This window comes from Citrobacter sp. FP75 (assembly GCF_018342065.1).
Classification (GTDB): Bacteria; Pseudomonadota; Gammaproteobacteria; order Enterobacterales; family Enterobacteriaceae; genus Citrobacter.
Map to the genome: position 1 here is coordinate 576,433 of NZ_JAFDOE010000001.1, position 57,671 is coordinate 634,103.

The 57,671-nt window shown below is 52.8% G+C and carries 44 protein-coding genes and 1 tRNA gene (2 of these 45 only partly in view); 32 read left to right on the forward strand and 13 right to left on the reverse strand.

Features of this window, described 5'->3' with window-relative positions; translation table 11 throughout:
• A protein-coding gene (rlmC, locus tag JQ822_RS02695) for a 23S rRNA (uracil(747)-C(5))-methyltransferase RlmC (RefSeq protein WP_213132171.1) crosses the window boundary here: on the forward strand, nt 1-100 show its end. It extends 1,028 nt beyond the left edge of the window; 100 of the gene's 1,128 nt are visible here — the last part of the coding sequence; its start codon lies off the left edge, out of view; it ends in the stop codon at nt 98-100.
• Between the two features lie 92 nt (nt 101-192).
• Here the strand turns inward: rlmC and JQ822_RS02700 are convergent.
• The 3 genes from JQ822_RS02700 to JQ822_RS02710 all read right to left on the reverse strand — a co-directional run bounded on the left by JQ822_RS02700 (nt 193) and on the right by JQ822_RS02710 (nt 1,983).
• A tRNA-Ser gene (locus JQ822_RS02700) sits at nt 193-280 on the reverse strand.
• A 148-nt stretch (nt 281-428) separates the two neighbouring features.
• Nucleotides 429-1,106: an isochorismatase family protein gene (locus JQ822_RS02705; RefSeq protein WP_213132172.1), complete on the reverse strand. Its 678-nt coding sequence runs from the start codon at nt 1,104-1,106 to the stop codon at nt 429-431.
• A gap of 16 nt (nt 1,107-1,122) precedes the next feature.
• Complete coding sequence (locus JQ822_RS02710) at nt 1,123-1,983, reverse strand: pirin family protein (RefSeq protein WP_213132173.1); 861 nt, start codon at nt 1,981-1,983, stop codon at nt 1,123-1,125.
• 108 nt (nt 1,984-2,091) lie between these two features.
• On the opposite strand from JQ822_RS02710, the gene JQ822_RS02715 reads away from it, so the two are divergent.
• Complete coding sequence (locus tag JQ822_RS02715; protein ID WP_213132174.1) at nt 2,092-3,003, forward strand: LysR family transcriptional regulator; 912 nt, start codon at nt 2,092-2,094, stop codon at nt 3,001-3,003.
• A gap of 78 nt (nt 3,004-3,081) precedes the next feature.
• On the opposite strand, the gene infA is transcribed toward JQ822_RS02715, so the two are convergent.
• The 5 genes from infA to trxB form a co-directional block, all read right to left on the reverse strand.
• Nucleotides 3,082-3,300, reverse strand: coding sequence for a translation initiation factor IF-1 (infA, locus tag JQ822_RS02720; RefSeq protein ID WP_002211347.1), 219 nt, complete (start codon nt 3,298-3,300; stop codon nt 3,082-3,084).
• 285 nt (nt 3,301-3,585) lie between these two features.
• Nucleotides 3,586-4,290, reverse strand: coding sequence for a leucyl/phenylalanyl-tRNA--protein transferase (gene aat, locus JQ822_RS02730; protein WP_213132175.1), 705 nt, complete (start codon nt 4,288-4,290; stop codon nt 3,586-3,588).
• A gap of 44 nt (nt 4,291-4,334) precedes the next feature.
• Nucleotides 4,335-6,056 (reverse strand): heme ABC transporter ATP-binding protein/permease CydC, encoded by a 1,722-nt coding sequence (cydC, locus tag JQ822_RS02735; protein ID WP_213132176.1) that lies wholly within the window; start codon nt 6,054-6,056, stop codon nt 4,335-4,337.
• A complete protein-coding gene (gene cydD / locus JQ822_RS02740) occupies nt 6,057-7,823 on the reverse strand; it encodes a heme ABC transporter permease/ATP-binding protein CydD (RefSeq protein WP_213132177.1) in 1,767 nt (588 codons plus the stop codon).
• A gap of 114 nt (nt 7,824-7,937) precedes the next feature.
• Entirely contained in the window at nt 7,938-8,906 is a 969-nt protein-coding gene (gene trxB / locus JQ822_RS02745; protein ID WP_213132178.1) for a thioredoxin-disulfide reductase, read from the reverse strand.
• A 571-nt stretch (nt 8,907-9,477) separates the two neighbouring features.
• On the opposite strand from trxB, the gene lrp reads away from it, so the two are divergent.
• From lrp to JQ822_RS02795, 10 genes are all read left to right on the forward strand, one after another.
• On the forward strand, nt 9,478-9,972 hold the full coding sequence (lrp, locus tag JQ822_RS02750) for a leucine-responsive transcriptional regulator Lrp (RefSeq protein ID WP_000228473.1): 495 nt from the start codon (nt 9,478-9,480) through the stop codon (nt 9,970-9,972).
• A gap of 134 nt (nt 9,973-10,106) precedes the next feature.
• Nucleotides 10,107-13,955, forward strand: coding sequence for a DNA translocase FtsK 4TM domain-containing protein (locus JQ822_RS02755; RefSeq protein ID WP_213132179.1), 3,849 nt, complete (start codon nt 10,107-10,109; stop codon nt 13,953-13,955).
• 111 nt (nt 13,956-14,066) lie between these two features.
• The gene (gene lolA, locus JQ822_RS02760) at nt 14,067-14,678 is read left to right on the forward strand and encodes an outer membrane lipoprotein chaperone LolA (protein WP_096757694.1); all 612 of its coding nucleotides are present in this window, start codon (nt 14,067-14,069) and stop codon (nt 14,676-14,678) included.
• 10 nt (nt 14,679-14,688) lie between these two features.
• Nucleotides 14,689-16,032, forward strand: a complete 1,344-nt coding sequence (gene rarA / locus JQ822_RS02765) for a replication-associated recombination protein RarA (protein ID WP_213132180.1) — start codon at nt 14,689-14,691, stop codon at nt 16,030-16,032.
• A 92-nt stretch (nt 16,033-16,124) separates the two neighbouring features.
• On the forward strand, nt 16,125-17,417 hold the full coding sequence (gene serS / locus JQ822_RS02770) for a serine--tRNA ligase (protein ID WP_096757692.1): 1,293 nt from the start codon (nt 16,125-16,127) through the stop codon (nt 17,415-17,417).
• A 229-nt stretch (nt 17,418-17,646) separates the two neighbouring features.
• A complete protein-coding gene (gene dmsA / locus JQ822_RS02775) occupies nt 17,647-20,091 on the forward strand; it encodes a dimethylsulfoxide reductase subunit A (protein ID WP_213132181.1) in 2,445 nt (814 codons plus the stop codon).
• Nucleotides 20,092-20,101: 10 nt separating this feature from the next.
• Nucleotides 20,102-20,719, forward strand: a complete 618-nt coding sequence (gene dmsB / locus JQ822_RS02780) for a dimethylsulfoxide reductase iron-sulfur subunit DmsB (protein ID WP_096757690.1) — start codon at nt 20,102-20,104, stop codon at nt 20,717-20,719.
• A 1-nt stretch (nt 20,720) separates the two neighbouring features.
• On the forward strand, nt 20,721-21,584 hold the full coding sequence (locus JQ822_RS02785; protein WP_213132182.1) for a dimethyl sulfoxide reductase anchor subunit family protein: 864 nt from the start codon (nt 20,721-20,723) through the stop codon (nt 21,582-21,584).
• A gap of 280 nt (nt 21,585-21,864) precedes the next feature.
• Entirely contained in the window at nt 21,865-23,013 is a 1,149-nt protein-coding gene (locus tag JQ822_RS02790) for an MFS transporter (protein ID WP_213132183.1), read from the forward strand.
• A 215-nt stretch (nt 23,014-23,228) separates the two neighbouring features.
• Nucleotides 23,229-24,650 carry an APC family permease gene (locus JQ822_RS02795; protein WP_213132184.1) on the forward strand — a complete coding sequence of 474 codons (1,422 nt, stop codon included), beginning with the start codon at nt 23,229-23,231 and terminating at the stop codon, nt 24,648-24,650.
• A gap of 44 nt (nt 24,651-24,694) precedes the next feature.
• Here the strand turns inward: JQ822_RS02795 and pflA are convergent, their stop codons facing one another.
• From pflA to ycaO, 4 genes are all read right to left on the reverse strand, one after another.
• Nucleotides 24,695-25,435 carry a pyruvate formate lyase 1-activating protein gene (gene pflA, locus JQ822_RS02800; protein ID WP_135322514.1) on the reverse strand — a complete coding sequence of 247 codons (741 nt, stop codon included), beginning with the start codon at nt 25,433-25,435 and terminating at the stop codon, nt 24,695-24,697.
• A 193-nt stretch (nt 25,436-25,628) separates the two neighbouring features.
• Nucleotides 25,629-27,911 carry a formate C-acetyltransferase gene (gene pflB, locus JQ822_RS02805; RefSeq protein ID WP_213132185.1) on the reverse strand — a complete coding sequence of 761 codons (2,283 nt, stop codon included), beginning with the start codon at nt 27,909-27,911 and terminating at the stop codon, nt 25,629-25,631.
• A 59-nt stretch (nt 27,912-27,970) separates the two neighbouring features.
• Complete coding sequence (focA, locus tag JQ822_RS02810) at nt 27,971-28,828, reverse strand: formate transporter FocA (RefSeq protein WP_213132186.1); 858 nt, start codon at nt 28,826-28,828, stop codon at nt 27,971-27,973.
• Between the two features lie 404 nt (nt 28,829-29,232).
• Nucleotides 29,233-30,993: a 30S ribosomal protein S12 methylthiotransferase accessory factor YcaO gene (ycaO, locus tag JQ822_RS02815; RefSeq protein ID WP_213132187.1), complete on the reverse strand. Its 1,761-nt coding sequence runs from the start codon at nt 30,991-30,993 to the stop codon at nt 29,233-29,235.
• Nucleotides 30,994-31,128: 135 nt separating this feature from the next.
• Between ycaO and JQ822_RS02820 the strand changes: the two genes are divergently transcribed.
• The 14 genes from JQ822_RS02820 (at nt 31,129) to JQ822_RS02885 (ending at nt 47,011) form a co-directional block, all read left to right on the forward strand.
• Nucleotides 31,129-31,821, forward strand: coding sequence for a DUF421 domain-containing protein (locus JQ822_RS02820; protein ID WP_213132188.1), 693 nt, complete (start codon nt 31,129-31,131; stop codon nt 31,819-31,821).
• A 214-nt stretch (nt 31,822-32,035) separates the two neighbouring features.
• Complete coding sequence (serC, locus tag JQ822_RS02825) at nt 32,036-33,124, forward strand: 3-phosphoserine/phosphohydroxythreonine transaminase (RefSeq protein ID WP_213132189.1); 1,089 nt, start codon at nt 32,036-32,038, stop codon at nt 33,122-33,124.
• Between the two features lie 68 nt (nt 33,125-33,192).
• Nucleotides 33,193-34,476 carry a 3-phosphoshikimate 1-carboxyvinyltransferase gene (aroA, locus tag JQ822_RS02830; protein ID WP_213132190.1) on the forward strand — a complete coding sequence of 428 codons (1,284 nt, stop codon included), beginning with the start codon at nt 33,193-33,195 and terminating at the stop codon, nt 34,474-34,476.
• 134 nt (nt 34,477-34,610) lie between these two features.
• The gene (gene loiP, locus JQ822_RS02835; protein ID WP_213132956.1) at nt 34,611-35,372 is read left to right on the forward strand and encodes a metalloprotease LoiP; all 762 of its coding nucleotides are present in this window, start codon (nt 34,611-34,613) and stop codon (nt 35,370-35,372) included.
• Between the two features lie 171 nt (nt 35,373-35,543).
• A complete protein-coding gene (gene cmk / locus JQ822_RS02840; RefSeq protein WP_045441261.1) occupies nt 35,544-36,227 on the forward strand; it encodes a (d)CMP kinase in 684 nt (227 codons plus the stop codon).
• Nucleotides 36,228-36,340: 113 nt separating this feature from the next.
• Nucleotides 36,341-38,014 carry a 30S ribosomal protein S1 gene (gene rpsA / locus JQ822_RS02845; protein WP_045441262.1) on the forward strand — a complete coding sequence of 558 codons (1,674 nt, stop codon included), beginning with the start codon at nt 36,341-36,343 and terminating at the stop codon, nt 38,012-38,014.
• A 159-nt stretch (nt 38,015-38,173) separates the two neighbouring features.
• Entirely contained in the window at nt 38,174-38,458 is a 285-nt protein-coding gene (gene ihfB, locus JQ822_RS02850) for an integration host factor subunit beta (RefSeq protein WP_003035780.1), read from the forward strand.
• Nucleotides 38,459-38,664: 206 nt separating this feature from the next.
• Nucleotides 38,665-40,929, forward strand: a complete 2,265-nt coding sequence (locus tag JQ822_RS02855) for a ComEC family protein (RefSeq protein ID WP_213132191.1) — start codon at nt 38,665-38,667, stop codon at nt 40,927-40,929.
• A 36-nt stretch (nt 40,930-40,965) separates the two neighbouring features.
• A complete protein-coding gene (msbA, locus tag JQ822_RS02860; protein ID WP_213132192.1) occupies nt 40,966-42,714 on the forward strand; it encodes a lipid A ABC transporter ATP-binding protein/permease MsbA in 1,749 nt (582 codons plus the stop codon).
• On the forward strand, nt 42,711-43,688 hold the full coding sequence (lpxK, locus tag JQ822_RS02865; protein ID WP_213132193.1) for a tetraacyldisaccharide 4'-kinase: 978 nt from the start codon (nt 42,711-42,713) through the stop codon (nt 43,686-43,688). Before msbA ends, lpxK begins: the two co-directional genes overlap by 4 nt.
• A 41-nt stretch (nt 43,689-43,729) precedes the next feature.
• Nucleotides 43,730-44,962: a winged helix-turn-helix domain-containing protein gene (locus tag JQ822_RS02870; protein ID WP_213132194.1), complete on the forward strand. Its 1,233-nt coding sequence runs from the start codon at nt 43,730-43,732 to the stop codon at nt 44,960-44,962.
• 51 nt (nt 44,963-45,013) lie between these two features.
• Complete coding sequence (gene ycaR / locus JQ822_RS02875) at nt 45,014-45,196, forward strand: protein YcaR (protein WP_135322503.1); 183 nt, start codon at nt 45,014-45,016, stop codon at nt 45,194-45,196.
• Nucleotides 45,193-45,939, forward strand: a complete 747-nt coding sequence (kdsB, locus tag JQ822_RS02880) for a 3-deoxy-manno-octulosonate cytidylyltransferase (protein WP_213132195.1) — start codon at nt 45,193-45,195, stop codon at nt 45,937-45,939. Before ycaR ends, kdsB begins: the two co-directional genes overlap by 4 nt.
• 178 nt (nt 45,940-46,117) lie before the next feature.
• Complete coding sequence (locus JQ822_RS02885) at nt 46,118-47,011, forward strand: YcbJ family phosphotransferase (protein ID WP_213132196.1); 894 nt, start codon at nt 46,118-46,120, stop codon at nt 47,009-47,011.
• Here the strand turns inward: JQ822_RS02885 and elyC are convergent.
• Nucleotides 46,988-47,767 (reverse strand): envelope biogenesis factor ElyC, encoded by a 780-nt coding sequence (gene elyC, locus JQ822_RS02890; protein WP_213132197.1) that lies wholly within the window; start codon nt 47,765-47,767, stop codon nt 46,988-46,990. The genes JQ822_RS02885 and elyC overlap by 24 nt on opposite strands.
• Before the next feature lie 135 nt (nt 47,768-47,902).
• On the opposite strand from elyC, the gene cmoM reads away from it, so the two are divergent.
• From cmoM to JQ822_RS02920, 6 genes are all read left to right on the forward strand, one after another.
• A complete protein-coding gene (gene cmoM, locus JQ822_RS02895; protein ID WP_213132198.1) occupies nt 47,903-48,682 on the forward strand; it encodes a tRNA uridine 5-oxyacetic acid(34) methyltransferase CmoM in 780 nt (259 codons plus the stop codon).
• A gap of 3 nt (nt 48,683-48,685) precedes the next feature.
• Nucleotides 48,686-50,008 carry a chromosome partition protein MukF gene (gene mukF, locus JQ822_RS02900; RefSeq protein ID WP_135322499.1) on the forward strand — a complete coding sequence of 441 codons (1,323 nt, stop codon included), beginning with the start codon at nt 48,686-48,688 and terminating at the stop codon, nt 50,006-50,008.
• Nucleotides 49,989-50,693, forward strand: a complete 705-nt coding sequence (gene mukE / locus JQ822_RS02905; protein ID WP_045441273.1) for a chromosome partition protein MukE — start codon at nt 49,989-49,991, stop codon at nt 50,691-50,693. The genes mukF and mukE overlap by 20 nt, the downstream gene beginning before the upstream one ends.
• Nucleotides 50,693-55,153, forward strand: a complete 4,461-nt coding sequence (gene mukB / locus JQ822_RS02910; RefSeq protein ID WP_213132199.1) for a chromosome partition protein MukB — start codon at nt 50,693-50,695, stop codon at nt 55,151-55,153. Before mukE ends, mukB begins: the two co-directional genes overlap by 1 nt.
• Nucleotides 55,154-55,413: 260 nt before the next feature.
• Nucleotides 55,414-57,165 (forward strand): L,D-transpeptidase, encoded by a 1,752-nt coding sequence (gene ldtD / locus JQ822_RS02915; RefSeq protein WP_213132200.1) that lies wholly within the window; start codon nt 55,414-55,416, stop codon nt 57,163-57,165.
• Between the two features lie 177 nt (nt 57,166-57,342).
• Nucleotides 57,343-57,671, forward strand: the 5' portion of a protein-coding gene (locus JQ822_RS02920) for a YcbK family protein (RefSeq protein WP_135322495.1). 220 nt of this gene lie beyond the right edge of the window; 329 of the gene's 549 nt are visible here — the first part of the coding sequence; the start codon lies at nt 57,343-57,345; its stop codon lies beyond the right edge, outside the window.

Genomic DNA, 57,671 nt, shown 5'->3' on the forward strand with positions numbered 1-57,671 from the left:
TCACGAGCTGCCGGGATATCACATTGAGCGGGTCCAGCTTTTTGATATGTTCCCGCATACCGCACACTATGAAGTGTTGACGCTGCTCAGCCGCCGATAATCATTTAGCAGGATACGGTGCTTGCACTGCATCCTGCATAAATTACAGACGAAAAAAAAGCCCGTACTTGCGTACGAGCTCTTTCTCAAATGTGGCGGTGAGAGAGGGGTTCGAACCCTCGATACGTTGCCGTATACACACTTTCCAGGCGTGCTCCTTCAGCCTCTCGGACACCTCACCGTATTGTATTGCTGCCTGACCGCTTGGGGGGCAACGGGGCGCTACTATAGGGAGTTGCGCTAAAACGGTCAAGCAGAATTTACGTCTTCACTGTCGTTTGGTTAAGCATTAGACATATTCAGCGCCCGAACAGGCACGGTGAATATGATTAGCGCTGAGAATCCAGTTTTTCACCGTTGGTCACGACCTCCTGAGCCTTGCTGTAGCTTTCGATCAGCAGCTGATAGGCCGGGAAGACTTTGGTGTACACGTCCGCCCATTCAGCGGCATCTTCCCGGTTCCAGGTCCGCTGTATTTCGGACGCGACGGCTGCAGTATCCATTGGCACAACGCCTGCCTGCACTACACGTGCCAGCGTGATTTCCTGCGCCATCTTGCTGTAAGTGCCGGAAGCGTCAATGACGGCAAACACTTTATATCCTTCCGCCACCGCGCTGATGGCCGGGAAAGCCATGCAGACGCTGGTGATCGTGCCGGCAATAATCAGCGTTTTACGACCGGTTGCTTTGACTGCTTTAACAAAATCTTCGTTATCCCAGGCGTTGATCTCGCCTTTGCGCGCCACGTACTGGGCATGGGGCGCATTGGCGTGGATTTCCGGGATCAACGGGCCGTTGGGTCCCTGAGGAACGGAGGCGGTGGTGATCACCGGCATCTTCGCCAGAGTAGCTATTTTTGCCAGCGCGGCGGCGCGAGCTCGCAGCTCGGGCATCGGCATATCACCGACGGTCTGAAAAAGTCCGCTCTGGTGATCGATAAGCAGCATCACCGCATCATCTACGTTGATAACCGGGCGTGAACCATTAAAATTTGCAGGACTGGACATCGTATTCTCCTTCGCTTCAGATTTGGCCAAAACGGCCGGAGTTGAAATCGCGTACGGCTTCGGCGATTTCTTGTTTTGTGTTCATCACAAACGGACCGTAACCAACAATAGGCTCATTTAACGGTTCGCCGGACAGCAGCAGCACGCTGGCATCGCTACTGGCCTCAATATGTAGGTCTTTACCCTGCTGGCTTAATACCACCAGTTGCGCCTCACTCACCGGCGTGCTGCCGTTGACGGTAATATTGCCTTTCAGAACCACCAGCGCTGTGCTCCATCCTTCCGGCTGGGACAGCGTGACCGGATGATTGCTTTGCAGGCGCATATCCCACACATTCAACGGTGAGAAGGTATGCGCGGGACCTTTCGTGTCCTGATAGCGACCCGCAATTACGCGGACGGTGCCTGCGTCATCTGGCAGGGCGACGGTAGGGATAACGTCGCTGCTGATGCCCTGATAGCCCGGCACGGTCATTTTGTCTTTGGCTGGCAGGTTGACCCACAGCTGGACCATTTCCAGCTCGCCACCCTTACGGGTAAACTCCGGCGAATGAAATTCTTCGTGTAAGATCCCGGCCCCTGCCGTCATCCATTGCACGTCGCCCGGACCGATAATGCCGCCGCGCCCGGTTGAATCACGATGCTCAACCTCACCGCTGTAAACAATGGTCACCGTTTCAAAACCACGGTGCGGGTGCTCACCCACACCACGCTTTTCGTTACCCGGTGTGAAAGTATGCGGGCCGGCGTAATCCAGCAGCAGGAACGGGCTTAGCTGCTCAGCATGAGACTGGTAAGAGAACATCGAGCGAACCGGAAATCCATCGCCCACCCAGTGCGGGCGAGGTGCAGTGTAGACGCCTGTTACGTGTTTCATATGTGTCTCCTCAGTGGCGTTATCTTGATGTGAATAAGCTTATATTCATGACAGCAAGCTGGGTAGTGGCTAAAATAACCCTCACCGTCTCATTAATAGGACAATAAGATGACGAAGCTGGATCTCAATGATTTCGCATGGTTTGTGCATGTTGTCGAAGAGGGAGGATTCGCGGCGGCAGGTCGTGCGCTTGATGTACCGAAATCAAAACTCAGCCGGCGCATTGCGCAACTCGAAGAGAGACTGGGGGTGCGTTTGATTCAGCGAACTACCCGACAGTTTAATGTCACGGAAGTCGGGCAGACCTTTTATGAACATTGCAAGGCGATGCTGGTTGAGGCGCAGGCGGCTCAGGATGCCATTGCCGCGTTGCAGGTTGAGCCTCGTGGCATAGTGAAGTTGACGTGCCCGGTGACCTTGTTGCATGCCCATATTGGGCCCATGCTGGCGAGGTTTATGGCGCGTTATCCGGATGTGACAGTGCAGCTTGAGGCCACGAATCGCCGCGTTGATGTTGTTGGGGAAGGTCTGGATGTGGCCATTCGCGTCCGGCCACGTCCTCTTGAAGACAGTGATTTGGTTATGCGGGTACTTGCTGACAGGGGGCACCGGCTGTATGCCAGTCCGCGATTGGTTGAGCAGATGGGAGCATTGCACGCACCGGCAGAGTTGACCCGCTGGCCTGGGCTGAGCCTGGCCTCCGGTAAACATGTTCATCGCTGGGAGTTGTTTGGCCCGCAGGGTGCGCGTGCGGAAGTGCATTTTACGCCGCGGATGATCACAACTGATATGCTGGCGTTACGCGAGGCGGCGGTTGCCGGCGTAGGTGTTGTGCAACTCCCGCAGTTAATGGTCAAGGATCAATTAGCGGTGGGGGAGTTGGTGGCGTTGCTCGACGGGTGGGAGCCCAGGCGGGAGATTATTCACGCGGTCTTTCCATCGCGCAGAGGGTTATTGCCATCGGTGCGTGCATTAGTGGATTTTCTGACGGAAGAATATGCGCGCATGATCGAGGATTAAATCCTCAAATTGGGTCCACAAAAAAGGCCGGATATACCGACCTTTTATTATCTGGACGCCGGTCTGGCGTGAAAACAATCAGCGACTACGGAAGACAATGCGGCCTTTGCTCAGGTCGTACGGGGTCAGCTCAACAGTCACTTTGTCTCCCGTCAGGATGCGGATATAGTTTTTACGCATTTTACCGGAGATATGTGCAGTAACCACGTGACCGTTTTCTAACTCTACGCGGAACATGGTATTAGGTAACGTATCGAGAACGGTACCCTGCATTTCAATATTGTCTTCTTTGGCCATCTAATCCTCTGGGGTATCACTACCGTAATTTGAACCGGCAAGATAATGCCGAAGTTCTTTTAATAAGTAAAGATTTGTGCGTTTAAAACACAGCAAATCAGGTTTGGCGCATTACTCTATCCACACACGGCAAAGCCGCACTTAAAGCGCAACGTGTAAGGGAACGATGAGATAAACGATAGGCGTTGCCTGACGCGAACTGTTCCTTAACGGCGGCGGGGTAATGGGCTAAACCAACTCTGCGGCACAATTATAACACCCCGACAAAAAATGTGCCGAAAACATTCACTCCTGAGGTAAAAATAACGTCCGGGGTACCCAAAAATGGCTGGGTAACCGCTGTTGGCGCAGTCTGCTTACGTGTTCAAGGTACTCCCGACGAGGGGTTTCGATGGCGCCCAGCGACGCTGTATGGCTATTTAATACCTGACAGTCAATTAATTTTCCGCCCTGACGGCTAAATTCAGTGCAAAAAACAAGCAGTGCGGTTTTGGAGGCATTTTCCTGACGACTGAACATCGATTCACCGCAGAATAGCGTCCCTTGCGAAACGCCGTACATGCCGCCGACTAATTCATTTTGCTGCCATACCTCAATAGAATGCGCGTGCCCCAGTTCATGCAGCCGGTGGTAAGCGTCCACAATATCACGCGTTATCCAGGTCCCTTCTTCCCGGTCATTGGCGCAGCCTTCAATAACCTGACCAAATGCGTAATTGAGCGTGACGCGATAGGGTGAGTGTTTATGAAAGCGCTTCATGCTGCGGCTAAGGTGAAATTTCTCAGGCCATAAAATGGCGCGTGGATCGGGCGACCACCAGAGAATGGGGTCGCCGGGAGAAAACCACGGGAAAATGCCGCGCTGGTACGCCATCAGCAGGCGGGCAGGGCTGAGATCGCCGCCAAGCGCCAGCAAACCGTTAGGTTCGCGTAAAGCGCCTTCCGGTGACGGGAAGGCGATAGAATTGCGGGAAAGTTGCACCAGGCGCATGACAGCGAAACTCCACTACGCGAGTTGGATCGTTCAATAATAGCTTACAGACGTTGCTTAAACTGGTAATAACGCCCCTGCCTGGCTAACAGATCTGCGTGATTACCTTGCTCAATAATTTGTCCGTTGTCCATCACTATTATTTGATTAAAACGCGACAGTCCGCGCAGGCGATGTGTCACCATCAATACGGTTTTATCTCGCATGACATCGCTAATTAATTCAAGCATTTGGCTTTCTGTTGTCGCGTCCAGCCCTTCGGTGGGTTCATCCAGCAGCATCAGCGGGGCGTCGTGTAGCAATGCACGAGCGATAGCCAGACGGCGGAGCTCGCCGCCGGAGAGTTGACGACCACCTTCACCTAACCAGGCGTTGAGTCCATCATCTTCCAGCAGTTTTTCCAGGCCAACGCGGCACAGCATCGCGGATAACACTTCATCGCTGGCCAGCGGTGCGGCCAGCAGCAGGTTGTCGCGCAATGTCGCACTAAACAGGTGTACACGCTGCGGCACGACGCTGATGCTTTGACGCAGACTTGATTCACTCAGAGATGAAATCGGGCGATCGTTGAACAAGATTTCACCGCGCTGTGGGTTCCAGGCACGCGTCAGTAATTGCAGCAGCGTAGACTTGCCGCAGCCAGTGCGGCCGAGAATCGCAATATGCTCGCCAGGCTTAGCCTGCAGGGAAAGGGTCTCCAGCGCATTTTGCGCTTGTCCCGGGTAGCTGAAACAAACGTCACGCAGTGTGAGGGTTATCTGCTCAGAAACCGTAGACCCGCCGTCAGGGAAGGTGACTTCCGGCTGCTGTTCCGTCAGTTCTGTGATGCGCAGGGCAGAGGCTATTACCTGACCGAGATGCTGAAATGCGCCCGTAACCGGAGCCAGAGCTTCAAAAGCGGCCAGTGCGCAGAACACAAACAGCGCGATCAGCGCACCTGGCTGGGTGTTGCCGCCCACGCCGCCTGAGGCCATCCAGAGCATCATGATGACGGCCAGCGCACCAATGAGCAGCATTAAAGCCTGGGACAGCGCCGTTAATTCTGACTGGCGGCGCTGCGCTTCGTGCCACTGCAACTCCGTGGCTTCCATTTGTGCGCGATAGCGAACGCTTGCGCCAAAAATGGTCAGTTCGGCCTGACCCTGCAGCCAGGAGGTCAGCTGTTGGCGATATTGCCCGCGCAGGTGCGTCAGGTTTTGCCCAGTGCGTTTTCCGGCCTGATAAAAGAGCGGGGGCAAAATAAACAAGGTCAGCAGCATAATGCCGCCAAGACTAACGGCTAGCGTGAGATCGAGAACGCTCAGTCCCAGCGTCACCACCACAATCACGACAAATGCCCCAACCAGCGGAGAGATGACGCGCAGATAGAGGTGATCAAGCGTATCGACATCAGCCACGACGCGGTTAAGCAGTTCGCCCTGACCATAACGGGCCAGACCCGCCGGAGAGAGCGGCAGCAGTTTACTAAACGTATAAATACGCAGATGTTGTAGCACGCGGAATGTCGCGTCGTGACTGACCAGTCGCTCGAAATAACGACCTGCAGTACGGGTGATCGCTGCACCGCGCACGCCTGCCGCGGGGAGCATATAGTTAAAACTGTAAATCCCGGTCACGCCAACCACCGCAGAAGCGGAGAGGAACCAGCCGGAAAGCGTCAGCAAACCAATACTTGCTAACAATGTGATGATTGCCAGAATTATTCCCAGCGTTAACATCCACTTATGACGTTTATACAGCGTCAGATAAGGTAGCAAAGCGCGCATTTAGATGTCCTCCTGACGGTGAGCCAGCAGTGTTGCAAAAGCCCCGTTGGCAGCACTCAGTTGAGCATAAGTGCCTTGCTCGACGATCTGTCCGTCCTGCATGACCCAGATGGCATCCCATTCGGCAAGGTCTTCAAGCTGGTGTGTGACCATCAGCGTGGTCTGGCGGCGTGATGCCGTGTTCAATGCCTGCATTACGCGCTGCTCACTGTGAGCGTCGAGGCTGGCGGCGGGCTCGTCCAGCAGCAATAGCTGACACGGATTGAGCAAGGCGCGGGCCACGGCAACGCGCTGAGCTTGCCCGACGGAAAGCCGAGCGGCCTGATCGCCGACCGGCGTATCCAGGCCTTGTGGCAGCAGCGGTAAAAACTCGCTGACCCAGGCGCTGTCGAGTGCGGCCTGAAGCTGTTCTTCGCTGGCATCAGGACGCGCCAGCAGCACATTATCGCGTAGTGTGGCGGCAGGAAGCTGCGGGTTTTGTCCGACCCATGACAGCTGTTTGCGCCAGGAATCAGGCGCCAGATCGCGCAGTTCAAAGCCGTTAATCCGTAATGATCCCTGATACGAGAGAAAACCGGACAGGACATTCAGCAGCGAACTCTTACCAGAACCACTTCGTCCAACCAGCACCGCGCGCTGACCTGCTGACAGCGAGAAGTTGAGCGGACCTGCAAGAATTTTACCTTCCGGAGAAGTGATAACCAGATCTTCTGCGGTAATCGAAACCGGCTCTTTTACTGCCAGCTCAATGTCGCCGCGCTCAGGGTGCGCCAGCGGTGTTTCCATGAACGTTTTCAGGCTGTCTGCGGCCCCGACAGCCTGGGCTTTGGCATGATAAAACGTGCCCAGATCGCGCAAAGGCTGGAAAAACTCAGGTGCAAGAATCAGCGCCAGGAATCCAGAAGCTAAGGTGACGCCGACGCCATAGTGGCCGAAATTGAGTTCGCCGAGATACGAGAAGCCAAAGTAAACCGCCACCAGCGCGATGGACAGCGAGGTGAAAAACTCCAGCACGCCGGAGGAGAGGAACGCGAGACGCAGGACTTCCATGGTGCGCTGGCGAAAATCTTGCGATGCTGCGCGAATACTTTCTGTTTCAGCTTCGCCGCGACCAAATATTCTTAACGTTTCCATGCCGCGCAAGCGATCGAGGAAATGGCCGCTGAGTCTGGCCAGCGCCTGAAAGTTACGCCGGTTAGCATCGGCAGCGCCCATGCCGACCATCGCCATAAACAATGGGATCAGCGGCGCGGTGCCCAGCAGAATAAGGGCGGCTATCCAGTTTGATGGGAAAATGGCTGCCACAATCAAAATCGGTACGCATACGGCAAGCGCCATTTGCGGCAGATAACGCGCGTAGTAATCATGCATATCGTCTATCTGCTCGAGCACCAGCGTGGCCCAGCTTCCGGCGGGCCTGCCCTGGATCCACGCGGGGCCTGCCTGTTGCAGGCGGTCCAGAACCTGACGACGAATTTCAAAACGAATGTGCTGCCCCGCGTGAAAACCGACCCGCTCACGTAGCCAGACAACCCACGCACGCAGGATGAAAATCAGCACTAACACGATGAAAGGGAGCAGAAGGGCTTCGCGAGGAATATTATCCATGATCATATGATCAAGAATGCGAGCCAGAAGCCAGGCCTGAGCGACAATTAACAGGCCGCTGACGAAGCCTAACAGGCGTGAAATATTCAGCCAACGTTGGGAAATGACGCTTTGCTGTTTTAACCAGCGGGTTAGCTCTTTTTGACGGGTTTTATTCATTGCTCGCTTAGCAGGTGAGTTATTGGAATTTTTGGGCAGGGCAATGTTACAACGGGGCAAAAATAAAGGCGACTTATAGTCGCCTTTTTTACTTTTGTTACTGTTTTGTAAAACTTATTCGCAAGCGTCAGCCAGACCGTCGAGGTAACGTTCAGCATCAAGGGCTGCCATGCAACCCGTGCCTGCGGAGGTAATCGCCTGGCGATAAATATGGTCCATCACGTCGCCGGCCGCAAACACACCCGGAATGCTGGTTTGCGTCGCATTGCCGTGAATGCCGGACTGGACTTTAATATAGCCGTTTTCCAGCTCAAGCTGACCGTCGAAAATGGCAGTATTTGGGCTGTGGCCGATGGCGACAAACAGACCCGCAACATCCAGAGACTCAATGTTATCGGTGTTTTGAGTATCGCGCAGACGCAGGCCGGTTACGCCCATCTGATCGCCGGTGACTTCTTCCAGCGTACGGTGCGTGTGCAGCACGATGTTGCCGTTTTCGACTTTATCCATCAGGCGTTTGATGAGGATTTTTTCTGCACGGAAGCTGTCGCGACGATGAATCAAATGGACTTCAGAGGCGATATTTGCCAGATACAGCGCTTCTTCTACCGCGGTGTTACCACCGCCAATAACCGCCACCTTTTGGTTACGATAGAAGAAACCGTCACAGGTCGCGCACGCGGAAACACCGCGGCCTTTAAACGCTTCTTCAGAAGGTAAGCCAAGGTAGCGTGCGGAAGCGCCGGTCGCGATAATCAGCGCATCACAGGTGTACTCGCCGTTGTCACCGGTAAGACGGAATGGCCGGTTCTGCAGATCAACGTTGCTGATGTGATCAAAAATGATTTCCGTCTCAAATTTTGTCGCATGTTCATGCATACGTTCCATCAGCAACGGGCCCGTAAGATCGTGCGGGTCGCCAGGCCAGTTTTCGACTTCCGTCGTTGTGGTCAGCTGACCCCCTTTTTCCATACCGGTGATCAGTACCGGTTGCAGGTTCGCGCGTGCAGCATAGACCGCAGCGGTATACCCGGCAGGGCCTGAACCCAGAATAAGAAGTTTACTGTGTTTGGTCGTGCCCATGAGATCCCCATAGTTGTTGGCAGGCAATAGGCAGGATTGTAGGGAATTTGCAGGCGTAAAAAAAGAGTATGGCGATTTTGTTAACAATTTGTGCAATAGCGGGAGCCGATGAAAGGGCGTGAAGCCCAGGCACAGGCAGCTTGAAGTATGGCGGTGGATATAACGATTTCTACTTAAAATTGACCAGTTATAAGGCGATAAAATGACGATTTCTCATCACTCCCAATGAATAACTGGCATGTTGTACTAAAAATCGATGTTTTGCTTTGACAATCCCCTGCTGTTTTGCGAAAACATTCAAGGAAGAAAAAAACTGTGTCGTGTGTGTGCTGCATAATCATGCATCCAGATACCATGTTTACCGGGTTAGCGAAATCTACGCATGGTGTGGACAGATGCCATTCGTGATGTCGATAGCCGCCGACAGGCAACGGTCTTCTCACCATAAGCCCAGGCATTGCGCACCGTAAATCCCTCTGGGTTTCGGGTTATTGTGATGGGTAGCGACTCTGAACAGTGATGTTAGAAGGGTCAGGCAGGAGTAGGGAAGGAATACAGAGAGACAATAATAATGGTAGATAGTAAGAAGCGCCCTGGCAAAGATCTCGACCGTATTGATCGTAACATTCTTAATGAGCTGCAAAAGGATGGGCGTATTTCTAACGTCGAGCTTTCTAAACGAGTGGGACTTTCACCAACGCCCTGCCTTGAGCGTGTGCGTCGGTTGGAAAGACAGGGTTTTATTCAGGGCTATACGGCGCTGTTAAACCCGCATTATCTGGATGCATCACTTCTGGTTTTTGTTGAGATTACTCTGAATCGTGGCGCCCCGGATGTGTTTGAGCAATTCAACACTGCAGTGCAAAAACTTGAAGAAATTCAAGAGTGTCATTTGGTTTCCGGTGATTTCGACTACCTGCTGAAAACACGCGTACCGGATATGTCAGCATACCGTAAGCTCTTAGGGGAAACCCTGCTGCGTCTGCCTGGCGTGAATGACACACGTACTTACGTGGTAATGGAAGAAGTCAAACAGAGCAATCGTCTGGTAATTAAGACGCGCTAACACGGAACAGGTGCAAAATCGACGTAGTTTGATTACACTCCTGTTAATCCATACAGCAACAGTGCCGGGGCAACCCGGTGCTGTTGTCCGTTTTAGCATCGGGCAGGAAAAGCCTGAAACCTGGAGAGCCGTTTTTGAGCCAGGAATACACTGAAGACAAAGACGTCACATTGACGAAGTTAAGCAGCGGGCGCCGACTTCTGGAAGCGCTATTGATCCTTATTGCCCTTTTTGCCGTCTGGTTGATGGCTGCCTTACTCAGCTTTAACCCTTCGGATCCCAGTTGGTCGCAAACCGCGTGGCACGAGCCTATCCATAATCTTGGGGGGATCCCCGGTGCGTGGCTGGCGGACACGCTGTTCTTTATTTTTGGCATAATGGCCTACACCATACCTGTCATCATTGTCGGTGGTTGTTGGTTCACCTGGCGACATCAGGCCAGTGATGAATACGTCGACTATTTTGCCGTGTCGCTGCGTATTATTGGCGTTTTGGCGATTATTCTTACCTCTTGTGGACTGGCTGCAATCAATGCCGATGACATCTGGTATTTCGCTTCTGGCGGCGTGATTGGCAGCCTGCTCAGCACCACGCTACAGCCACTGCTGCACAGCAGCGGGGGAACGCTCACGCTATTGTGTATCTGGGCCGCCGGTTTGACGCTGTTTACCGGCTGGTCATGGGTGAGCATTGCGGAAAAATTAGGCGGCTGGTTACTCAATATCCTGACGTTTGCCAGCAACCGTACTCGCCGCGATGATACCTGGGTTGATGACGAAGAATACGAAGACGATGAAGAGTCTGTCGACGCCGCCCAAGGAAAACCGCATGAATCACGCCGGGCGCGTATTCTTCGCGGCGCGTTAGCGCGTCGTAAACGCCTGGGCGAGAAATTTACCAACCCGCTTGGTCGTCATACCGATGCTGCGCTGTTTTCCGGCAAACGGATGGATGACGAAGATGAAATTGAATACAGCGCCCGTGGCGTTACCGCCGATCCGAATGATGTTCTGTTCTCCGGAAATCGCGCCACGCTGCCTGAATATGATGAATTCGATCCACTGCTAAATGGTCACTCGGTGACCGAACCAGTGGCAGCCGCTGCGGCCGCCACTGCTACTGCAACAACGCAGGCCTGGAGCGCACCCGTCGATCCTTTGCTGCAAACTCCGCCAGTCCCCGGGGGCGTACCTGTTCAACCTGCACCGGCCGTTGCGTGGCAACCTGCGCCCGCGCCACATGTGACTGAGTCGGTTATTGCACCGGCACCTGAAGGTTATCCGCAGCCTGCACAGTATGCCCAGCCGACGGCGCAGGCTTATGAGCCCTGGCAGCAGCCCGCACCGGTTGAACCTCAGCCGCACTATGCTGTGCCGCCAGTTGTCGAATCGCAATACCAACAGCCTGTAACCCCGCAGCCGCAACAGCAGTGGCAGCAAGAGCCCGTACAGCAGCCGGTTCATTCACCGGAGCCTGCGTATAACGCGCCATCGGCCTATCAGCAGGAATCTACATTCCAGCCGCAGCCTTCCTTCGCGCAACATGCTGAACAGCCACTGGCTGTAGAGCCTGAACCGGTTGTGGAAGAGACGAAACCGGCACGTCCGCCGCTCTACTACTTTGAAGAAGTCGAAGAAAAACGTGCGCGTGAACGTGAGCAGCTAGCCGCCTGGTATCAGCCGATTCCAGAACCGGCTCAGGAACCTGAGCGTGTGAAACCGTCTATGCCATCGATGCCTACAGCCGCTTCTATACCTCCGGTGGAATCTGTCGCGGCAGTCGCACCGCTGGCTGCTGGAGTTAAAAACGCAGCATTGGGTGCCGGGGCCGCCGCCGCTGCACCTGTGTTTAGCCTGGCGGGTAGCGGTGCGCCACGTCCGCAGGTGAAAGAGGGGATTGGTCCGCAACTGCCGCGTCCAAATCGTGTCCGTGTACCAACGCGTCGTGAGCTGGCTTCGTATGGCATAAAATTACCGTCGCAGCGTATGGCTGAAGAGAAAGCGCGCGAAGAGCAGCTTGATACGAACTATACCGACGATGAAATTGATGCTATGCAACAGGATGAGCTGGCGCGTCAGTTCGCACAGTCGCAGCAGCATCGCTATGGTGAAGAGTATCAGGACGATACGCATCAGGTTGAGGACGAAGAGTCTGCAGCAGAAGCGGAGCTGGCTCGTCAGTTTGCCTCTTCCCAGCAGCAGCGTTATTCTGGTGAACAGCCTGCGGGCGCTAATCCGTTCTCTCTGGATGATTTTGCTTTCTCACCGATGAAAGCGCTGGTGGATGATGGCCCGCATGAGCCGCTGTTTACCCCAAGCGTGATGCCGGAACCTGAGCCACAGCCTGTCGCTCCGCAGCAGCATTATCAGCAGCCGCCACAGCCTGTCGCTCCGCGGCAGCATTACCAGCAGCCGCCACAGCCTGTCACGCCGCAGCCGCAGGATAGCCTGATCCATCCGTTATTGATGCGTAATGGTGACAGCCGTCCTGTACAACGCCCAACCACGCTGCTGCCATCGCTGGATCTGCTCACTCCGCCACCGGCAGAAGTTGAGCCAATAGATACTTTCGCGCTGGAGCAAATGGCGCGTCTGGTTGAAGCGCGCTTAGCCGATTTTCGCATTAAAGCCGATGTGGTGAACTATTCGCCGGGCCCGGTAATTACCCGATTTGAACTGAATCTGGCGCCGGGTGTTAAAGCAGCGCGGATTTCTAACCTCTCCCGTGACCTGGCGCGTTCGTTGTCCACCGCTGCGGTTCGTGTGGTGGAGGTTATTCCGGGTAAACCGTACGTAGGGCTGGAATTACCGAACAAAAAACGTCAGACCGTCTATCTGCGAGAAGTGCTGGATAACGCGAAATTCCGCGATAACCCATCTCCGCTTACCGTGGTGCTTGGCAAAGATATTGCGGGCGAACCGGTTACTGCTGATTTGGCGAAGATGCCGCATCTGCTGGTGGCGGGTACCACGGGTTCCGGTAAGTCTGTTGGGGTCAACGCCATGATCCTCAGCATGCTGTACAAGGCGCAGCCGGAAGATGTGAGATTCATTATGATCGACCCGAAAATGCTCGAGTTGTCGGTGTATGAGGGCATCCCACATCTGTTGACTGAAGTGGTTACCGACATGAAAGATGCTGCCAACGCGTTGCGCTGGAGCGTCAATGAAATGGAGCGCCGTTATAAGCTGATGTCAGCGCTTGGCGTGCGAAATCTGGCGGGGTACAACGAGAAAATCGCTGAAGCAGAGCGCATGGGGCGTCCGATCCCGGATCCGTACTGGAAGCCGGGCGATAGCATGGATGTTACCCATCCGGTGCTGAAAAAAGAGCCTTACATTGTGGTCCTGGTGGATGAATTTGCTGACCTGATGATGACCGTCGGTAAAAAGGTGGAAGAGTTGATCGCCAGACTGGCGCAAAAAGCGCGTGCGGCGGGTATCCACCTTGTATTAGCGACTCAGCGCCCATCGGTTGATGTGATTACCGGGCTTATCAAAGCCAACATCCCGACCCGTATCGCCTTTACCGTGTCGAGCAAAATTGACTCGCGTACCATCCTTGATCAGTCAGGGGCAGAATCACTGTTGGGGATGGGGGATATGCTCTATTCCGCGCCAAACTCGACGATTCCGGTGCGTGTACATGGTGCTTTTGTGCGCGATGAAGAAGTTCACGCCGTTGTTCAGGACTGGAAAGCGCGCGGTCGTCCGCAATACGTTGAGGGAATCACCTCTGACAGCGAAAGCGAAGGCGGCGGCGGTGGTTTTGACAGTGGGGAAGAACTGGATCCGCTGTTTGACCAGGCCGTTAAGTTTGTCACGGAAAAACGTAAAGCCTCTATTTCCGGTGTTCAGCGTCAGTTCCGCATTGGTTACAACCGCGCGGCGCGTATTATTGAACAGATGGAAGCGCAGGGGATCGTCAGCGAGCAAGGGCATAATGGTAATCGTGAAGTGCTGGCGCCGCCGCCCTTCGATTGATTGCAAAGTTAAGTAATTCAGTATTTTCTACTTTCCTCATGCTGATTTTTGGCCTGGAATGGATAGCAGAGGGATCTCCCCGTCGGGAGTGACGAATTTTGAGGAATAACGATGAAAAAAATCGCAATCACCTGTGCATTACTGTCGAGCTTTGTAGTGAGCAGCGTCTGGGCTGATGCAGCCAGCGATCTGAAAAGCCGTCTGGATAAAGTCAGTAGCTTTCATGCCAGCTTTACTCAGAAGGTAACCGATGGCAGCGGCGCAGCGGTGCAGGAAGGTCAGGGCGATTTGTGGGTTAAACGTCCGAACCTGTTTAACTGGCATATGACGCAGCCTGACGAAAGCATTCTGGTTTCCGACGGTAAAACGCTGTGGTTCTTTAACCCGTTTGTCGAGCAGGCAACGGCAACCTGGCTGAAAGATGCCACGGGCAACACCCCGTTTATGCTGATTGCGCGTAACCAGTCCAGCGACTGGCAGCAGTACAACATTAAACAAAACGGTGATGACTTCGTGCTGACCCCAAAAACCAGCAGCGGCAATCTGAAGCAGTTCACCATCAATGTTGGACGCGACGGAACTATCCATCAGTTTAGCGCCGTCGAGCAGGACGATCAGCGCAGTAGCTATCAGCTGAAATCTCAGCAGAATGGCGCGATCGAACCATCAAAATTCACCTTTACCCCACCGCAGGGTGTCACGGTAGACGATCAACGTAAGTAGAGGCGTGTGAGTGGGTAATCTGTCGCTCGATTTTTCTGATAATACCTTTCAGCCACTGGCCGCACGTATGCGGCCAGAAAATTTAGCGCAGTATATCGGCCAGCAGCATTTACTGGCTGCGGGTAAGCCCTTGCCGCGCGCCATCGAGGCCGGACACCTGCACTCCATGATCTTATGGGGACCACCCGGCACGGGTAAAACCACGCTTGCCGAAGTGATCGCCCGTTACGCGAACGCGGACGTTGAACGTATTTCGGCTGTCACCTCTGGCGTGAAAGAAATTCGTGAAGCGATTGAACGTGCGCGTCAGAACCGTAACGCCGGTCGGCGCACTATATTGTTCGTGGACGAAGTCCACCGGTTTAATAAAAGCCAGCAGGACGCCTTTCTCCCGCATATTGAAGATGGCACCATTACGTTTATTGGCGCCACGACCGAAAACCCTTCGTTTGAATTGAATTCGGCATTACTGTCGCGCGCGCGCGTTTATTTGTTGAAATCGCTTACCACCGACGATATTGAGCAGGTGCTGGATCAGGCGATGGCGGACAACGCGCGGGGCTACGGCGGTCAGGACATTGTCCTGCCGAGTGAAACGCGTCGAGCTATTGCCGAACTGGTGAATGGTGACGCACGTCGGGCATTAAATACGCTGGAAATGATGGCCGATATGGCAGAAGTCGATGCCAGCGGGAAACGCGTTTTACAGCCTACGTTGTTGACTGAGATTGCCGGAGAGCGTAGCGCTCGCTTTGATAACAAAGGTGACCGTTTTTACGATCTTATCTCGGCATTACATAAATCAGTACGCGGCAGCGCGCCGGATGCGGCACTCTACTGGTACGCACGCATCATTACAGCAGGGGGCGATCCGCTGTATGTGGCACGTCGCTGCCTGGCAATTGCTTCCGAAGACGTGGGTAATGCCGATCCCCGTGCCATGCAGGTGGCCATTTCGGCATGGGATTGTTTCACCCGCGTGGGGCCAGCAGAAGGTGAGCGGGCGATAGCTCAGGCGATTGTTTATCTGGCCTGCGCGCCGAAGAGTAACGCGGTTTATACCGCCTATAAAGCGGCACTGGCAGATGCTCGCGACCGTCCGGATTACGACGTACCGGTGCATTTGCGTAATGCACCTACGAAGTTAATGAAGGAAATGGGTTACGGGCAGGAATATCGCTATGCGCACGATGAGCCGAATGCGTATGCTGCCGGCGAAGAGTACTTCCCGCAGGAACTGGCACAAACACGCTATTATCACCCAACAAACAGAGGTCTTGAGGGTAAGATTGGCGAAAAGCTCGCCTGGCTTGCCGGACAGGATCAAAATAGCCCTATAAAACGCTACCGTTAGCGCGATCGTTGCGGTAATGTTGGCAATGTATCCCTGTGACTGCAGGCTGTGGTCACTTTCTCCCATTTTAATTCGATAAGCACAGGATAAGCATGCTCGATCCCAATCTGCTGCGTAATGAGCCAGACGCAGTCGCTGAAAAACTGGCAAGCCGGGGCTTTAAGCTGGACGTAGATAAGCTGCGCGCTCTTGAAGAGCGTCGTAAAGTTCTGCAGGTACAAACTGAAAATCTGCAGGCAGAGCGTAACTCTCGATCGAAATCCATCGGCCAGGCAAAAGCGCGCGGGGAAGATATCGAGTCTTTACGTCTGGAAGTGAACAAACTGGGCGAAGAGCTGGATGCCGCGAAAGCTGAACTTGATACCTTACAGGCTGAAATTCGCGATATTGCGCTGACCATTCCTAACCTGCCTGCGGACGAAGTCCCGGTAGGTAAAGATGAAAATGACAACATCGAAGTCAGCCGCTGGGGCACGCCGCGTGAGTTTGATTTCGACGTACGCGATCACGTTACGTTGGGTGAAATGCACGCGGGGCTCGATTTTGCTGCCGCCGTTAAGCTGACCGGTTCTCGTTTCGTGGTCATGAAAGGACAGATTGCGCGTATGCACCGTGCGCTGTCTCAGTTCATGCTCGATCTGCATACCGAACAGCATGGCTACAGCGAAAACTACGTGCCGTACCTGGTTAACCATGACACGCTGTACGGTACGGGCCAGTTGCCGAAGTTTGCCGGCGATCTGTTCCATACGCGTCCACTGGACGAAGAAGCTGACAGCAGCAACTATGCGCTGATCCCAACGGCAGAAGTTCCGCTGACCAACCTCGTTCGTGATGAAATCATTGACGAAGATGCGCTGCCAATCAAAATGACTGCGCATACGCCATGCTTCCGTTCAGAAGCGGGCTCTTACGGTCGTGACACCCGCGGTCTTATCCGTATGCACCAGTTCGATAAAGTTGAGATGGTGCAGATCGTTCGTCCTGAAGATTCCATGGACGCGCTGGAAGAGATGACCGGTCATGCTGAAAAAGTCCTTCAGCTGCTGGGTCTGCCGTACCGTAAGATCATTCTGTGTACCGGCGACATGGGCTTCGGCGCATGCAAGACCTACGATCTGGAAGTGTGGATCCCGGCACAGAATACCTACCGTGAAATCTCATCCTGCTCCAACGTGTGGGATTTCCAGGCTCGTCGCATGCAGGCACGTTGCCGCAGCAAGTCCGACAAAAAGACCCGTTTGGTTCATACGCTGAACGGTTCTGGTCTGGCGGTTGGCCGTACTCTGGTTGCCGTAATGGAAAACTATCAGCAGGCTGATGGCCGCATTCAGGTTCCGGAAGTATTACGTCCATACATGAATGGCCTGGAATACATCGGGTAAGTTATCATTCCCAGCTAAAAAAGCGCCTGCGGGCGCTTTTTTTATGCCTGCTTGACGCCGGACAATAACCCTTACCTCATTAGTGGTAATACTACCTTTGAACGAAAGTCAGTATTTATCTCTGTCTTTACGTAAATTCACTATATACCAGTCTGTATAACGATAGTATCGATATATAAACATCTATACAGCGATTGTTTCTTTATTGTGAGCAGCAGAGTGAGCCACTATGAAAACTAAGATCCCCGATGCCGTGCTGGCAGCTGAGGTGAGTCGTCGCGGTTTGGTTAAAACGACGGCGATAGGCGGACTGGCGATGGCCAGTAGCGCGTTTACCCTGCCATTTACCCGTATTGCCAATGCTGCAGAAGCCATTAATCCGGCGCAGGTCAATGAGAAAGTGATCTGGAGCGCCTGTACGGTGAACTGCGGTAGCCGCTGCCCACTGCGTATGCATGTGGTGGACGGTGAAATCAAATATGTTGAAACCGACAACACCGGCGATGACAATTATGAGGGGCTGCACCAGGTTCGCGCCTGTCTGCGCGGCCGTTCTATGCGCCGTCGTGTCTATAATCCGGATCGTCTGAAATACCCAATGAAGCGCGTAGGTAAGCGCGGAGAAGGTAAGTTCGAGCGTATCAGTTGGGATGAGGCCTATGACATCATCGCCAATAACATGCAGCGTCTGATCAAAGACTACGGCAACGAGTCTATCTACCTGAACTACGGCACAGGTACGCTGGGTGGTACCATGACACGCTCATGGCCACCGGGAAAAACGCTGGTCGCACGCCTGATGAACTGCTGTGGTGGCTACCTGAACCACTACGGGGATTACTCTTCTGCGCAAATCGCTGCCGGGTTGAATTATACCTACGGCGGCTGGGCGGACGGTAACAGCCCGTCAGATATCGAAAACAGTAAACTGGTTGTTCTGTTTGGTAATAACCCTGGTGAAACGCGCATGAGCGGTGGCGGGGTAACGTATTACCTCGAACAGGCGCGGCAGAAATCCAATGCACGGATGATCATTATCGATCCGCGCTATACGGACACCGGTGCTGGTCGTGAAGATGAATGGATCCCGATTCGTCCGGGAACCGATGCGGCACTGGTCAATGGTATCGCCTACGTCCTGATCGCTGAAAATATGGTCGATCAACCGTTCCTCGATAAATACTGCGTGGGTTACGACGAGAAAACCTTGCCAGCCGACGCACCGAAGAACGGTCACTATAAGGCGTATATTCTTGGGCAGGGCAAAGACGGTATTGCCAAGACCCCGGAGTGGGCGGCGCAGATAACCGGTATTCCTGCTGAACGTATCGTTAAGCTGGCACGTGAAATTGGCAGCGCTAAACCTGCTTATATCAGCCAGGGTTGGGGCCCACAGCGTCACGCCAACGGTGAAATAGCGACCCGCGCCATTTCTATGCTGGCCATTCTGACCGGTAACGTTGGGATTAACGGTGGCAACAGCGGGGCGCGTGAAGGCTCATACAGTTTGCCGTTTGAACGTATGCCGACGCTGGAAAACCCTGTAGAAACCAGCATCTCAATGTTTATGTGGACGGACGCCATTGAGCGTGGCCCAGAGATGACGGCGCTGCGTGACGGCGTTCGCGGTAAAGATAAGCTTGATGTTCCGATTAAAATGATCTGGAACTACGCCGGTAACTGTCTGATTAACCAGCACTCTGATATCAACCGCACGCATGAAATTCTGCAGGATGATAAGAAGTGCGAGATGATTGTCGTTATCGACTGCCACATGACGTCCTCGGCGAAATACGCCGATATTTTGCTGCCGGATTGCACGGCATCTGAGCAAATGGACTTCGCGCTGGATGCCTCATGCGGGAACATGTCCTATGTGATTTTCACCGATCAGGCGATCAAACCACGCTTCGAATGCAAAACTATCTACCAGATGACCAGCGAACTGGCGAAACGGCTTGGCGTTGAGCAGCAGTTCACCGAAGGCCGTACTCAGGAAGAGTGGATGCGTCATCTGTATGAACAGTCGCGCAAAGCGATACCTGAACTGCCAACGTTTGAAGAGTTCCGTAAGCAAGGGATCTTTAAGCAACGCGATCCACAAGGGCATCATGTGGCGTACAAAGCGTTCCGTGAAGATCCTCAAGCCAACCCGCTCACTACACCATCGGGCAAAATTGAAATTTATTCGCAGGCGTTGGCGGAAATTGCGGCCACCTGGGAACTGCCTGAAGACGATGTGATCGATCCATTGCCAGTCTATGCCCCGGGCTTTGAAAGTTTAAGCGATCCGCTGGCAGATAAATTCCCGCTGCAGCTGACGGGCTTTCACTACAAATCACGCGTTCACTCGACCTATGGCAACGTGGATGTGCTGAAAGCGTCCTGCCGTCAGGAAATGTGGATTAACCCGCTGGACGCGCAACGACGCGGTATTCACAACGGCGACAAGGTGCGTATCTTTAATGATCGTGGCGAGGTGCATATCGAGGCGAAAGTCACGCCGCGTATGATGCCAGGCGTGGTAGCGCTGGGTGAGGGTGCCTGGTATGACCCGGATATGAAACGTGTGGATCAGGGCGGCTGCATCAACGTGCTGACGACTCAGCGTCCTTCTCCTCTCGCTAAGGGGAACCCGTCACATACGAACCTTGTTCAGGTTGAAAAGGTGTAAGGAGTAACCGATGACAACCCAGTATGGATTTTTTATTGATTCCAGCCGTTGCACCGGTTGCAAAACCTGCGAACTGGCCTGCAAAGACTACAAAGATTTAACCCCGGACGTCAGCTTCCGTCGTATTTACGAATACGCTGGTGGCGACTGGCAGGAAGATAACGGCGTCTGGCATCAGAATGTCTTTGCCTATTACCTCTCCATTGCGTGTAACCACTGCGAAGATCCAGCGTGTACCAAGGTGTGCCCGAGTGGCGCGATGCACAAGCGCGAGGACGGTTTTGTGGTCGTTGATGAGGACGTGTGCATTGGCTGTCGTTACTGTCATATGGCCTGTCCTTACGGCGCGCCACAGTACAATGCGGCCAAAGGGCATATGACCAAGTGCGATGGTTGCCACGACCGTGTTGCCGAGGGTAAAAAGCCGATTTGCGTCGAGTCCTGCCCGCTGCGCGCTCTGGATTTCGGTCCGATTGACGAACTGCGCAAAAAGCACGGTGAGCTGGCGGCGGTTGCGCCACTGCCGGGCGCACACTTTACCAAACCAAGTATTGTCATCAAACCTAACGCCAATAGCCGCCCGACCGGGGATACTACAGGTTATCTGGCCAATCCGAAGGAGGTGTAAGATGGGAAGTGGATGGCATGAATGGCCGCTGATGATCTTCACGGTCTTCGGACAGTGTGTGGTTGGTGGCTTTATCGTTCTGGCGCTGGCGCTGATGAAAGGGGAATTACGTCCTGAAGCACAGCAGCGCGTGATTGCCTGCATGTTTGGTCTGTGGGTGCTAATGGGCATCGGCTTTGTCGCGTCCATGCTGCACCTGGGGTCGCCAATGCGTGCTTTTAACTCCCTTAACCGCATCGGTGCTTCTGCACTGAGTAACGAAATTGCCAGCGGCTCACTCTTCTTCGCTGTGGGCGGAATCGGCTGGTTGATGGCGACGTTGAAAAAAATGTCACCGGCGTTACGTAATCTCTGGTTAGTCGCCACTATGGTGCTGGGCGTGGTGTTCGTCTGGATGATGGTGCGCGTGTATAACACCATTGATACGATCCCGACCTGGTACAGCGTCTGGACGCCGCTGGGCTTCTTCCTGACGCTGCTTATGGGCGGTCCGCTGCTGGGATACCTGCTGCTGCGAGTCGCTGGAATTGACGGCTGGGCAATGCGCCTGCTGCCAGCTATTTCAGTATTTGCATTGGTGGTGAGCGCTATTATGGCGGTGATGCAGGGGGCTGAACTGGCGACAATTCACAGTTCAATTCAGCAGGCATCTGCATTGGTACCGGACTACGGCTCGCTGATGGCGTGGCGTATTGCGGCGCTGGCTTTGGCGCTGTGCTGCTGGATTGTGCCGCAGGTAAAAGGCTACCAACCTGCCGTACCATTGCTGTCAGTGGCATTTATTCTGCTGCTGGTTGGCGAATTGATTGGTCGCGGCGTATTCTACGGTCTGCATATGACCGTGGGCATGGCGGTTGCCAGCTAACGTGAAAAATGCCGAATAGCGCTGTGCACAGCGCTATTCGGTAAATAAATAATGCGGTTCATCCATGAAATTTTTCGACTGAACGAAACGCGATAATTTTGTTTTAGATCAATTAAAACAAGCAGATGTACTTTCTCACTTTTTAGCTATTCATATTAAGAATCAGTAATACAAATCGATCGTCCTGAAAGCGCTTCAGGCCTCTGATTGCGCCGATTGACAATGTTTTTGGCAGTGGCATGATGCGCATGAAATTTGAACTTCCTCACGGTTTTTATTCATGTCTACCTATACCCGACCCGTTATGCTGCTGCTGTGCGGGCTGCTTCTGCTGACTCTGGCGATTGCCGTGTTAAACACGCTCGTCCCGCTTTGGCTCGCCCATGAAAATCTGCCAACGTGGCAGGTCGGCGTGGTCAGTTCGTCCTATTTCACCGGCAATCTGGTCGGGACGCTATTGACCGGGTATTTAATCAGGCACCTTGGCTTTAACCGCAGCTATTACATTGCCTCGTTTATTTTCGCCGTGGGCTGTGTCGGACTGGGCGTGATGGTGGGATTCTGGAGCTGGATGACCTGGCGTTTTATCGCGGGTGTCGGCTGCGCCATGATTTGGGTAGTGGTGGAAAGCGCGCTGATGTGCAGCGGGACCTCCCGTAATCGCGGGCGCTTACTGGCTGCATATATGATGGTCTATTACGTGGGGACGTTTTTAGGGCAGCTGTTAGTCAGTAAAGTCTCGACAGAACTCATGAGCGTTTTGCCGTGGGTAACCGGCACGATCCTGGCGGGGGTGTTACCGCTGCTCTTTACTCGCATCATGAATCAGCAAAGCGAGGAACAACATTCGACGCCGATAGCCTCGATGTTGAGACTTCGTCAGGCTCGTCTGGGCGTGAACGGCTGTATTATCTCTGGAATTGTGCTGGGCTCTTTGTATGGCTTGATGCCGCTGTACCTTAACCATCAGGGGGCAAGCAATGCCAGCATTGGTTTCTGGATGGCGGTGATGGTCAGCGCGGGTATCCTGGGGCAATGGCCGATTGGCCGTCTGGCGGATAAATTAGGCCGCCTGCTGGTTTTACGTGTGCAGGTTTTTGTGGTGATCCTCGGCAGCATTGCGATGCTTAATCAGGCTGCAATGGCTCCGGCGTTGTTCATGCTGGGGGCAGCAGGGTTTACCCTCTACCCGGTAGCGATGGCCTGGGCCTGCGAAAAAGTGGAGCACCATCAACTGGTCGCCATGAACCAGGCATTGTTATTAAGCTATACCGTTGGGAGTCTGTTGGGGCCGTCTTTTACCGCGATGCTGATGCAGAATTTCTCAGACAGCCTGTTATTTATCATGATCGCCAGCGTGTCGTTTATTTATTTACTGATGCTGCTGCGTCAAACTGGGCACAAGCCTAATTCCGTGGCGCATATCTGAGATCATTTAACAGATTACTATGGGTTCCCATTCATACAAACTACGTATATTTGATGGGAACTCATCGTATTTAATCACCACGCATCTTTCCTGAAAAATAAACTGTGCAGAAGATTATAGTTTTACATTCTGCCATTTCCGCCCGTTCATTTTACCGCGCATAATCCCTCGCCTTATTGATCGATATTTAAAATCGCACCCACGAAGGATCGCGTATGGCCGGTGTTCAGGAAAAACAATTGCGATGGTACAACATCGCCTTGATGTCGTTTATTACCGTTTGGGGGTTTGGCAACGTTGTTAACAACTATGCTAATCAGGGATTGGTGGTTGTCTCCTCCTGGATCTTTATTTTTGCGCTCTATTTTATTCCCTACGCGCTGATCGTCGGACAGCTTGGTTCTACCTTTAAAGATGGAAAAGGGGGCGTCAGTACCTGGATTAAACACACCATGGGACCGGGGCTGGCTTATCTTGCTGCATGGACTTACTGGGTGGTGCATATTCCTTACCTGGCGCAGAAACCGCAGGCTATTCTGATTGCCCTGGGATGGGCGCTGAAGGGGGATGGGTCACTCATTAAAGAATACACCGTAGTGGCGTTGCAGGGACTGACGCTGGCGCTGTTTGTCTTTTTCATGTGGGTTGCATCCCGAGGGATGAAGTCACTGAAAATTGTGGGCTCTGTGGCCGGTATTGCGATGTTTGTGATGTCAATTCTGTATGTCGTGATGGCAGTAACCGCACCGGCCATCACCGATGTCGAGATCGCTACCACCAATATCACCTGGGAATCGTTCATTCCGCACATTGATTTCACTTATATTACGACGATTTCGATGCTGGTCTTCGCGGTGGGTGGTGCGGAGAAAATTTCACCTTACGTTAATCAGACCCGCAATCCCGGCAGAGAATTCCCGAAAGGAATGTTGATTCTGGCCATTATGGTGGCGGTGTGTGCGATCCTCGGATCGCTGGCAATGGGGATGATGTTTGACTCACGGCATATCCCCGATGATTTAATGACCAATGGCCAGTATTATGCTTTCCAGAAACTGGGCGAGTATTACGGTATGGGTAATACGCTGATGGTTATTTATGCGGTTGCCAACACGCTGGGGCAGATTGCGGCTTTAGTGTTTTCTATCGATGCGCCGCTTAAAGTTTTGCTGGGTGATGCAGACAGTCGGTATATTCCTGCGCGTTTGTGCCGCACAAATGCGTCCGGTACGCCGGTGAACGGTTATATACTGACGTTAGTGTTAGTCGCGATTCTGATTATGTTGCCGACGCTGGGAATTGGCGATATGAACAACCTGTATAAATGGTTGCTCAATCTTAACTCGGTTGTGATGCCGCTGCGTTATTTATGGGTGTTCGTGGCATTTATTGCCGTTATTCGGCTGGCGCAGAAGTATAAGTCAGAATATGTCTTTATCCGCAACAAAACGCTGGCGTTAACCGTCGGCGGATGGTGTTTTGCCTTTACCGCGTTTGCCTGCCTCACCGGGATCTTTCCAAAAATGGAAGCTTTTACCCCTGAGTGGACGTTCCAGCTGACGCTGAACATTGCGACACCGTTTGTGCTGGTCGGACTGGGATTGATTTTCCCGCTGCTGGCGAGAAGAGGGCGTTAAGAGATATTGCGGTGGGTAACGCGCTTGCTACCCACCGGAAAGAATCAATACATCACTTTATGACCATACTGTTCAAGGATGCCTTTCACGCGATCCATGGTCTCTTTCTTCGGCGGCTTCACGCCATCCAGTTTGTACTCTTCGCCCATTGCCACCCATTTGTGTTTTCCCAGTTCGTGGTAAGGCAGCAGTTCGATTTTTTCGACGTTACCCATATCGCGGGTAAACTCGCCCAGGCGATGTGCGGAATCGTCATCATCAGACCAACCCGGCACGACAACGTAGCGGATCCACACGTTGATATCTTTGTTAGACAAATAGCGTGCGAACTCCAGCGTACGATGATTGGATACACCCACCAGATTCTGGTGAATTTCATCGTTCATTTGTTTGAGATCGAGCATCACCAGGTCGGTCACTTCCAGCAACTCATCAATCACTGGATCGTAGCGACGAACAAAACCGTTGGTGTCGAGACAGGTGTGAATACCTTCTTTCTTACAGGCGCGGAACCAGTCGCGAACGAATTCAGCCTGCAGGATGGCCTCACCGCCGGATGCCGTGACGCCACCACCGGAGGCGTTCATAAAGTGACGATAGGTCACTACTTCTTTCATCAATTCTTCAACGGTGACTTCTTTACCACCGTGCGTATCCCACGTATCACGGTTATGGCAATACAGGCAGCGCATCAGGCAGCCCTGGAAGAAGGTAATAAAACGGATGCCCGGGCCGTCTACGGTGCCACAGGATTCAAAGGAGTGAATGCGACCAATAACTGACATTGCGGTGTATCTCCAGATATGGCCCATCCGGGGCCAGAGTGAGTGCACAGTTATTAACTGTGTCGAGTCTGTTTTGGCAGTCATCCATAAGTATAGATAGCTGACGAAACAGGCTGGGTCTGAGGAGTAACCTGTTAAAAAGGCCCCACTTACGTGGAGCCTTTATTGTACTCTTTTTCAGTCAGACAGGGAATTACATGGTCTGAGTGAAAGTACGGGTAATAACATCCTGCTGCTGTTCTTTAGTCAGGGAGTTAAAACGTACTGCGTAACCAGATACACGGATGGTCAGCTGAGGATATTTCTCAGGATGTTCCATCGCGTCCAGCAGCATTTCACGGTTCATAACGTTCACGTTCAGGTGCTGACCACCTTCGATGGACGCTTCGTGGTGGAAGTAACCATCCATCAGACCCGCCAGGTTGGTCTTACGAACTTCGTCGTCTTTACCCAGAGCGTTCGGAACGATAGAGAAGGTGTAAGAGATACCATCTTTAGCGTAAGCAAACGGCAGTTTCGCAACGGAGGTCAGAGAGGCAACAGCACCTTTCTGGTCACGACCGTGCATTGGGTTAGCACCCGGTCCAAACGGTGCGCCAGCACGACGACCATCTGGGGTGTTACCGGTTTTCTTACCATATACCACGTTAGAAGTGATGGTCAGAACAGACTGAGTCGGGATAGCGTTACGGTAAGTAGTCAGTTTCTGAATTTTCTTCATGAAACGTTCTACCAGGTCAACCGCCATGTCATCAACGCGAGAGTCGTTGTTACCAAACTGCGGGTATTCGCCTTCGATTGCGAAGTCGATAGCCAGACCGTCTTCGTCACGAATCGGTTTAACTTTCGCATATTTGATTGCAGACAAGGAGTCAGCAGCAACGGACAGACCTGCGATACCACACGCCATGGTGCGGATAACGTCACGGTCGTGCAGCGCCATCAGAGAAGCTTCGTAGCTGTATTTGTCGTGCATGTAGTGGATAACGTTCAGTGCGGTGACGTACTGTTTAGCCAGCCAATCCATGAAGTGATCCATGCGTTCCATTACTTCGTCGAAGTTCAGGACGTCACTTTTGATTGGTTCAGATTTCGGACCAACCTGGATTTTCAGTTTTTCATCAACGCCGCCGTTGATTGCGTACAGCATGGTTTTCGCCAGGTTTGCACGCGCACCGAAGAACTGCATTTGTTTACCAACAACCATCGGGCTTACGCAGCAAGCGATAGCGTAATCGTCGTTGTTGAAGTCCGGACGCATCAGATCATCGTTCTCATACTGCAGAGAAGAGGTGTCGATGGACACTTTAGCGGCGAATTTCTTGAAGTTCAGAGGCAGTTTTTCAGACCACAGAACGGTGATGTTCGGCTCCGGAGAAGGACCCATGGTGTACAGGGTGTTCAGGAAGCGGAAGCTGTTTTTGGTCACCAGAGTACGACCGTCAACGCCCATACCACCGATTGATTCAGTTGCCCAAATCGGGTCACCGGAGAACAGTTCATCATATTCAGGTGTACGCAGGAAGCGAACCATACGTAGTTTCATGACCAGGTGGTCAATCATTTCCTGAGCGTCTTGTTCGGTGATTTTGCCTGCTTTGATATCACGTTCGATGTATGCGTCCAGGAAGGTGGATACGCGACCGAAGGACATTGCTGCGCCGTTCTGAGACTTAACAGCGGCCAGGTAGCCGAAGTAGGTCCACTGGATAGCTTCCTGAGCGTTGGTAGCCGGACCAGAGATATCGCAGCCATATTTAGCAGCCATTTCTTTGATCTGACCCAGTGCGCGGTGCTGCTCAGCGATTTCTTCACGCAGACGGATAGTTGCTTCCAGGTTTACGCCATTTTCAAGATCGGACTGCAGAGAGACGAACTGAGCGTATTTGTCTTTCATCAGGTAGTCGATACCGTACAGCGCAACGCGACGGTAGTCACCGATGATACGGCCACGGCCATACGCATCTGGCAGACCAGTCAGAATACCGGATTTACGGCAGTTCAGAATGTCTTTGGTATAAACATCGAATACGCCCTGGTTGTGGGTTTTGCGGTATTCGGTGAAGATTTTTTTCAGCATCGGGTCCAGTTCGCGATTGTATGCTTTGCAGGAACCTTCAACCATTTTGATGCCGCCAAACGGAATGATCGCACGTTTCAGCGGAGCTTCAGTCTGCAGACCAACGATTTTCTCAAGCTGCTTGTTGATGTAGCCAGCGTCGTGAGAAGTGATGGTAGAAGCAACGGAGGTGTCAAAGTCAACAGGCGCGTGAGTGCGGTTTTCCTGTTTAACGCCTTCCATCACGCTCTCCCACAGTGCAGTGGTCGCTTCAGTTGCGCCAGCCAGGAAGGACTCGTCACCCTCATACGGAGTGTAGTTTTTCTGAATGAAGTCACGGACGTTTACTTCATTCTGCCAATCACCTTTGGTAAAACCTTCCCAGGCTGTGGCTAACTTTTCATTAAGCTCGGACATGTAACACCTACCTTCTTAAGTGGATTTTTTATTTACTACGTGTAATGGGCATCAACATATTAATGATGATCGTTACCACGTAGGTAAATGACCCAGTATGTCAACCCGACTAACAAACCGCCGCCGATAATGTTACCGATCGTAACCGGAATCAGGTTATCGGTGATGAAATTCATCACGGTCAGGTGAGAGAAATTCTCCGGAGAAGAACCGACAGCGGTCCAAAATTCCGGCGTGGCGAAATCGCGTATTACGATACCCATAGGGATCATAAACATGTTTGCGATACTGTGCTCAAAACCGCTGGCAACAAACATTGCGACCGGTAATACCATGATAAACGCTTTGTCCATCAGGCTGCGACCTGAGTAGCTCATCCATACGGCCAGACACACCATCAGGTTAGCCAGAATGCCGAGGCTGACGGCTTCAACAAAGGTGTGATGCACTTTGTGATCGGCGGTTTGCAGGACGTTTAGCCCCCAAGCGCCGTTGGCGGTCATATATTCGCCGGAAAGCCACATCAGTAGCACAAAGAGCAAACAACCAATCAGGTTGCCAACATAGACGTTAAGCCAGTTTTTTGCCAGTTGGCCCCAGGTAATGCGCCCACTGGCCTTCGCGACGACAATCAGTACGGTTGAAGTAAAGAGGTCAGCGCCGCAGACAACACAAAGAATCAGGCCCAGGGAAAAGCAGATACCACCGATCAGTTTAGCCATGCCAAAGGGCATTGTTCCAGTACCGGTCGTGGCGGTGATATAGAAAACAAAGGCAATTGAAATGAACACACCGGCAGTAATTGCCAGATAGAACGTCTTAAGCGGATGTTTCGTTGCTTTATAGACGCCTGCTTCTTCGGCAACTTTGGCCATAGCAGCAGGAAGTATAAGATCAAAAGGGTTGTCAGCTTTCACACTAACTCTCTCTTTATTAAGTCGGCGACGAGATACTAACAAAGCATTATAGATGAGAATTTGATATAGATCATATCTCGCCTGGCTTATAGGCCCGTAAGACGCATGGTTTTTATGCGATTACGGAGTAACTTTTTGATTATTCAAGTAAAAATAAATTTTAAAAATTATAAAGTGAGTTGAATTTTTTCCTTTAACCTCCAGTTGAGCGGTTAATTAAAATGGAGTAATTGAGATAAAATGCAACACTAGCAAACTATTTTTTTTAATATCAACCACTAATTATTAACCTTGTTTTCACATTTATTTTTGTGTAATCAAAAATAAAAAAACGGGGCACTAAAAGCGCCCCGTAATATAGCGTAGTCAATTGTTGAAGCCTACTCAGAGCAGGCTATTTGCTATTATTTTGACCAGTATGCTGCTTTTGCACGCTGCAGTTTTTCGTAGGCTTTCAGCAGAGACTGATGTGCCGGGAAAGCCTGCAGATCGTTATCGACGGCTTGAAGGCCATAGAACGGCGCTTCTCCACTTAATGCCGCACTTGCCGCTTCAACAGCATCGGCACCGTACATACGTACGAAGGCGTTCAAATACTGCAGCGGCTGGCGATCGTCTTCCTGTGACAGCAGCAGCAGCGTTTGCAGGCAACGGTAGTAGTTGGCACGTTCGGCGCTAAAGACGGAGGTGTTAAATTCCATCGTCCACTCGGTCCAAATCAGCGCCTGCTCAAGATCGCCACCGGCCAGCGCCAGCATCACTTTCAGTTCGCCAATGCGCAGCGTAGACCAACCGTTATCTGGACCGGTTGCCAGACCGAGCAGCTCACGCACGCGGGTAAAGTCGTCAAAACCTTCTTCGTCCAGCTGTTCGAGCAGGCTGAGATAGTCTTCTTTATCCCATTCGCTGCCTGGCAGAGAAAGAATCGTTTCACGCAGATGCGTACCCATACCGTTATTCGCTAACCACAGATCTTCAGCCGGATAGATGTCAGACATTCCCGGAACGATGATACGGCAAGCGTAAACGCCCAGATGCTCGTAATCCGCGATATACACTTCTTTATCTTCGGTTTTGAAGATAGCCATCAGAGTGGCGAACTCTTCTTCCGTGGTGCCGGAGAAATTCCAGTCAACGAACGGATAATCGGCATCCTGCTTGAACAGATCCCAGGAGATCAGGCCGCTGGAATCGATGAAATGGGTTTCGAGGTTGGTATGCTCAGCCACTTCTTCATCATCAAAGGTCGGCGGCATAAAGACATCAAGATCTTTCAGACCGCGGCCCTGCAGCAGTTCGGTGACGGTACGTTCCAGCGCTACGCCGAAGTCCGGGTGAGCACCGAATGACGCAAAACAGGTCCCGTTCGCCGGGTTAAACAGCACCACGCAGATAACCGGGTATTTACCGCCCAGCGAGCCGTCATAGGCGAAAATAGGGAATCCTTCAGACTCCAGCTTGGCGATGGATTCGACCACGGCCGGATAGCGTGCCAGCACGTCGGCCGGAATTTCCGGCAGGCTGATGCTTTCTGCGATAATGCGATTCTTCACATAGCGTTCAAAGACTTCAGACAGCCCCTGAACGCGCGCTTCATTCGGGGTGTTCCCTGCAGACATCCCGTTAGAGACATACAGGTTGCCGATGATATTCATCGGAATGTACACGGTTTGGTTATCAGACTGGCGGGTAAACGGCAGGCCGCAGATACCGCGTTCTTCATTGCCTGACTGCAGGTCGATCAGCATGCTGCCGGCCAGTTCGTTATCTGGATCGTAGAACGCGCGCAGACGCTCATCCAGCAGACCTTCCGGCACATTGTCGTCTTCAGTCAGCGGGAACCATTTTTCGTTCGGGTAATGCACGAACGGGCCGTTAGCGATGGTTTCACCCAGCCAGAAATCGGCGAAGAAATAGTTGGTGGACAGACGCTCAAAATATTCGCCCAGCGCGGAAGCCAGCGCCGCTTTTTTCGTCGCACCTTTACCGTTGGTGAAACACAGGGCGCACTCTTTATCGCGAATATGTACAGACCAGACGTTAGGAACGGGATTCAACCATGAGGCTTCTTCAATCTGGAAACCGAGGTCGAGGAGTTTTTGCTGGAAGCGGGCGATGGAATCTTCCAGAGCGGCATCTTTGCCGGGAATAAATGTTTGCGTCATGAAAATCACTTTTGTCGTACGGAAAGCGCGCAATGATACGGGTTTTATATGAATGGTGCTATCGCCGCCACCGCTGTGACGCAAATAAAAGCGTTGACTATGCTTTCACACGGTAACCAACGTTAAGAGTACAAAATGAAAGCATTCGATTTACACCGTATGGCGCTCGATAAAGTACCCATGGAGTTTCTGGGCGAGGTTGCGCTGCGCAGCCTGTATACCTTTATATTGGTTTTCTTGTTTTTAAAAATTACCGGACGGCGTGGCGTACGGCAGATGTCGCTTTTTGAAGTACTGATTATCCTGACGCTGGGCTCGGCGGCGGGGGATGTGGCGTTTTATGACGATGTTCCGCTGCTCCCGGTGCTGGTGGTCTTCATTACCCTCGCGCTGCTTTATCGCTTAGTGATGTGGTTGATGGCGCACAGCGAAAAGCTGGAAGATTTGCTGGAGGGCAAACCTCTGGTGATTATTGAAGACGGCGAGCTGTCATGGTCGAAGCTCAATAACGCGAATATGACGGAATTCGAATTTTTTATGGAATTGCGCCTGAACGGCGTGGAGCAATTAGGGCAGGTGAAACTCGCTATTCTGGAGACCAATGGACAAATCAGCGTCTATTTCTTTGCCAACGAAGACGTCAAACCCGGTCTCAGCATTCTTCCTGAGCGCTGTATCCAACGATTTAAGGTGGTACCGGAAGCGGGAGATTATGCCTGCGTACGCTGTAGTGAGGTGATTCGCATGTGCGCCGGGGATCATCAATTATGTCCACGCTGTGCAAATCCAGAATGGACGAAGGCCAGTCGGGCAAAACGGGTCACCTGACAGCGAAAATATCGGTTTTTGGTCGTCAATCCGATAGATTCTGTTGTGTGACGAAGGGCACATTTTCGCCCTGGCCGGTTTTACCCATTGCGGCGCGTGTCACTGAATGATAAAACCGATATCCACAGGAATAACATATACCCAATGTCTGTCGCTGGAAATATCGCCAAAGACAGGATGTTGACTGGATAACAACACAACGTGGTGAGGGGAAATGGCTCAGGTCTTCAATTTTAGTTCAGGTCCGGCAATGCTACCGGCGGACGTACTTAAACTGGCTCAACAGGATCTCCGCGACTGGAATGGTCTTGGCACGTCGGTCATGGAAATTAGTCACCGTGGCAAAGAATTTATCCAGGTCGCAGAGGAAGCGGAGCAGGATTTTCGCGATCTCCTTAGCATTCCCTCCAACTACAAAGTGTTGTTCTGTCATGGCGGCGGTCGCGGTCAGTTCGCCGGGATCCCACTTAATATTTTGGGCGATAAAACCACAGCGGACTACGTCGACGCCGGTTACTGGGCGGCCAGCGCCATTAAAGAAGCGAAAAAGTACTGCACGCCAAACGTGATTGATGCCAAAGTCACCGTCGATGGTCTGCGTGCTGTCAAGCCGATGAGTGAATGGCAGCTTTCTGACAACGCGGCGTATTTGCACTATTGCCCGAACGAAACCATTGATGGTATCGCGATCGATGAAACGCCGAATTTTGCCAGTAATGTGGTGGTCACGGCAGATCTCTCTTCTACTATTCTGTCCGGGCCGCTTGACGTTAGCCGCTATGGCGTTATCTACGCGGGCGCGCAGAAAAATATTGGTCCGGCGGGCCTGACGATTGTCATCGTACGTGAAGATTTACTGGGCAAGGCGCATGTGTCCTGTCCGTCGATCCTCGATTACACCGTCCTGAACGACAATGACTCGATGTTCAACACGCCGCCGACATTTGCCTGGTACCTCTCCGGTCTGGTCTTTAAGTGGCTGAAAAAGCAGGGTGGCGTCAGCGCGATGGACAAAATTAACCAGCAAAAAGCGGAACTACTGTATGGCGTAATTGATAACAGTGACTTCTACCGTAACGATGTCGCGAAATCTAACCGCTCACGCATGAATGTTCCGTTCCAGTTGGCTGACAGCGCACTGGATAAACTTTTCCTCGAAGAGTCTTTTGCTGCTGGCCTGCATGCGCTGAAAGGGCATCGCGTGGTCGGTGGAATGCGGGCGTCTATCTACAATGCGATGCCGCTTGAAGGCGTGAAAGCGTTGACCGATTTCATGATCGATTTCGAGCGTCGCCGCGGCTAATTTGCGGTTTTTTCATCCCCACAGCCAGACTGTGGGGTTTTTATATCTGTTTTTGAGAGTTAAGTTTCATGGAATCCCTGACGTTACAACCCATCGCGCGGGTAGATGGCACCATCAATCTGCCTGGATCTAAAAGTGTTTCTAACCGCGCTTTGCTGCTGGCTGCATTAGCAAATGGCACCACTGTCCTGACCAACCTGCTGGACAGCGATGATGTCCGCCATATGCTTAACGCACTGAATGCGTTAGGGATTAGCTACACCCTTTCCGCCGATCGTACCCGCTGCGAAATTATCGGTAACGGTGGAGCGTTACAGGCCGAAGGTGCTGTGGAATTGTTCCTTGGCAATGCCGGCACCGCGATGCGTCCGCTGGCCGCTGCGCTGTGTCTGGGCAGCAACGACATTGTGCTGACAGGCGAACCTCGCATGAAAGAGCGTCCGATTGGCCATCTGGTTGATGCGCTGCGCCAGGGCGGTGCAAAAATTGATTACCTGGAGCAGGAAAACTATCCGCCTTTACGTCTGCGCGGTGGTTTTATCGGTGGGCAGGTTGAAGTGGACGGCAGCGTGTCCAGCCAATTCCTCACCGCCTTGTTGATGACTGCACCGCTGGCACCGCAGGATACAACGATCGCGATTAAAGGTGAGCTGGTATCAAAGCCTTATATCGACATCACGCTGAACCTGATGAAAACGTTTGGCGTTGAAATTGATAACCAGAACTATCAATACTTTGTTGTTAAAGGTGGGCAGCAATACCAGTCTCCTGGTGCATACCTGGTCGAAGGGGATGCGTCATCGGCCTCGTATTTCCTCGCGGCTGGCGCGATCAAAGGTGGCACAGTGAAAGTCACCGGGATCGGACGTAACAGTATGCAGGGTGATATTCGCTTTGCCGACGTGTTGGAAAAAATGGGCGCGACTATTACATGGGGTGATGATTTTATTGCCTGTACTCGCGGCGAGTTGAACGCTGTTGATATGGATATGAACCATATTCCCGATGCGGCGATGACCATTGCAACAGCTGCTCTGTTTGCGAAAGGCACCACTACGCTGCGTAACATCTACAACTGGCGTGTCAAAGAGACCGACCGCCTGTTCGCGATGGCGACGGAGTTACGTAAAGTGGGCGCTGAAGTGGAAGAGGGGCATGACTTTATCCGCATCACACCGCCTGCAATGTTAAAATTTGCCGATATCGCGACCTATAACGATCACCGCATGGCAATGTGTTTCTCGCTGGTGGCGCTGTCTGATACGCCAGTGACTATTCTTGACCCTAAATGCACGGCGAAAACCTTCCCGGATTATTTCCAACAGCTGGCGCGTATTAGTACGCTTGCCTAGCCTTCATATTGCGCCAGTCATCTGGCTGGCGCATCGTTGTCCGTAACCGCACTATTTTTACGCTTACGACTAATGCTAATTTGTTGATGATTGTAATTATTTGTTTTTATTATAAATATCAATGGAAGATTAGTATGAAGAATAAATCATTATTTTTAGCGTTGGCGGTTTCCGCCACTCTGTTGGCCGGTTGTAAAAATGGCGTCAATGGTGATCTTGTTGCCAGTTCTGGCATGTCTGCTTATAAAGCTGCGACGCTTTCAGATGCTGATGTCAAAGCTCTGTCTGATAAATCATGTAAGCAGATGGATAGCGATAATCAGCTTGCTGGTTCTAAAAGTAAATATACCAAGCGTTTGAATAAAATTGCGAAAGCACTGGGTAAAAACATTGATGGCACGCCGGTTAACTATAAGGTTTATATGACCAGTGATATCAATGCCTGGGCAATGGCGAATGGCTGCGTGCGTGTCTATTCTGGTCTGATGGATCTGATGACAGACAATGAAATCGAAGGGGTATTGGGCCATGAACTGGGCCACGTTTCCCTGGGGCATTCGCGTAAAGCTATGCAAACTGCCTATGCTACGCTTGCCGCACGTGATGCGGTTTCTGCAACCAGTGGCGTCGCAGCACAACTCTCCCAGTCTCAGTTAGGCGATCTGGCTGAAGGCGTGATTAATTCGGCATTCTCCCGTAGCCAGGAATCGGATGCAGATGATTTTTCCTACGACTTATTGAAAAAACGCGGTATTGACCGTCAGGGCCTGGTCACCGCGTTTGATAAGTTTGCCACCATGGATGCGGGACATGCAAAATCGTTGATGGATTCTCATCCGGCTTCTACTGACCGTGCTGAGCATATGCGTGAGCGTATTGCTGCGGATAAAAAGTAAATCGGTATTTTCTTCCGGGCTGGTTTCCCTCCAGCCCGCTATAATTGCGCAATTCTTCCTCACATCGTTACAGACTAATCGGGTTTTTACACTCTGTGTTAACGATTATTAGCGTTGGCGCGTATAATGCGCGGCGTTTACGTTAACGTATGCCTGTTTAAGGAGAAAAAGATGACGGCAATTGCCCCGGTTATTACCATTGATGGCCCAAGCGGTGCAGGTAAAGGCACCTTGTGCAAAGCAATGGCGGAAGCATTGCAGTGGCATCTGTTAGATTCTGGCGCGATTTATCGCGTACTGGCGCTTGCAGCGTTACATCACCATGTTGATGTTGCCTCCGAAGATGCTCTGGTACCGCTTGCGTCTCATCTGGATGTGCGTTTTATCTCAACAGACGGCAATCTGGAAGTTATTCTGGAAGGTGAAGATGTCAGCGGTGAAATCCGCACTCAGGAAGTGGCAAATGCCGCCTCTCAGGTGGCCGCGTTTCCCCGAGTGCGTGAAGCGCTGTTACGCCGCCAACGCGCCTTCCGTGAAGCGCCGGGATTAATCGCTGACGGACGCGATATGGGGACCGTGGTATTCCCTGACGCACCGGTTAAAATTTTTCTGGACGCCTCCTCGCAAGAACGTGCGCATCGACGTATGCTACAGTTGCAGGAAAAGGGCTTTAGTGTTAACTTTGAACGCCTTTTGGCCGAGATCGAAGAGCGCGACGACCGCGATCGAAACCGTGCTGTAGCGCCATTAGTTCCCGCTGCTGATGCTTTAGTTTTGGATTCAACCCGATTAAGCATTGAGCAAGTGATTGAAAAAGCGTTACAATACGCGCGCCAAAAACTGGCACTCGCTTAAGTGCGACCGAATTTGCAGTACCCCCGTTGCAATGGATTGACAGCGGGTATGTTAAACAACCCCATCCGGCATGGAGCCAGGTGGACGTTAAATATGAAACCTGAAGATTAAACATGACTGAATCTTTTGCTCAACTGTTTGAAGAATCCTTAAAAGAAATCGAAACCCGTCCGGGTTCCATCGTTCGTGGTGTTGTTGTTGCTATCGACAAAGATATCGTACTGGTTGACGCCGGTCTGAAATCTGAGTCTGCCATTCCGGCAGAGCAGTTCAAAAACGCCCAGGGCGAGCTGGAAATCCAGGTTGGTGACGAAGTTGACGTTGCTCTGGATGCAGTAGAAGACGGCTTCGGTGAAACTCTGCTGTCCCGTGAAAAAGCTAAACGTCACGAAGCTTGGATCACGCTGGAAAAAGCTTACGAAGAAGCTGCGACCGTTACTGGTGTTATCAATGGCAAAGTCAAGGGTGGCTTCACTGTTGAGCTGAATGGTATTCGCGCGTTCCTGCCGGGTTCCCTGGTAGACGTTCGTCCGGTCCGCGACACGCTGCACCTGGAAGGCAAAGAGCTTGAATTCAAAGTAATCAAGCTGGATCAGAAGCGTAACAACGTTGTTGTTTCCCGTCGTGCCGTTATCGAATCCGAAAACAGCGCAGAACGCGATCAGCTGCTGGAAAACCTGCAGGAAGGCATGGAAGTTAAAGGTATCGTTAAGAACCTCACTGACTACGGTGCATTCGTTGATCTGGGTGGCGTTGACGGCCTGCTGCACATCACCGACATGGCATGGAAACGCGTTAAGCATCCGAGCGAAATCGTAAACGTTGGCGACGAAATCACTGTTAAAGTGCTGAAGTTCGACCGCGAGCGTACTCGTGTATCTCTGGGCCTGAAACAGCTGGGCGAAGATCCATGGGTAGCTATCGCTAAGCGTTATCCGGAAGGTACCAAACTGACTGGTCGCGTGACCAACCTGACTGACTACGGCTGCTTCGTTGAAATCGAAGAAGGCGTTGAAGGCTTGGTTCACGTTTCCGAAATGGATTGGACCAACAAAAACATCCACCCGTCCAAAGTTGTTAACGTTGGCGACGTAGTGGAAGTTATGGTTCTGGATATCGACGAAGAACGTCGTCGTATCTCCCTGGGTCTGAAGCAGTGCAAAAACAACCCATGGCAGCAGTTCGCGGAAACCCACAACAAGGGTGACCGTGTTGAAGGTAAAATCAAGTCTATCACTGACTTCGGTATCTTCATCGGCCTGGACGGCGGCATCGACGGCCTGGTTCACCTGTCTGACATCTCCTGGAACGTTGCAGGCGAAGAAGCAGTTCGTGAATACAAAAAAGGCGACGAAATCGCAGCAGTTGTTCTGCAGGTTGACGCAGAACGTGAGCGTATCTCGCTGGGCGTTAAACAGCTCGCAGAAGATCCGTTCAACAACTGGGTTGCACTGAACAAGAAAGGCGCAATCGTAAACGGTAAAGTGACTGCAGTTGACGCGAAAGGCGCAACCGTAGAACTGGCTGACGGCGTTGAAGGTTACCTGCGCGCTTCTGAAGCTTCACGTGACCGCGTTGAAGATGCAACTCTGGTTCTGAGCGTAGGCGACGACGTTGAAGCTAAATTCACCGGCGTTGATCGTAAGAACCGTGCAATCAGCCTGTCTGTTCGTGCTAAAGACGAAGCTGATGAGAAAGATGCAATCGCAACTGTTAACAAACAGGAAGATGCAAACTTCTCTAACAACGCAATGGCTGAAGCTTTCAAAGCAGCTAAAGGCGAGTAATATCGAGTGCTCCAAATCCTTTGTGCTATTAACGGCACAAAGGGTGACGAGTAACTTGACAGATTACAGGATTCGTCCTGTAATCAATGACAAAGGGCGGCTACGGCCGCCCTTAATCAATACAGCAGCTAATTTTGCCTTTAAGGAACCGGAGGAATCATGACCAAGTCAGAATTGATAGAAAGACTTGCAACCCAGCAGCCTCATATTCCCGCGAAAGCGGTTGAAGACGCGGTAAAAGAGATGCTGGAACATATGGCCTCGACTCTGGCGCAGGGCGAGCGTATTGAAATCCGCGGTTTCGGTAGTTTTTCTTTGCATTACCGCGCACCACGTACCGGACGTAATCCGAAGACTGGCGACAAAGTGGATCTGGAAGGAAAGTATGTTCCGCACTTTAAACCAGGTAAAGAACTGCGCGATCGCGCCAATATTTACGGTTAAGTTCTTAACGAAACTTAACGCCGAGAAAAGCACCTGTATGGGTGCTTTTTTCATTTCTGTCTGTCCATATTGGAACCTTACTCTCAGTTAAACCGTACGTTACATCCACCGCTCAATAACAGCGGAACGCACCTCGTGTAATGGTAAATTGCTGCCAGACAACCTCGGTTTTGTCCTGCACACTTCCTGTAACAGGGAGGTGTTTCATGAAAATAACAACGGTCAGTACGTGTGCATTGTGCGGCATTCTCCCGCTAACGCTGTTGCCAACGCTGCCCGGAATGCTGTATATCAGCAGCCTGTTTTGCCTGGCGTGTATGCTCTGTCTTATTCCGCACAAGTATCTGCTATACGCCGGGTTAACCCTGTTGTTCTTTCTCTGGGGAATACTGGCGGCGAAAGAGGCTATCTGGGCGGGTAATACGCTCCCCGCTAACACACAGCAGGCCGTAGTGCAGATAACCGCCACTGACCATATGACCACACACTATGGGCAGATTACCCGCCTGCAGGGGAGACGGATATTTCCGGCGCTGGGGATCGTACTGTATGGGCAGTACTTGCCCGGTGAGGTTTGCGCGGGTCAGCAGTGGGCGATGACACTTAAGGTTCGCGCGGTACACGGTCAGTTAAATGAAGGGGGATTCGATAGCCAGCGCTATGCGTTAGCACAGCATCAACCGCTGACGGGACGTTTCTTGCAGGCTACAGTCATCTCGCCGAAGTGCAGTCTGCGTGCCCGTTATCTCTCTTCTTTGAATACGACGTTAGCCGCTTATCCCTGGCAGCGGGTGATCCTGGGCCTGGGAATGGGGGAGCGATTGTCCGTTTCGCAAGAAGTGAAAAACATTATGCGCGATACCGGAACGACGCATTTAATGGCTATTTCCGGGTTGCACATTGCCTTTGCTGCGCTTTTGGCCGCGGGGCTAATACGTAGTGGGCAATTTTTTATGCCAACCCGCTGGATCGCCTGGCAGGTTCCGTTAGTGGGTGGAATAGCTTGCGCAGTGTTTTATGCCTGGTTAACAGGGTTACAACCACCCGCACTACGCACCGTTGTTGCACTGATTGTCTGGGGAGCACTTAAGCTGAGTGGGCGGCAGTGGAGCGGTTGGGCAGTCTGGACGTGCTGTCTGTCCGCGATTGTGGTGGTTGATCCCGTCGCTATTCTGTCTCAAAGCCTGTGGTTGTCTGCGTTTGCCGTGGCGGCGCTGATATTCTGGTATCAATGGTTTCCATTGCCTGAATGGCCACTCGCGCGTACAGGACGTGTGTTTATCGAACTGGCGCATCTTCAACTAGGTATTACGCTACTGCTTCTGCCTGTACAAATCGCCTTGTTTCACGGTATTAGTTTGACCTCATTTCTGGCTAATTTGTTTGCAGTTCCATTGGTCACGTTTGTTTCCGTCCCGCTGATACTTGCGGGCATGATCGCACACTTAACCGGCCCGCTGGTTATCGAGACAGGTTGCTGGTATCTGGCCGACCGCTCGCTGGCGCTCTTATTCTGGGCGCTCAACAGCCTGCCAGAAGGTTGGATCAACATTGACCAACGCTGGCAATGGCTTTCTCTGGCGCCATGGGCAATGCTCATCGCATGGCGACTGAATGTCTGGCGTACCTTGCCGGTAGTCTGCTTTTCTGCGGTATTTTTGCTGAGCTGGCCGTTTTGGCGGACATCGCGAGCTGAAGTGTGGCAGGTATCTATGCTGGATGTTGGGCAGGGACTGGCAATGGTCATTGCTCGTAATGGTAAAGCGATCCTCTATGACACCGGGCCGGCATGGCCAGGGGGTGATAGCGCACAGCAGTTGATCATTCCCTGGTTACGCTGGCACAACCTGACGCCTGAAGGGATCGTGTTGAGCCATGAACATCTGGATCATCGTGGAGGCATGGATTCATTACTGAAAACCTGGCCAACAATGTGGGTGAGAAGCCCGTTAGGATGGAAAGGCCATTTACCCTGCTTTCGTGGCGAGAGCTGGCAATGGCAAGGATTAACGTTCAGCGCGCACTGGCCGCTTCGCGGAAATAGCGATCGAGGAAATAACCATTCCTGTGTAGTGAAGGTTGATGACGGAAAACGCAGTTTACTTCTGACCGGTGATATTGAATCACCCGCTGAACAAAAAATGCTAAGTCACTACTGGCAGCATCTGCAGTCCACTTTTATTCAGGTTCCGCATCATGGTAGCAATACTTCATCATCATTAGCGCTGATTCAACGGGTGGGCGGGCAGGCTGCGTTAGCCTCAGCTTCACGCTATAACGCCTGGCGTCTGCCCTCGTGGAAAGTGAAGCAGCGCTATCAGCAGCAGAATTACCAATGGCTGGATACCCCTCATCAGGGGCAGGTGACGCTGGACTTTTATCAGGAAAACTGGCGGATACGCAGTCTAAGGGATCAGATTTTACCTCGTTGGTATCATCAGTGGTTTGGCGTGCCGGAGGATAACGGGTAGAATATGCGGCTATTCTAACAAATGCTGGTTTTTTGAATGCATAACGATAAAGATCTCTCTACGTGGCAGACGTTTCGCCGACTATGGCCGACCATAGCGCCTTTTAAATCGGGTCTGATCGTGGCGGGTATAGCGTTAGTCCTTAACGCGGCCAGCGATACCTTCATGTTATCGCTCCTTAAACCATTACTGGATGATGGTTTTGGTAAAGCCGATCGCTCAGTGTTGATGTGGATGCCACTGGTGGTCATTGGGCTGATGATAGTACGTGGCTTAACCAGCTATGTCTCCAGCTACTGTATTTCCTGGGTGTCAGGCAAAGTGGTGATGACCATACGCCGCCGCCTGTTCGGTCATATGATGGGCATGCCCGTCGCCTTTTTTGATAAACAATCTACAGGTACGTTACTGTCTCGTATTACCTATGATTCAGAGCAGGTGGCGTCATCGTCTTCTGGCGCGCTGATCACCGTGGTGCGTGAAGGGGCCTCGATTATCGGCCTGTTTATCATGATGTTTTATTACAGCTGGCAGCTGTCATTAATTCTGATTGTGCTGGCGCCCATTGTGTCAATTGCGATTCGCGTGGTTTCCAAGCGTTTTCGTAGTATCAGTAAGAATATGCAAAACACCATGGGGCAGGTGACGACCAGTGCGGAGCAGATGCTGAAAGGCCACAAAGAAGTATTGATTTTTGGTGGTCAGGAAGTCGAAACCAAACGTTTTGATAAAGTCAGCAACAAGATGCGATTGCAGGGCATGAAGATGGTTTCCGCCTCTTCTATCTCCGATCCTATCATCCAACTGATTGCCTCTTTGGCACTGGCTTTCGTGTTGTATGCGGCCAGTTTCCCAAGCGTCATGGAAAACCTGACGGCTGGGACAATTACGGTCGTCTTCTCCTCAATGATTGCCCTGATGCGTCCGCTGAAGTCCCTGACTAACGTCAACGCGCAGTTCCAGCGCGGTATGGCGGCGTGCCAGACTTTGTTCACTATTCTGGATAGCGAACAAGAAAAAGACGAAGGTAAACGCGTTATCGAACGTGCGAGCGGCGATCTGGAGTTCCGTAACGTCACCTTTACCTATCCGGGACGTGAAGTGCCTGCGCTGCGTGACATCAATCTGAATATTCCGGCGGGTAAAACCGTTGCGCTGGTAGGGCGTTCAGGTTCAGGTAAATCTACCATCGCCAGTCTGATTACGCGCTTCTATGACATTGATGAAGGGCATATTCTGATGGACGGACACGACCTGCGTGAATATACCCTGGCATCCCTGCGCGATCAGGTTGCTCTGGTCTCGCAGAACGTACACCTGTTTAACGATACGGTAGCCAATAACATCGCCTACGCGCGTACGGATATCTACAGCCGCGAGCAGATTGAAGAAGCGGCGCGAATGGCTTATGCCATGGACTTCATCAACAAAATGGATAATGGCCTGGATACGGTCATTGGTGAGAACGGTGTGCTGCTTTCCGGCGGTCAGCGCCAGCGTATTGCTATCGCCCGTGCCTTGCTGCGCGACAGCCCGATTCTGATCCTCGATGAAGCGACGTCGGCTCTGGATACCGAATCCGAACGCGCTATTCAGGCTGCTCTGGATGAACTGCAGAAAAACCGTACATCGCTGGTCATTGCGCACCGCCTTTCCACCATTGAGCAGGCGGATGAGATTGTCGTTGTGGAAGACGGGCTGATTGTTGAGCGCGGCACCCATAGCGAACTGCTTGAACAGCGTGGCGTATATGCGCAATTACACAAAATGCAATTTGGTCAATGATCGCGCGCATCTGGTCTGGTGAATCGCCGCTGTGGCGATTGTTACTTCCGCTCTCCTGGCTTTATGGCCTGGTGAGCGGGGGGATCCGCTTATGCTATACGCTTGGGCTTAAACGCGCATGGCGCGCGCCAGTGCCGGTTGTAGTGGTCGGAAACCTGACTGCGGGCGGCAATGGTAAAACGCCAGTGGTTATCTGGCTGGTTGAACACTTACAGCAACGCGGCATTCGCGTGGGCGTGGTTTCACGCGGCTATGGCGGAAAAGCGCAGGCTTACCCGCTATTGCTGACGGCGGACACTACCACGGCAGAAGCGGGTGATGAACCGGTACTGATCTTTCAGCGTACCGGCGTGCCGGTTGCTGTTTCTCCGGTAAGAGCCGATGCGGTAAAAGCTATTCTTGCCTATCACGACGTGCAGATTATCGTCACAGACGATGGCCTGCAGCATTATGCTCTGGCGCGCGATGTTGAAATTGTGGTGATTGACGGCGAACGTCGGTTTGGCAATGGCTGGTGGCTTCCCGCGGGCCCAATGCGTGAGCGTGCCGGACGGCTTAAATCGGTGGATGCGGCTATCGTCAATGGTGGCATCCCGCAGGCGGGAGAAATTCCGATGCGGCTTGAGCCGGGACTGGCCGTTAATTTACGCACTGGCGAGCGCTGTAATGTCGCGCAGTTACCTAATATTGTCGCTATGGCTGGGATTGGCCATCCCCCACGTTTTTTTGCCACCCTGGCGGCATGCGGGGCCAGGCCGCAGAAATGTATCCCGTTGGCAGACCACCAGTCTCTGGCCTACAGTGACGTCAGTGCTCTGTTAGTTGCCGGACAAACGCTGGTGATGACGGAAAAAGACGCGGTGAAGTGTCGCGCTTTTGCTGATGAAAACTGGTGGTACCTACCTGTCGATGCGCATCTGTCGGGCGAGCAACCCGGTGTTTTACTTGATCGGTTAACCTCGCTGGCTCGTTAACGATTTCACGCTGCGGCAGCGAATGATTTATGAGGTTATCAATGTCGTTGCCACACCTTTCTCTGACGGATGCCCGTCATCTTCACCTTGCGGCACAAGGTCTGCTGAAAAAAACACGCCGCCGGGCAACTCAGGCGGATATTCTCGCGACTATTGCGCGCATGTCTTTACTGCAAATAGATACCATCAATATTGTGGCGCGCAGTCCTTATCTGGTGCTGTTCAGTCGACTGGGCGACTATTCCCCGCAGTGGCTCGATGGTTCGCTACAGCGCGGTGAACTGATGGAATACTGGGCGCATGAAGCCTGTTTCTTACCGCGCAGTGACTTTATGCTGATTCGCCATCGTATGCTGGCCCCTGAGAATATGGGCTGGAAGTACAAAGCGGGTTGGATGGAAGAACACGCCCATGAGATTGAGCAGTTACTGCTGCATATTCAGCATAATGGACCTGTGCGCTCGGCCGATTTCGAGCATCCGCGCAAGGGAACCAGCGGCTGGTGGGAATGGAAGCCACAGAAGCGCCATCTTGAAGGGCTGTTCACCGCTGGCAGGGTGATGGTGGTGGAGCGGCGTAATTTCCAGCGGGTTTATGATGTAACCCATCGCATCATGCCGCACTGGGATGACAAACGTGACCTGCTTTCGCAGACGGAAGCGGAAATTGTCATGCTGGATAACAGTGCTCGCAGCCTTGGTATTTTTCGTGAACCGTGGCTGGCGGACTACTATCGTTTAAAGCGTCCGGAGCTCAAAAACTGGCGTGATGCGCGCGCAAAACAGCAGCAAATTATTCCTGTCGATGTCGAAAAATTGGGCCCCATGTGGCTTCATCGCGATCTGCTTCCGCTGCTTGAACAGGCACTGGCAGGCAAGTTAACGGCCACCCACAGCGCTGTTTTATCCCCCTTCGACCCGGTGGTCTGGGATCGTAAACGTGCGGAGCAGTTGTTTGATTTTACCTATCGACTGGAGTGCTATACGCCTGCGCCAAAACGGCAGTACGGCTATTTTGTTTTGCCTCTGCTGCATCGTGGACAACTGGTTGGCCGTATGGATGCTAAAATGCACCGTAAAACGGGCGTGCTGGAGGTCATCTCGCTTTGGCTGCAGGATGGCGTCAAACCGGGGGGAACCTTACAAAAGGGTCTGTTCCAGGCAATCGATGATTTCGCGCGTTGGCAACAGGCGACGCGCGTAACGTTGGGACGCTGCCCTGACGGTTTATTTGCTGACTGTCGTGATGGTTGGGAAATAGCCCCAGCCCGGTAAACGATTATGTTAATATTTACGGATTCACAATCCGGTCCATCTGGAGGAACTATGGATCATCGTCTGCTTGAAATTATTGCCTGCCCGGTCTGCAATGGAAAACTCTGGTTCAACCAGGAAAAACAAGAACTTATTTGTAAGCCGGACAACCTCGCTTTCCCACTGCGAGACGGCATTCCTGTTTTGTTGGAAACAGAAGCCCGCGCTCTGACTGCTGATGAGAGCAAATCATGAGTTTTGTGGTCATTATTCCCGCGCGCTATGCGTCTACGCGTCTGCCCGGTAAACCGCTGCAGGATATCAACGGCAAGCCGATGATTGTGCATGTTCTGGAACGTGCGCGTGAGTCCGGTGCCGATCGTATTATTGTTGCTACCGATCATGAAGATGTCGCTCGCGCCATTGAGGCGGTGGGCGGCGAAGTGTGCATGACGCGCGCCGATCACCAGTCCGGAACGGAGCGCCTGGCGGAAGTTGTCGAGAAATGTGGTTTTAGCGACGATACCGTTATTGTAAATGTGCAGGGTGATGAACCGATGATCCCGGCGGTCATTATTCGTCAGGTGGCAGAGAATCTGGCGCAACGACAGGTCGGCATGGCAACGCTTGCCGCGCCGATCCACACCACGGAAGAAGCCTTTAATCCCAATGCGGTAAAAGTGGTGCTGGATTCTGAAGGCTACGCGCTCTATTTCTCACGGGCGACCATTCCCTGGGATCGCGACCGTTTTGCTAAAAGCCTCGAAACCGTCGGCGACACTTTCCTGCGTCATCTGGGGATTTACGGCTATCGCGCCGGTTTTATTCGTCGCTATGTCAACTGGCAGCCCAGTCCGCTTGAGCATATTGAAATGCTGGAACAGCTCCGCGTGCTGTGGTACGGCGAAAAAATTCACGTTGCTGTGGCGAAAGAAGTTCCTGGCACAGGCGTTGATACCGCCGAAGATCTCGAGCGCGTTCGCGCTGAAATGCGTTAGTTTTTCTCATCACACTCCACCCGCTTACAGATTGATGTCTGACGAGTATTAGTGGGAGGAGTGTCGTGTCTTGATTCTTTTCTTCTACTTTTCTGTTCATCAATTGATCTCATCCGGGTGACATCCGTCTGTACGACGCTCATTATGAAAGCAATCGCATTTATGAGGGCAATCTGAAATGGAACAGTTGCGTGCCGAACTCAGTCATTTACTGGGTGAAAAGCTCAGTCGTATAGAATGCGTGAATGAAAAAGCGGATACGGCCCTGTGGTCACTGTATGACAGCCAGGGAAATCCGATGCCGCTGATGGCAAGAAGCTTCACCACGCCGGGGATGGCGCAGCAGCTGGCATGGAAAACGTCCATGCTGGCACGCAGCGGTACGGTGCGTATGCCGGTCATTTATGGTGTCCTGACCCACGAAGAGCATCCCGGCCCGGACGTGCTGCTACTTGAGCGCTTGCGCGGCGTGCCGGTGGAAGCGCCAGCCCGAACCCCCGAACGCTGGGAGCATTTAAAAGATCAGATCGTGGAAGGGATGCTGTCATGGCATCGCCAGGACAGCCGCGGCTGCGTGGGTGAGGTGGATAATACCCAGGAAAACTTCTGGCCGTCCTGGTACCGTCAACGCGTTGAGGTGCTATGGAGTACCCTCAATCAGTTCAGCAATACTGGGCTAACGATGCAGGACAAGCGGATTTTGTTTCGCACCCGCGAGTGTCTGCCCGCCCTGTTCGAAGGATTTAATGATAACTGCGTCCTGGTCCACGGGAATTTCAGTTTGCGCAGTATGCTCAAAGATGCCCGTAGCGACCAGCTCCTGGCGATGGTAGGGCCGGGGTTAATGCTCTGGGCGCCAAGAGAGTTTGAGTTGTTCCGGCTGATGGATAATGCGTTGGCGGAAAGCCTGCTGTGGCAATATCTGCAACGCGCGCCAGTGGCGGAGTCGTTCATCTGGCGACGCTGGCTGTACGTGTTGTGGGATGAAGTTGCCCAGCTGGTTAATACCGGGCGTTTCAGTCGGTCTAACTTTGATCTGGCAACCAAATCACTGCTGCCCTGGCTCGCCTGACGAGCCTTTCAGCCACTGCCAAAGTCGTCCCAGCGTTTCGTAGCCGACGCGATCGCTATGCATCAGCCAAACGGGAGAGGGAATGGCACGCTCCCACGGGTTAAGCGGAGAGTTGACCGCCAGTTGATTGGCGGGTGCAGGCAGCGGATGCAGTCCGGCCTGCTGGAAGAAAATCATCGCGCGCGGTAAATGCGATGCGGATGTCACCAGCAGGAACGGCGCATCGCCAATCGCCTCTTTCACTGCGGCCGCTTCTTCTTCCGTATCTTTTGGCGTGTCCAGCGTGATGATCTCACTACGAGGAACCCCCAGCGACTGCGCCACGCGGGCGCCGACCTCCGCTGCGCTGACGGTATTGGTCTTCGCAATCCCACCCGTGAAGATCAGCTTCGATCCCGGATTAGCTCGCCACAGGCGCAGCCCTTCATTGAGGCGCGGAAGGCTATTACTGATAAGATTTGAACTCGGCGCCCACTGCGGGTTCCAGGTATAACCCCCGCCCAATACCACAATGTATTTTACTTTTTGCGTATCCTGCCAGGTGGGATAGGTATTCTCAATCGGTTTAAGCAGGCTATCGGCGACAGGTTGCAGGCTGAGCAGCAAAAGCGCCAGCCAGCTCAGGCTCATGCAGACTTTCCCCGTTTTCTGAAAGCGACTAAACCACACCAGCAACAATCCTGCTCCCATAATAAGCAGTATCAGCGGAAGCGGCAGCATCATACCGCCAATCACTTTCTTCAGCGTAAAAAGCATCCTTTTTGGTTCCTTTTTTAACCATATAGCAAGGGATCTGCAGGGATATTACACCAGAAAGGTTCATTCTCGGCGCGGGTGTGACAAAATAGCGGTTTTACTTAGTCACCCTTAAGTCAGCATGTGGAGCGCGTGATGCGGGATCGCAATTTTGATGACATCGCGGAAAAGTTTTCGCGCAATATTTATGGCACCACGAAAGGCCAGCTTCGCCAGACGATCCTCTGGCAGGATCTGGACAAGCTTCTTGCTGAATATGTGGGCCAAACATTGCGTGTGCTTGATGCGGGTGGCGGAGAAGGGCAAACAGCGATCCTCATGGCACAGCGGGGCCATCACGTTACCCTGTGCGATCTTTCTGCTGAAATGGTGGCGCGAGCTCAGCGTGCGGCAGAAGAGAAAGGTGTGAGCGACAACATGCATTTTATACATTGTGCCGCTCAGGACATTCCGCAGCATTTGGATTCTCAGGTTGATCTGATATTGTTCCATGCTGTGCTGGAATGGGTGGCTGACCCACAAGCCGTTTTAAAAACCCTGTGGTCGATGCTACGCCCGGGCGGCGCTTTATCGCTGATGTTCTACAATGCAAACGGCCTGCTGATGCGTAATGTATTGGTGGGTAATTTTGGCTATGTGCAACAGGGAATGTATAAAAAGAAACGGCGCACGCTGTCTCCCGATTTCCCGCGTGAACCTCAGGAAGTCTACGGCTGGCTGGAGGAGATCGGTTGGGAGATAACCGGTAAAACGGGCGTGAGGGTGTTTCATGATTATCTGCGTGATAAACAAAAACAGCATGACTGTTTAGACGCTTTAACAGAAATAGAAACGCGCTATTGCCGCCAGGAGCCGTTTATCAGCCTTGGGCGCTATATTCATGTCACCGCGCGCAAACCGCAGATGCAAGGATAACCTATGAGTGAATTTTCCCAGACAGTCCCCGAACTGGTTGCCTGGGCCAGAAAAAATGACTTTTCCATCTCTCTGCCGGTAGACAGACTTTCTTTTCTGCTGGCTGTGGCTACGCTGAACGGTGAGCGGCTTGACGGCGAGATGAGTGAAGGCGAACTGGTGGATGCGTTCCGCCATGTCAGTGATGCGTTTGAGCAAACCAGCGAAACCATCGGCGTGCGCGCCAACAACGCGATCAACGATATGGTGCGTCAACGTCTGCTGAACCGCTTTACCAGCGAACAGGCGGAAGGCAACGCCATTTATCGTCTGACGCCTTTGGGGATTGGCATCACCGATTATTACATCCGTCAGCGTGAATTCTCGACGCTGCGCCTCTCCATGCAGCTCTCTATTGTGGCTGGGGAGTTGAAGCGTGCGGCAGACGCGGCCGAAGAAGGCGGCGATGAATTCCACTGGCACCGCAATGTGTACGCTCCGCTAAAATATTCAGTGGCGGAAATCTTCGACAGCATCGACCTGACGCAGCGCATAATGGATGAGCAGCAGCAGCAGGTAAAAGATGATATTGCGCAGTTGCTGAATAAAGACTGGCGAGCGGCAATTTCCAGTTGCGAAATGCTGCTGTCCGAAACCTCCGGCACGTTGCGTGAGCTGCAGGATACGCTGGAAGCGGCGGGGGATAAGCTACAGGCTAATCTGCTGCGGATTCAGGACGCCACGATGACCCATGACGATCTGCACTTCGTTGACCGTCTGGTGTTTGACTTACAGAGCAAGCTCGACCGTATTATCAGCTGGGGCCAGCAATCCATCGATCTGTGGATCGGCTACGATCGCCACGTGCATAAGTTTATCCGTACCGCGATTGATATGGATAAAAACCGCGTCTTTGCCCAGCGATTGCGCCAGTCTGTCCAGACTTACTTTGACGAACCGTGGGCGCTGACCTATGCCAATGCCGATCGTCTGCTGGACATGCGTGACGAAGAGATGGTGCTGCGTGACGAAGAGGTCACCGGGGAACTGCCGCCGGATCTGGAGTATGAAGAATTTAACGAGATCCGTGAACAGCTGGCGGCGATCATCGAAGAACAGTTGGCTATCTATAAATCCAGACAAACGCCACTGGATCTCGGTTTGGTAGTGCGCGAGTATCTGGCGCAATACCCGCGTGCGCGTCACTTCGACGTTGCACGTATTGTTATCGATCAGGCGGTACGCCTTGGCGTAGCGCAAGCAGATTTCACCGGACTGCCAGCCAAATGGCAGCCGATTAATGATTACGGAGCCAAGGTACAGGCGCATGTCATTGACAAATATTGAAAAAGTGATGCCGGTTAAGCTGGCGCAGGCGCTGGCGAATCCGTTATTTCCGGCGCTGGACAGCGCATTGCGTTCAGGCCGACACATCGGTCTGGATGAGCTGGACAATCATGCCTTCCTGATGGATTTTCAGGAATATTTTGAAGAATTTTACAGCCGCTATAACGTGGAGCTCATCCGCGCCCCGGAGGGTTTTTTCTATCTTCGTCCGCGCTCGACCACGCTCATTCCTCGTTCGGTGTTGTCGGAACTGGACATGATGGTCGGTAAAATTCTGTGCTATCTCTATCTCAGCCCGGAACGTCTGGCGAATGAAGGGATTTTTACCCAGCAAGAACTGTACGACGAACTGCTGACGCTCGCTGATGAAGCCAAATTGCTCAGACTGGTGAATAACCGTTCTACCGGCTCGGACGTTGACCGCCAGAAGCTGCAGGAGAAAGTACGTTCTTCATTAAACCGCCTGCGCCGCTTAGGTATGGTGTGGTTTATGGGCCATGACAGCAGCAAGTTCCGCATTACAGAATCAGTCTTCCGTTTTGGCGCAGATGTGCGCAGCGGTGACGATCCGCGCGAAGCGCAGCGTCGTTTAATTCGTGACGGTGAAGCGATGTCGGTCGAAAACCGCCTGCAACTCAACGATGAGCCAGAAGAGAATCAGCCGGACAGTGGAGAGGAAGAATAATGATTGAACGCGGTAAATTTCGCTCACTAACGCTGATTAACTGGAATGGTTTTTTTGCCCGCACGTTTGACCTGGATGAGCTGGTCACCACGCTGTCCGGCGGAAACGGGGCGGGTAAATCCACCACCATGGCGGCATTTGTTACGGCGTTGATCCCGGACTTAACCCTGCTGCATTTTCGTAATACCACCGAAGCCGGTGCAACCAGTGGTTCTCGCGATAAAGGCCTGCACGGTAAGCTCAAAGCGGGTGTCTGTTACTCGATGCTCGACGTTCTGAACTCGCGTCATCAGCGCGTGGTAGTTGGCGTGCGCTTGCAACAGGTAGCCGGACGCGATCGTAAAGTGGATATCAAACCGTTCGCCATTCAGGGGCTGCCGATGTCGGTACAGCCAACCGAACTGGTCACGGAAACGTTGAATGAGCGTCAGGCGCGCGTGCTGTCTCTTGCTGAGCTGAAAGATAAGCTTGAAGAGATGGAAGGCGTACAGTTTAAGCAGTTCAACTCAATAACCGATTATCACTCGCTGATGTTCGATTTGGGCATTATCGCCCGTCGTCTGCGCTCAGCCTCAGACCGTAGTAAGTTCTATCGCCTGATTGAAGCCTCGCTGTACGGCGGGATTTCCAGCGCCATTACCCGTTCGCTGCGTGACTATCTGCTGCCGGAAAACGGCGGGGTGCGTAAAGCGTTCCAGGATATGGAAGCCGCGCTGCGTGAAAACCGCATGACGCTGGAAGCGATACGCGTTACTCAGTCCGATCGTGACCTGTTTAAGCACCTGATTAGCGAAGCAACCAACTACGTGGCGGCGGATTATATGCGCCACGCCAACGAGCGTCGTATCCACCTGGATAAAGCGCTGGAATATCGTCGCGAGCTGCACACGTCGCGTAAACAGCTGGCGGCAGAGCAGTACAAGCATGTGGATATGGCGCGTGAGCTTGGCGAACACAATGGCGCCGAAGGCGACCTTGAAGCTGATTACCAGGCGGCCAGCGATCACCTGAATCTGGTGCAAACCGCGCTGCGTCAGCAGGAAAAAATTGAACGCTATGAAGCGGATCTTGAAGAGTTACAGATCCGTCTTGAAGAACAAAATGAAGTGGTGGCGGAAGCTGCCGATCGTCAGGAAGATAACGAAGCGCGGGCGGAAGCCGCCGAGCTGGAAGTCGATGAGCTGAAAAGCCAGCTTGCCGATTACCAGCAGGCGCTGGATGTTCAGCAAACGCGAGCGATTCAGTACACCCAGGCGATTCAGGCGCTGAGCCGGGCCAAAGAGATCTGTCATTTGCCGGATCTGACGCCAGACTCCGCAGCAGAGTGGCTGGAAACCTTCCAGGCGAAAGAGCAGGAAGCCACGGAAAAACTGCTGACGCTGGAACAAAAAATGAGCGTGGCGCAAACCGCGCACAGCCAGTTCGAACAGGCTTATCAGCTGGTGGCGGCGATCAACGGTCCGCTGGCGCGCGGTGAGGCCTGGAGCGTGGCGCGTGAGTTGCTGCGTGAAGGCGTTGAGCAACGGCATCTGGCAGAGCAGGTTCAGCCGCTGCGCATGCGGTTAAGCGAGCTGGAGCAGCGTCTGCGCGAACAGCAGGAAGCCGAGCGTTTGCTGGCCGAGTTCTGTAAGCGTCAGGGTAAACACTTCGACATCGATGAGCTGGAAGCCCTGCATCAGGAGCTGGAAGCCCGTATTGCGTCCCTGTCTGACAGCGTGTCGTCTGCCAGCGAACAGCGTATGAACCTGCGTCAGGAGCAGGAACAGCTGCAGTCCCGCATGCAGCATTTAATGCAGCGAGCCCCCGTCTGGCTGGCGGCGCAAAATAGCCTCAACCAGCTTAGCGAACAGTGCGGTGAAGAGTTCACCTCCAGTCAGGAGGTGACTGAATATCTGCAACAGCTGCTGGAGCGCGAACGTGAAGCCATCGTTGAGCGTGATGAAGTTGGTGCGCGTAAAAATGCGGTTGATGAAGAGATTGAACGCTTAAGTCAGCCGGGCGGCGCGGAAGATCAGCGCCTCAACGCGCTGGCCGAACGTTTCGGCGGCGTGCTGCTGTCTGAAATCTACGACGACGTCAGCCTTGAAGATGCCCCGTACTTCTCTGCGCTGTATGGCCCGTCGCGCCATGCCATCGTGGTACCGGACCTGTCGCTGGTCACTGAACAACTGGCCGGACTGACGGATTGTCCGGAAGATCTCTATTTCATCGAAGGGGACCCGCAGTCGTTTGATGACAGCGTCTTCAGCGTTGATGAGCTGGAAGGCGCGGTGGTGGTGAAAACTGCCGAGCGCCAGTGGCGCTATTCTCGTTTCCCGACCGTCCCGATTTTTGGTCGCGCTGCGCGGGAAAGCCGCATCGAAACTCTGCATGCCGAGCGTGAAGGGTTGTCCGAGCGCTTCGCGACGCTTTCGTTTGACGTTCAGAAAACGCAACGTCTGCACCAGGCGTTTAGCCGCTTTATTGGCAGCCATCTGGCGGTGGCGTTTGAAGCCGATCCGGAAGCAGAGATCCGTCAGTTGAACAGCCGCCGCGTTGAGCTGGAGCGTGCGCTGACCAATCATGAAAATGATAACCAGCAGCAACGCATGCAGTTTGAACAGGCGAAAGAGGGCGTTTCTGCCCTGAACCGCCTGCTGCCGCGTCTGAACCTGCTGGCGGATGACACTCTGGCAGACCGGGTGGACGAAATCCGCGAACGTCTGGACGAAGCCCAGGAGGCCGCGCGTTTCGTTCAGCAGCATGGCAATCAGCTCGCCAAACTGGAGCCCATGGTTTCCGTTTTGCAAAATGATCCTGAGCAGTTTGAACAGCTAAAAGAAGACTACGCGTACTCTCAACAGATGCAGCGTGACGCGCGTCAACAGGCGTTTGCGTTGACCGAAGTCGTACAGCGCCGCGCGCACTTTGGCTATTCCGACTCGGCAGAAATGCTCAACGGCAACAGCGATCTGAACGAGAAACTGCGTGAACGTCTGGAGCACGCCGAAGCTGAACGTACCCGTGCCCGTGAAGCCTTGCGCAGTCATGCCGCGCAGCTAAGTCAGTACAGCCAGGTGATGGCGTCACTGAAAAGCTCGTATGACACCAAGAAAGAGCTGCTCAATGATTTACAGCGCGAGCTGCAGGATATTGGCGTTCGCGCCGACAGCGGTGCGGAAGAACGTGCGCGTATCCGTCGTGATGAACTGCACGCGCAGCTCAGCAACAACCGTGCGCGCCGGAACCAGCTGGAAAAAGCGCTAACCTTCTGCGAAGCGGAGATGGACAATCTAACCCGCAGGCTGCGCAAGCTGGAACGTGATTACTTTGAAATGCGCGAGCAGGTCGTCATGGCGAAAGCCGGATGGTGCGCCGTGATGCGCATGGTGAAAGACAACGGCGTTGAACGTCGTCTGCACCGTCGCGAGCTGGCTTACCTTTCTGGTGATGAATTACGTTCAATGTCGGATAAGGCGTTGGGTGCGCTGCGTCTGGCGGTGGCGGATAACGAACACCTGCGTGACGTGCTGCGCATGTCTGAAGATCCGAAGCGTCCGGAACGCAAGATCCAGTTCTTCGTGGCGGTTTATCAGCATCTGCGCGAACGTATTCGCCAGGATATTATCCGTACCGACGATCCGGTGGAAGCCATCGAGCAAATGGAAATCGAGCTGAGCCGCCTGACGGAGGAGTTAACCTCGCGTGAGCAGAAGCTGGCGATCAGCTCCCGCAGCGTGGCGAACATCATCCGTAAGACTATCCAGCGCGAGCAAAACCGTATTCGTATGTTGAACCAGGGGCTGCAAAACGTCTCCTTCGGTCAGGTCAACAGCGTTCGTCTGAATGTGAACGTGCGTGAAACCCACGCCACGTTGCTGGATGTCCTGTCCGAGCAGCACGAGCAGCATCAGGATCTGTTTAACAGTAACCGTCTGACCTTCTCGGAAGCGCTGGCGAAGCTGTATCAGCGTCTGAATCCGCAGATTGACATGGGACAGCGCACGCCGCAAACCATCGGCGAAGAACTGCTGGATTACCGCAACTATCTGGAAATGGAAGTTGAAGTTAACCGTGGTTCAGACGGCTGGCTGCGTGCTGAATCCGGTGCGCTGTCAACGGGTGAAGCGATCGGTACCGGGATGTCGATTCTGGTGATGGTCGTGCAGAGCTGGGAAGATGAAGGTCGCAGACTGCGCGGGAAAGATATTTCGCCTTGCCGTCTGCTGTTCCTTGATGAAGCCGCGCGTCTTGATGCGCGCTCTATCGCGACCCTGTTCGAACTGTGCGAGCGTTTGCAGATGCAGCTTATCATCGCTGCGCCGGAGAACATCAGTCCGGAGAAAGGCACCACCTATAAACTGGTGCGTAAAGTCTTCCAGAATACTGAGCACGTTCACGTGGTCGGTTTGCGCGGGTTTGCGCCGCAGTTGCCTGAACCGTTGCCTGGAACGGAAGACGCCTCCTCGCAGGCAAGTTAAGTCAAGAAGGCGGCTCTCAGGCCGCCTTCTTCTTTTCTGAAAAGTACGCAATGCCTGGTGTAATTTCTTTATATTTCTTTACATTAGGTTAGGCAAAAACGATTTGATGTTTATATACTGAAGATAAGCCTGACGCGTCACCGGGCTTGCTCGTCATACTTCAGAGTGTATTGGCGTTTTACAGACCCCGCCCCGAGACAATCGGGAGAATACAGGCGGTCTGGCTATTTAAGTATGATAAAGAAAACAGGGGGCAAGGGATGTTGCTTAATAAAATGTGTGGTAGTCGGCTGTCGGCAATCAGTTTGTGCCTGGCCGTAACATTCGCTCCACTGTTCAATGCGCAGGCCGATGAGCCTGAAATGATTCCTGGCGATAGCTCAACGGTTGTCAGCGAGCAACCAACCGCGCTATCACAGCCGCAGGGACAATCTTTCGCAACAGCCGTCATGGCGGGTATTCAGGCGCTGCCGGATGGCGCGTCTGCGGAAAAAGCCCGCGCCGAATTACGTTCTCAACTTCCAGTGGGCTTCACGCCGGTTTACATGAGTCAACTGGAGTTGCTGTACGCCGCCCGCGATATGAAACCCATGTGGGAAAATCGCGATGCGGTGAAAGCCTTTCAGCAACAGTTAGCCGAGGTGGCGATTGCTGGTTTTCAGCCGCAGTTCACAACCTGGGTGGCATTACTGACCGACCCTGGCGTAACGGGGCTGGCGCGAGATGCCGTCCTTTCTGATGCGATGATGGGCTATCTTCACTTTATTGCCAACATTCCGGTCAAAGGTAACCGCTGGCTATACAGCGATAAGCCCTACGCGCTAACTACGCCGCCTATTTCGGTGATTAACCAATGGCAGGTGGCTCTGGATAATGGTCAGCTAACTCCATTTATTGCCAGCCTGACGCCGCAGCATCCGCAATATGCGGCGATGCATGAATCACTGCTGAAGCTGGTGGGCGATACGCGTCCGTGGCCACAGTTAACCAGCAAAGCCACGCTGCGCCCCGGCGAGTGGAGTAATGATATTCCGGCCCTGCGTGAAATTTTGCAGCGTACCGGCATGCTGGATACAGCAGTCAGTACGGCAGCAAGAGAAGGACGTAGCGCTTACGACAGCGAACTGGTTGCGGCGGTAAAGCGTTTTCAGACCTGGCAAGGACTGGGGGCTGATGGTGCGATTGGCCCAGCAACGCGTGACTGGCTGAACGTGACGCCGGCGCAGCGCGCGGGCGTACTGGCACTGAATATTCAGCGTTTACGTCTGTTGCCGGGCGAGCTAACTACCGGGATCATGGTCAATATTCCGGCTTATTCGCTGGTCTATTATCAAAACGGTAATCAGGTGCTGGCTTCGCGGGTCATTGTTGGTCGTCCTGACCGTAAAACGCCTATGATGAGCAGCGCACTGAATAACGTCGTCGTTAACCCGCCGTGGAACGTCCCGCCGACGCTGGCGCGCAAAGACATTCTGCCAAAGGTATGGAACGATCCAGGTTATCTCGAACGTCACGGGTATACCGTAATACGTGGCTGGAATAGCAAACAAACCATCGATCCGTGGCAAGTTGACTGGTCGACGATAACTGCCTCCAATCTGCCGTTCCGCTTCCAGCAGGCACCGGGTGCGCGCAACTCGCTGGGACGTTATAAATTCAATATGCCGAGTTCAGACGCTATTTATCTGCACGATACGCCGAACCACAATTTGTTCCAGAAGGACACGCGGGCGCTCAGCTCCGGTTGTGTACGCGTGAATAAGGCTTCGGAACTGGCGAACATGCTGCTGCAGGATGCGGGCTGGAATGATTCACGGATCTCGGATGCCCTGAAACAAGGGGATACGCGCTACGTGAATATTCGCCAAAATATTCCGGTCAATCTCTACTATCTGACCGCATTTGTAGGTCCCGATGGGCGCACGCAATATCGTACAGATATTTACAATTACGATCTCACCGCGCGATCCAGTGCACAAATTGTGTCAAAAGCTGAACAATTAATCAGATAAATGAAGCAGTTCGAGGAAAATGATTGTCGTAAGTTATGTTGGAAGCGGGGTCGAATGGCTGCAAGCCCCGTGTTTCCTGGGGTTGGGAGCCTTGACGCGGACTAGTTAGCCCGGTAAGGTTTCCCGCGTGCGCTAGAGCATACATACGATAACATTGACCTTGTAGACCTTAATACCATGGACAAATTTGACGCTAATCGCCGCAAACTGCTGGCGCTTGGTGGCATTGCCCTCGGCGCTGCCATCCTGCCCACGCCTGCGTTTGCTACACTCTCCACCCCACGTCCGCGCATATTGACTCTGAATAACCTGCATACCGGTGAGTCAATTAAAGCAGAGTTTTTTGATGGCAGGGGCTATATTCAGGACGAATTAGCAAAACTTGATCACTTTTTCCGTGATTTTCGCGCGAACAAAGTGAAATCCATCGATCCGGGATTGTTCGATCAACTCTTCCGTCTGCAAGGCCTTCTCGGCACGCGTAAACCCGTACAGCTGATCTCCGG

Bases quoted from the DNA above. Each gene is read 5' to 3' on its own strand.
- JQ822_RS02705 (WP_213132172.1), bottom strand. From the start codon at position 1,106: ATGTCCAGTCCTGCAAATTTTAATGGTTCACGCCCGGTTATCAACGTA.
- JQ822_RS02710 (WP_213132173.1), bottom strand. From the start codon at position 1,983: ATGAAACACGTAACAGGCGTCTACACTGCACCTCGCCCGCACTGGGTG.
- JQ822_RS02715 (WP_213132174.1), top strand. From the start codon at position 2,092: ATGACGAAGCTGGATCTCAATGATTTCGCATGGTTTGTGCATGTTGTC.
- infA (WP_002211347.1), bottom strand. From the start codon at position 3,300: ATGGCCAAAGAAGACAATATTGAAATGCAGGGTACCGTTCTCGATACG.
- aat (WP_213132175.1), bottom strand. From the start codon at position 4,290: ATGCGCCTGGTGCAACTTTCCCGCAATTCTATCGCCTTCCCGTCACCG.
- cydC (WP_213132176.1), bottom strand. From the start codon at position 6,056: ATGCGCGCTTTGCTACCTTATCTGACGCTGTATAAACGTCATAAGTGG.
- cydD (WP_213132177.1), bottom strand. From the start codon at position 7,823: ATGAATAAAACCCGTCAAAAAGAGCTAACCCGCTGGTTAAAACAGCAA.
- trxB (WP_213132178.1), bottom strand. From the start codon at position 8,906: ATGGGCACGACCAAACACAGTAAACTTCTTATTCTGGGTTCAGGCCCT.
- lrp (WP_000228473.1), top strand. From the start codon at position 9,478: ATGGTAGATAGTAAGAAGCGCCCTGGCAAAGATCTCGACCGTATTGAT.
- lolA (WP_096757694.1), top strand. From the start codon at position 14,067: ATGAAAAAAATCGCAATCACCTGTGCATTACTGTCGAGCTTTGTAGTG.
- serS (WP_096757692.1), top strand. From the start codon at position 16,125: ATGCTCGATCCCAATCTGCTGCGTAATGAGCCAGACGCAGTCGCTGAA.
- dmsA (WP_213132181.1), top strand. From the start codon at position 17,647: ATGAAAACTAAGATCCCCGATGCCGTGCTGGCAGCTGAGGTGAGTCGT.
- dmsB (WP_096757690.1), top strand. From the start codon at position 20,102: ATGACAACCCAGTATGGATTTTTTATTGATTCCAGCCGTTGCACCGGT.
- JQ822_RS02785 (WP_213132182.1), top strand. From the start codon at position 20,721: ATGGGAAGTGGATGGCATGAATGGCCGCTGATGATCTTCACGGTCTTC.
- JQ822_RS02790 (WP_213132183.1), top strand. From the start codon at position 21,865: ATGTCTACCTATACCCGACCCGTTATGCTGCTGCTGTGCGGGCTGCTT.
- JQ822_RS02795 (WP_213132184.1), top strand. From the start codon at position 23,229: ATGGCCGGTGTTCAGGAAAAACAATTGCGATGGTACAACATCGCCTTG.
- pflA (WP_135322514.1), bottom strand. From the start codon at position 25,435: ATGTCAGTTATTGGTCGCATTCACTCCTTTGAATCCTGTGGCACCGTA.
- pflB (WP_213132185.1), bottom strand. From the start codon at position 27,911: ATGTCCGAGCTTAATGAAAAGTTAGCCACAGCCTGGGAAGGTTTTACC.
- ycaO (WP_213132187.1), bottom strand. From the start codon at position 30,993: ATGACGCAAACATTTATTCCCGGCAAAGATGCCGCTCTGGAAGATTCC.
- JQ822_RS02820 (WP_213132188.1), top strand. From the start codon at position 31,129: ATGAAAGCATTCGATTTACACCGTATGGCGCTCGATAAAGTACCCATG.
- serC (WP_213132189.1), top strand. From the start codon at position 32,036: ATGGCTCAGGTCTTCAATTTTAGTTCAGGTCCGGCAATGCTACCGGCG.
- aroA (WP_213132190.1), top strand. From the start codon at position 33,193: ATGGAATCCCTGACGTTACAACCCATCGCGCGGGTAGATGGCACCATC.
- loiP (WP_213132956.1), top strand. From the start codon at position 34,611: ATGAAGAATAAATCATTATTTTTAGCGTTGGCGGTTTCCGCCACTCTG.
- cmk (WP_045441261.1), top strand. From the start codon at position 35,544: ATGACGGCAATTGCCCCGGTTATTACCATTGATGGCCCAAGCGGTGCA.
- rpsA (WP_045441262.1), top strand. From the start codon at position 36,341: ATGACTGAATCTTTTGCTCAACTGTTTGAAGAATCCTTAAAAGAAATC.
- ihfB (WP_003035780.1), top strand. From the start codon at position 38,174: ATGACCAAGTCAGAATTGATAGAAAGACTTGCAACCCAGCAGCCTCAT.
- JQ822_RS02855 (WP_213132191.1), top strand. From the start codon at position 38,665: ATGAAAATAACAACGGTCAGTACGTGTGCATTGTGCGGCATTCTCCCG.
- msbA (WP_213132192.1), top strand. From the start codon at position 40,966: ATGCATAACGATAAAGATCTCTCTACGTGGCAGACGTTTCGCCGACTA.
- lpxK (WP_213132193.1), top strand. From the start codon at position 42,711: ATGATCGCGCGCATCTGGTCTGGTGAATCGCCGCTGTGGCGATTGTTA.
- JQ822_RS02870 (WP_213132194.1), top strand. From the start codon at position 43,730: ATGTCGTTGCCACACCTTTCTCTGACGGATGCCCGTCATCTTCACCTT.
- ycaR (WP_135322503.1), top strand. From the start codon at position 45,014: ATGGATCATCGTCTGCTTGAAATTATTGCCTGCCCGGTCTGCAATGGA.
- kdsB (WP_213132195.1), top strand. From the start codon at position 45,193: ATGAGTTTTGTGGTCATTATTCCCGCGCGCTATGCGTCTACGCGTCTG.
- JQ822_RS02885 (WP_213132196.1), top strand. From the start codon at position 46,118: ATGGAACAGTTGCGTGCCGAACTCAGTCATTTACTGGGTGAAAAGCTC.
- elyC (WP_213132197.1), bottom strand. From the start codon at position 47,767: ATGCTTTTTACGCTGAAGAAAGTGATTGGCGGTATGATGCTGCCGCTT.
- cmoM (WP_213132198.1), top strand. From the start codon at position 47,903: ATGCGGGATCGCAATTTTGATGACATCGCGGAAAAGTTTTCGCGCAAT.
- mukF (WP_135322499.1), top strand. From the start codon at position 48,686: ATGAGTGAATTTTCCCAGACAGTCCCCGAACTGGTTGCCTGGGCCAGA.
- mukE (WP_045441273.1), top strand. From the start codon at position 49,989: ATGTCATTGACAAATATTGAAAAAGTGATGCCGGTTAAGCTGGCGCAG.
- mukB (WP_213132199.1), top strand. From the start codon at position 50,693: ATGATTGAACGCGGTAAATTTCGCTCACTAACGCTGATTAACTGGAAT.
- ldtD (WP_213132200.1), top strand. From the start codon at position 55,414: ATGTTGCTTAATAAAATGTGTGGTAGTCGGCTGTCGGCAATCAGTTTG.